The sequence below is a fragment of the Mesorhizobium sp. M0815 genome (genome assembly GCF_040319995.1).
Taxonomy (GTDB): domain Bacteria; phylum Pseudomonadota; class Alphaproteobacteria; order Rhizobiales; family Rhizobiaceae; genus Mesorhizobium.
The window spans coordinates 1-56,334 of sequence record NZ_JAMYOU010000028.1; the positions used below are offsets into that span (position 1 = coordinate 1).

Sequence of the window (56,334 nt, forward strand, 5' to 3'; positions counted from 1 at the left end):
CACCACCGTGCCATGGCCGCTCGCCCTTCAGAGCAAGCGCCGTTCTCTCTCCAAAACTTTTTGCAGAACCTTCAGGACACTATCCCAACCAGCCAATGCTGCCGAGTTCCTCGGCATCGCGCAATTTGCGTGACAGGTGGGTCCGGGAAAGCTTGAGCCAGTTCGCGAAATCTCCGATTGAGACGACACCGGTCGGAATTCGGTCCAGGTCGGCATGATCGGGATCGACGCCAGACATCAGCCAATCCATGACGATGCCGCCATTGTCGAGCCAGGTGAACAAGGAAAAGGTCTGTCTCGGCTCCCGCACGGCATGCGACGAAAGCAGGCCGTCGGCCACCAGCGGCTGCAGTTTGGCGAGCAGGTCCGGTTGTGCGACGAATGCAGCCAGTCGAAATCCATTGTCCAGGCTGTCCAGCGTTTTCAGATGCGCTATGACCCAGCCGGCAACCGTCTCCAGAGTGCCCGCGGTCGGCTCAAAGGGGCGGATGCGCCCGTATTTGATCGGCAGATGCCGAATGAAACCGTAATGCAGCATCTCCTTCAGGAAGGCGTCGGCGGTGTTGCGGCTGGCCACCGAATGCCGGCAGATGTCGTCCATGAACCGTGCAGACGTAAGTCCCTTGCGATGATCGTCCGGCTCTCGATTGAAATACAAGCCAAGGCCGATATGGGCCATCAGCCAACGCTGTTGCGCGGCGAATACGGAGGCCAGCCGCGGGTTCGCTTCATAGGTTTGGAGAAGCGTCCGCGACTGAGCCTGGACGTGGCGACGCAGTGCCGGATGGCGGGCAATGTCTTCAGAAACCAGCGCCATCCCCGCCGAGCCCAACCAAGTTTGCAACTGGAAATACCGATCACAATTTCAGCCTTCGCGGGTCGTGTCCAGCGCCGGCGGATCAGGATAAGAGCTGAATCCTGCCGGCTAGTGGCTGAATTCCGCGACTTGATCGCCGAGGCCCCTGATCTCGCGGCAGAAGGCTAGCCTGCTTGAACCCACCAATGATGGCTTCGCCTGTCCAGCACGTGCTCCCGCCGATGGCGACACGGAACCAACACAAGTTTTGCTCGTTGAAGAACGCTGATTGGACTGAGACAGTGAGGAACTACAAAATGGAGAATGGCCTTTTCGCCACGCCGCCTGCAGCGTTCCGGAAAACAGAGTCGGTTTGGCTACGGGCGCTCAAGTGGCTGTTACGCCGGGTGCGCAGCGCCTCCGACAGCTCGGGAACCATGTTGAAACCAATCCTTTCCGGACCCGAGAATGATAGCGGGCCCACTACGCCTCGACGCGCTTGAGGCCGAAGCGCGCTGCGATCTTGACGCCAAAAATAACCGCTCACATGTCTCTTTATGGCTGCCGCCGCGGCCGAGAGCCATGACCGCTTTGAAGGCCCGCCACCGCGGCGTGTTCGCCTGATGCAGCAGGCGAGAGCGGCGGTGGCACGCAGCGGCGGGAACCATCGGGCATGCTTGGCTATTAGATACAGGCGGCTGCTGGTCTGCCGGGCCAGGAGCCATTTGCTATGATCATCAATCCCCCACCGGAAAGCGCCATCCCGGCATCCGTTCCGTCCGTCGATCCAAAAGCCGCCCCGACGCCTCGCAATGCCGAAGCGGAGGTCTTTTATATCGAAGCGATCCGCGAGCTTGTCGCGACGGGCATCCCCTTTCTCGTCGCCGGCACCTATGCCGTAAGCGCCTATACCGGGATCATCCGCCCGACCAAGGATCTCGACATTTTCTGCAAGGCCGGCGACTGCCCGCGCATCCTCGCCCATTTCAAGCAGATCGGCTATGCGGTCGTGGTCGAGGACGACCGGTGGCTCGGCAAGGTGTTCAGGGGCACGCATTTTTTCGACGTCATCTTCACCTCGATGAACGGCACAATGCCTGTCGACGACCAGTGGCTGGAGCATGCTCGCCAGGCCGAATTGCTGGGCAGCCACGTGCGGATCATCGGCCCAACCGAGCTTATCTGGTCCAAATGCTTCATCCAGGACCGCGGCCGGCATGATGGCGCCGACGTCGCGCACACCATTCTCAAGGCGCACGACCAGATCGACTGGCAAAGGCTGCTTTCCTACATGGAAGTTCATTGGGAAGTCTTGCTGATGCATCTCTTGAACTTCAGATGGATCTATCCGACGGAGCGAGACCGTGTGCCCGCGTGGCTGCTCGACGAGTTGCTCGACCGGCTGGCCAAGCAGCGCGAATTGCCGCCTTCCCGGATGCGGATCTGCCGCGGGCGCATGCTTTCACGAACCGACTATGAGATCGACGTCAAGCAATGGGGCTTTGCCGACGTCGGCGGTGAAGGAGAATATAGCGATGGCTGACGAGCTCGAATCTGCTTCGGCAAAGGCCGAAAACGGCGGCACACTCAAGGTCGCCGCCATCGGCGATCTGCATGTCGGCAAGGAGGACCAGGCGTCGTACCGCGATCTTTTCGGCGAGATGTCGCGCGAAGCCCAGGTTCTCGTGCTGACCGGCGACCTTACCAATCTCGGCAAGCCTCGGGAGGCCGAAATCCTTGCCGAGGAACTGCGTGCCTGCACGATCCCGGTCGTCGCCGTACTTGGCAACCACGACTATGAGTCAGGCGCCGTCGAGCAGGTCACCGACATTTTGCGTCAGGCGGGCGTTCATCTCCTCGACGGCGAGGCGACGGAGATTCACGAGGTCGGGTTCGTTGGGGTCAAGGGTTTCGTTGGCGGTTTTGGATCGCGCATGCTCGGCTCCTTTGGCGAACCGGCGATCAAGTCGATGGTGGCGGAAAGCGTGAACGAAGCGATGCGGCTTGAAAACGCGATGCGGCAGGTCCGCGCCAAACGCACGCTTGTCGTTCTGCACTACGCGCCTGTCGTCGAGACGGTCGAAGGCGAGCCGCTGGAGATTTTCCCGTTTCTCGGTTCGTCACGCCTGGCCGAGACAATAGACCGGTTCCAGGTCAGCGCAGTGGTGCATGGCCATGCGCATCGTGGCGTCTATGAGGGCCGTACGCCGGGCGGAGCGTCGGTCTATAACGTTGCCATGCATGTCGCCAAGCCGACCGGCCGCCCCTACGCCATGCTCGAAATCTGACAGGCGGCGCCGCTGGCGCAAGCAATCGCCAGACAGGCTGCAGAACGATCACGGCAACTGCCGGCTGAAAGACATCCGCTTCGGCGGAATATCGTTTTCATCCGGATTGGGAATGGGGTCCTCGTCGGGGAGCCTGTCGGGGTCCGGCTCACGCACGGGCTTGGGATCGGGGATGGGAGGCGGTGGTACCGGGGTCGGTGTTGGCTCGGGTGTGGGAATAGTGGCCATCGTGATCATCTCCTCTTGGCGCAGAACAACGCAATGGGTCAGCTGGTTCCCGGCTTCCTCGTTTTTGGAACCACACCGTCGCGCCTGCGGGTCAGCCCATCTCCGGATTCTCGTGTCTGCTGCCCGACTTGCCTGACCGCAGCAGCAGGGCAAGCGGAACGAGCAGGGCGGTTGCCACCGCGCAATAGCGGAAGACATCGACGTAGGCGAGCAGCGTGGCCTGGCGGGCGATCAACTGGCCGAGCCAGCCGATCGCCTGCTGCTTCGCCTGGACCAGCGGCGAACCCTGGGCGACGAAATGCTCGGTCGCCTGCCGAAGCACCTGCTGATAGGCGGGCGACGATTGCACGGTGTGGCCAACCAGATTCGATTGATGGATCTGGGAGCTTTGCGCAATGACGGTGTTGGACAGCGAGACGCCGATGCTGCCGCCGATATTGCGTGCAACGTTGATCAGCGCCGATGCCTGGTTGGTCTGTTGCGGGGGCAGGCCGACATAGGCCGCGGTCGAGATGGGAATGAACAGGAACGGCAGCCCGACCATCAGGAAGACACGGGCAAAGGCAAAGAAGCGGAAGCTGGCGTCCGGGGTAAGCGAGGTCATGTGCCAAAGCGCGACTGCGACCACCGACATGCCCACCATGATCAGGTATTTGGGCTGCACGATGCTGCCTACAAATCCGGACACCGGCATCAAGATCAGCATGGCGATGCCGCCCGGCATCATCGAAAGGCCCGACAGCGTCGCGGTGTAGGCAAATGTCGTCTGCTGCAGCTGCGGCACGATCTGGGTGGTGCTGAACAGGATAGCACCGACCGCCATCATAACCAGGAAGGCCGTGCCGAACTGGCGCGTGAACAATAGGCGCATGTCGACGACCGGATCGCTGCGACTGATTTCCCATGGGATAAGCAGCAGGAACGCGATCGCGGAAATCACTGCGAAAGTCGTAATGAAATTCGAGGCGAACCAATCGTAGCGCTGGCCCCGGTCGAGGAAGATCTCCAGGCACCCCAATGCGGTGGCCACCAGGACGAACCCGACCCCGTCGATCTTCAGGCCACCTTTCAGCCGTTCCTTGCGTTCGCGTTCGAGTACGTCCGGTTCGACCAACAGCCATTGCACCAGTGCCAGCGACAGGATGCCGAACGGCACGTTGATGAAGAAGATCCAGTGCCAGGAGAAATGGTCCGTCAGCCAGCCGCCGATCGTCGGCCCGACCGTTGGTGCGACGATGACGGCAATGCCGTAAAGCGCGAAGGCTTGCGAGCGCTTTTCCGGCGGAAAGGTATCGGCAAGGATCGATTGCTCGCTTGGCGCCATGCCGCCGCCGCCGAGGCCCTGAAGGATCCTGAACAGGATGAGCAGTTCCAGGTTGGGCGCCAGTCCGCACAGCAGCGACGCGACGGTGAAGGTCGCCACGCAAAGCATGTAGTAGCGCTTGCGGCCGATGACGCTTGCCAGCCAGCCGCTGACCGGGATGATCACCGAGTTGGCCACAAGATAGGTGGTAATGACCCAGGTGCTTTCGTCCATTCCGGCCGCCAGGCTGCCGGCGATGTTGCGCAGGGCGACATTGGCGATCGAGGTGTCCAGCACCAGCATGAAAGTGGCGATGGAAACGACAATGGCGATGAGCCAGGGATTGTGTGTCCCGGCGGCGGATCGGCTTTCGCCCTGATTTCTGGCTGCTTCGCCGCTCATTGCACCTTGACCGTCGGCACCACCGACAGCCCTGGGCCGAGAAGCACATCGGGCGGCTTGTCGAAGACGATCTTGACCGGCACGCGCTGCACCACCTTGACGTAGTTGCCGGTGGCATTTTCAGCCGGCAGGAGGCTGAAGGCGGTGCCGCTGCCGGCCTGGATGCTGTCGACGCGGCCATGGAAGGACTTGTTCGGGTACGCGTCGATATCGATGTCGACCGGTTGTCCCTGCCGCATCAGGTCGAGCTGCGTCTCCTTGAAATTGGCCTTCACCCAGACCTCGTCGGGAACGAACATCATCAATACCTGGCCAGGTTGCGCGTAGGTTCCGTCAGCGGCCGAAATGCTCGTTGCCCGCCCGGCTGCGGGTGCTGTGATGGTCGTGCGCGACAGCGTCGTGCGGGCTTGCTCCTGGCTGGCCTTGGCGTGTTCGAGCTGCGCCTCGGCGCTCCTGGCCTGTGCCTGCAAGACCGAAACCTGGCTTTTTGCCGAGGCGACATTGGCCTCGGCGCTGTCCAGCGCGGCCTGATCCTGACGCAGCGTCGATGCCGCTTGCTGCGCCTGCTGCTGCGTTGCCGTGCCCCTGGCCAGGAGTTCGCGATTGCGTTGATCCTCAGCCTTGGCGAAATCCAGCGCTGCCTTGGCCTGTGCAACCTGCCTCTGGGCAGCGTTCACCTTTGCGTTTTGAGCCTCGATCTGAGCGGTGACATTGACGATTTCGGCTTCGGCCGCGGCGACGCCGGCATCGGCCTGCTTCAGATTTGCCTGATAGTCGCTGTCGTCGATGCGCAGGAGGACATCACCTGCCTGCACGTGCTGATTGTCGCTAACCGCCAGCTCGGTAATGCGGCCGGCGATTTGGGCGCCGATCGTCACCGTGCGGGCGTCGATGAAGGCGTCGTCGGTCGATTCGTACTGGCGAGCGTTCAGCCACCAGATCACGACGCCTGCCGCGACGAGCAACAGCGCAAGCGCAACCGCCGCCGTCGCATAGGGATGGCGCTTGGGAAAGCCGAGCAGACCGGCCTTTCGTTGCGAGGCATCCCCGTCGGGCTTTTCCTGCCGCGGCTCTGCCGATCGCTCACGAGATTCTCGAACCCGGGCCGGTTGCTCCCGAGTTTCATTTACAGGCTCGACGTCTTGTTCGACGCTTTGAGGCTTCGTGTCCAACGGAATGGCTTTCAAGACTGATATTGCAGCCGCCGGGGCGGACGCAAAGCCAAACCGCGAGCTTCCGCAAAAGTTCCTGCCCGGAATGGGTTCGGTTACCGGGGCGACGTCGAACCCACTGAGCGGCGCCGGCGCGTTGGAACCGAGCGCCGCTTCACCGGGCAGGTGATCCGTACGCCTCATGTTGCGGTGATCCGGCCTTGTCAGCGCTCCACGGCGCGATAATTGCTCATATAGGCGTGGGCGAATTCACCTGTCGACAGGAGCCGACCATGAAACATCAAACACTCGACCAACTGCATGCCGTCGCGGAAGTTGAGTCCTTCGCGGCGTATCCGGCGATGAGCCGAAACCAGCGGATTGAACGTTGGGCAGAACTTCTCGAGCAAAACCCGACGCGATGCCTTGGGGCGCTTCCAGGCACCGAATATATGAACAGGGAAGCGCGCGACAGATCGCGTGGCGCTGGGACGCCGCTCACTGTCGCTTTCGAGGATCCGGTTCTGCGTGCCATGGGCTTGAACGACGATACCTATGGTGAGGCAAAGCGCTTCTTCGAACTGAGCGACCGGCAGTTGCACCAAATCGTTTGCCATTGCCACGTTGGCGCCACGATGCAAGCGCGATGGGCCGCTGCCAGGGTGCGCGGGATAGTTCGCGGCAACAGATTTGTTGCCTGGATGAAGGGCTTGATCGTGCATTGACGCGATACGAGGAACGGCGGAACACGCGTTCTTTCCGCGCTGCGGGGAGCGCTTCCGAACTTGGAAGGACTCGTGCCCCGTCAGGCCGCGCAGATTGTGAAACTCCTTGACGCTTGGCTGCGCCTTGTCGCGGCCATGCGTCCGTCTTTGATGCGAGAATTTGAGTTGGCCCGCCGCAATTGAGAGCCTTCGTCCGACGGGCGTTCGAGCGCCGTCCAGGCATGTGCGATCTGGCTAGGGACAACAATCCCGCGATCGTGGAAGATCCTTCGACCTGGTGAGCGGTCGATCTCTCCAAACACCCTTCGATCCGCTCTAGCGGTCGATCTCTCCAAATACCCTTCGACCCACTTTAGCGGTCGATCTCTCCAAATACGATGTCGAGCGAGCCGATGATCGCGGCAACATCGGCGATCATATGGCCTCGGGACAGGAAATCCATCGCCTGCAGGTGGGCGAAGGAAGGTGCGCGGATCTTGCATCGGTAGGGAATGTTGCCTCCGTCCGATACGAGGTAGACGCCGAACTCGCCCTTCGGCGCCTCGACGGCGGCATAGACTTCACCGCGCGGCACGCGAATGCCTTCTGTATAAAGTTTGAAGTGGTGGATCGTCGCTTCCATCGAGCGCTTCATCGTGGCACGCGGCGGCGGCGTGATCTTGCGGTTCGGGATCGCGACCGGCCCCTGGCCTTCGGGTGAGCGCAACTTTTCCAGACATTGCCGCATGATCCGGACCGACTGGCGCATTTCCTCCATGCGTACGAGATAGCGGTCGTAGCAGTCGCCATGCTTGCCGACCGGGATATCGAAATCCATCTCCGGATAGCATTCGTATGGCTGCGCCTTGCGCAGATCCCAGGAGGCGCCCGATCCGCGCACCATCACGCCGGAGAAGGCCCAGGCCCAGGCATCGTCAAGGCCGATCACGCCGACATCGACATTGCGCTGCTTGAAAATGCGGTTCTCGGTCAACAGCCCTTCGAGATTGTCGCAGACCTTGAGGAACGGATCGCAGAAATTCCAGATGTCGTCGAGGAGCTCCGGCGGCAGATCCTGATGCACGCCGCCGACCCTGAAATAATTTGCGTGCATGCGGGCGCCGGACGCGCGCTCGTAAAAGACCATCAGCTTCTCGCGCTCGGCGAAACCCCAGAGCGGCGGCGTCAGCGCGCCGATGTCCATGGCTTGCGTGGTGACGTTGAGGAGGTGCGACAGGAGCCGGCCTATTTCGCAGAAAAGCACGCGAATGAGTTGCCCACGCTTCGGAACCGATATTTCAAGGAGCTTCTCGGCGGCGAGACAGAATGCGTGCTCCTGGTTCATCGGCGCGACGTAGTCGAGCCGGTCGAAATAGGGCAGGGCCTGCAGGTAGTTCTTGTACTCGATGAGCTTTTCGGTGCCGCGATGCAGCAGGCCGATGTGGGGATCGGCGCGTTCCACGATCTCGCCGTCGAGTTCGAGCACCAGCCGCAGGACGCCGTGAGCGGAGGGATGTTGTGGCCCGAAATTGATGGTGAAGTTGCGAACTGCAGCCTCGGCCATGACAGTCCTCCGCGATCAGGCGGGTTTCGGTTCCGTGCCGGAGCCGGCTTGTCCGCCTTCGGCCGCTCACGTCGTCGTCTGGATGATCAGCGTCAGCGTGCCGTCGCCGTCGATATTGGCGGCCACGACCTGCGTGGAATTAAGCCCGTTCGCCGCCAGTGCCGATGCCGCCTGCGGCGATGCGTCGATCGAACTTTGCAGGATACGCAAATCCTCGGCGCTGGTCTGGGTGACGACGGCCTCCGCCTGTGCCTTGATGTCAGGAGGCAGATCCTCCATCGCCACGATTGTCACTGCGGTGAAATTCTGGGCGGAGAAGGCTTGGTCAGGTGTAGCCTGGTCGGGAGTGGCCCCTTCGGGCGTGGCTTGCTCTGGCAGGGTTTGCGGGGCCGTCGGCGGGACAGGGGCAAGCTCTGGTCCCACGGATTGCGCATAGACCGGCGAGGCAAGAGCCAGTGCCGAGAGTGTGGCAATTGTCGTCGATAGCCGCATGGCCTTTCCTTCCGTTTTGCTCAGGGACGATCAATTCGGTGACGACACAACCCTCGTGTCGAAATATGGTTCCGTCACGGAGGTTGCAGTCTTGCCGAAGCCGTGATTGTCGCGGAAGCGAGCGCGAAATCCGGCGTTGCCTGTCTCAGGCAGCGGTGTGGCTGCGATGGGGCTGCGGCCAGCGCTGCAATGCTTCACGGCCCTGAGTGGTCAGTTCGTAGATCCCGCGATCGGTGCGCGCGAACCAGCGATACACGTTGTGCAGCAGGATTTTGGGCGCGTTCGGCAGGTTGGGCTTCAAGTCACGCGGCCGCTTTGGGCCGTCTGCGAGTGCTGCGGCGCATGCCAGGGCCTGCTGGCGATAGGCGGTCATGATCTGCGCACGCGAGCCGCCGCCGGCGACAGGATCGCCCTGCCGACGCCGATGTTCGTCGATTAGTTTCGAGCGGCGCCGGGAATCCCTACGCGGAGCCAATGCCGTCGGGCTGAGCAGGACCTGAACCTCGCCGTTCGTCCGCACGCCAAGCAGGCCAAAGCCGAGGCGACGGCAGAGATTGCGGTATCTCACGTCGCTCTCACGGCCTTTGCCACGGCCCGACATGCATGCTGCGAGCCAGACCTCGTCGCTCACCGCCATACGGTCGACGCCCTGGAGGACCAGCTCGAGATTGAACTTCAGCTTCAGCTCGCAGATGACGACGATCGGTGGAGAGTCGGCACTCAGCGCCAGCAGATCGCAGCCGCCGATCTCGCCCTTGACCATGAAACCCAGGCCTTCGAGGAAGGTCTTGACCGGGCTGTAGAGTGAAGTCTCGAGCATGGGCTTTGTTCGCTGCGAATCATCCCGCCCCATTGGCGGTTCAGCCGCGATGATCGCTCTTTGTCGTTGAACAGGAGGTAAACGACGGCCAAGCAAGTGCTCAGAGCCGTGCCACTGCCGCTTGCCAAATTGGTATGCTGGTATAATGTGTACCTGAGGTAGCATGCTCCGCATAGCTGTGCTGTGCTGGACATCCGAGCGCCCGAGACATCGTCCAGGGCATCGTCATTTGAGCGGCGGCTCCCCGCCTTTTGTAATCCGCCAGCCGGCGGCAATGTGCATACAAGTCAATAGGATGACGATCGGCAGGGCCGTCGTTGGAAATCAGGAGTAACGGACAATGACAACGATTGCGCTGTTTGGTGCTGGCGGCAAAATGGGTTACCGCCTGTCGACCAATTTTCGCGGATCTCCCTATACGGTACGCCATGTCGAGGTTAGCGACGCCGGCCGCGAGCGGCTTAAATCGGGCCTCGGCATCGATGCCGTCAGCGCCGATGAGGCGCTTGATGGCGCCGATGTGGTGATCCTGGCGGTGCCGGATACGCATATCGGCAAGGTCGCGGCGAGCATCGAGAGCAAGCTTGCATCAGGCACGATGGTCGTCGTGCTCGACGCCGCAGCACCTTTCGCCGGGCATCTGCCGCAGCGACCGGACCTGACCTATTTCGTCACCCACCCGTGCCATCCGCCGATCTTCAACGACGAGACCGACATGGCGGCCAAGAAGGACTATTTCGGCGGCGTCAAGGCCAAGCAGCACATGGTCAGCGCCTTGATGCAGGGGCCGGAGGAAGATTTCGCCAAGGGTGAGGCGATCGCCAAGATCATCTGGGCCCCGGTTATGCGCTCGCATCGAGTCACCGTCGATCAGATGGCGCTGCTCGAGCCCGGCCTTTCGGAAACGGTATGCGCTTCGCTGCTCGTCGTCATGAAGGAGGCCGTTGACGAGGTGGTGGCGCGCGGGGTCGACAAACAGGCGGCGCTCGACTTCCTGCTTGGCCATATGAACGTGCTTGGCGCCGTCATCTTCGGCGAGACCAAAGGCGTGTTCTCCGACGCCTGCAACAAGGCGATAGAGTTCGGCAAGCCGGTGCTGATGCGCGATGACTGGAAGCGGGTGTTCGAGCCGGAGGAGATTGCCGCGAGCATTCAGCGCATTACCTGAGGGCGCAACGCGTCGTCCGGGAACATATCACCTGAAATTGTCATTGACTCATCATACCAGTTAGCTTAGCTGTTCGATGGCTCGGACCGTCAAGCTTCGCAGCAAGCTCAGGGCCTGGACGAGTGGAGGATGGCGGGGAGACGATCGATCGAGGTGAAGCCGGCAAAGGGCTTGTGAACCTGACGCGAGCCGCGATCCGCGCTGGCTAACGAATTGAATGCATATAGCCTTGGGATCAAGGCACGGGTTTTCAACGGGAGGAATACATGAAACTGACACGCAGAATGACGCTTGCGGCTTTCGCCGGCATGCTGGCGCTTGGCACGGCCGCACCCGCCTATGCGGCGGATCTGATCGCCATCATCACGCCCTCGCATGACAATCCGTTCTTCAAGGCGGAAGCTGTCGGCGCAGAGGCCAAGGCCAAGGAACTCGGCTACGAGGCGCTGGTGCTCGTCCATGACGACGATGCCAACAAGCAGTCCGAACTTATCGACACGGCGATCGGCCGCGGCGCCAAGGCAATCATCCTCGATAATGCCGGCGCCGACGCCACCGTTGCCGCCGTGCAGAAGGCCAAGGACGCAGGTGTTCCTTCATTCCTGATCGATCGCGAGATCAATGCCACCGGCGTTGCCGTCGCGCAGATCGTCTCCAACAACTATCAGGGCGCCCAGCTCGGCGCGCAGGAATTCGTCAAGCTGATGGGCGAGAAGGGTAATTTCGTCGAGCTCGTCGGCAAGGAATCCGACACCAATGCCGGCATCCGCTCCAAGGGTTACCACGACGTCATCGACGACTATCCGGACCTGAAGATGGTGGCGCAGCAGTCGGCCAATTGGAGCCAGACCGAGGCCTATTCAAAGATGGAATCGATCCTCCAGGCCAATCCCGATATCAAGGGCGTGATCTCCGGCAACGACACGATGGCGATGGGCGCCTATGCGGCACTCGCGGCTGCCGGCCGCAAGGACGTCATCGTCGTCGGCTTCGACGGGTCGAACGACGTGCGCGACTCGATCACCTCCGGCGGCATCAAGGCGACGGTCCTGCAGCCGGCCTTCGCGCAGGCGCAGATGGCGGTCGAGCAGGCCAACGACTTCATCAAGAACAAGAAGTCTCCCGCCGAAGAAAAGCAGCTGATGGACTGCGTCCTGGTCAATGGCGACAATGCCGCCAAGCTCGAGACGTTCGCGCTCACCAACTGAGCCGGCGTAACATCAGGCAGCAAGGGACGAGCCTCCGGTTCGTCCCTTGCTTCCATTTCGCCCTTGCTTCCATTTCTCTGGGTGCTCCTCACCGCCATGCCGAACGAGCCGACATGTTCAACACGCTGACCCGGCCGATCTTTGTCGCGTTGTTCCTCGCAGCAATAGTCAGCCTGACCGCCTGCAAGATCTTGCCGACGCCGTCGGCGGAAAACGGCGGCACTGGCTCCGCGTTCAATCCCGACAAGATGGTCGAGGACATCTGGGCGGCGAAAGTGATACCCTATCTGCAGCAGAAGGCCGGGCCGTTTCCCGAGGTGCATGCCTTGGCCAAGGCCGATCCCGCCGCTGCCGGCGCCAAATACGGCAACCCGAAAAAGCAGGCGAATTCGCCGTGGACCTTCGCCGTTCGGCTCGAGGGCAAGGTCGTTGCAGCCAACACACAGTCACGTGCGGCGACGATGGATGTCGATGCCGACGGCGACGGCAAGGCCGATGCGCGGGTGCAGATCGGCCCCGCCATGCGTGGGACCGCCCTGCGCGACAGCCTCGACTTCATCCAGTTCAACGATTTCACCAATCAGATCGACTTCGCCCAGTTCGGCAAGTCGTTCAACGCCTATGCCGACAAGACCGTACTTTCCAAGCTGCCGCGCGAGGCACTCGAGGGCCGCAGCGTCAAGATCCTCGGCGCCTATACGCCGGGCAGTGGCCAGGACCTGCCGCTGGTGACGCCGGCGGAGGCAGAGATCGGGCCGAAGCCATGAGCGGCGATCAAGATGTCATCCTGAAGCTGGAGGATGTCTCGAAGGTCTATTCCGGCACCGTCGCGGTCAAGCGCGCGAATTTCGAGGTGCGCAAGGGCGCGGTCAACGTGCTGGTCGGCGAAAACGGAGCCGGCAAATCGACGCTGATGAAGATCATCGCGGGCGTCGAGCAGCCGACACTCGGGCGCATTCTGCTGGACGGCGAGGAGGTTTCCTTCTCGTCATCCGGGGATGCGGTGAATCGCGGCATCGGCATGGTGTTCCAGGAGCTGAACCTGTTCGGCAATCTGACTGTCGCCGAAAATATTTTCGCCACCCGCGAGATCACCAACCGCTTCCGCAAGATCGACCGCAAAGAGCAGGAGCGCCGCGCGGCGGAGTTCCTTGAACGCCTGGAAGCCGGCATCCGGCCCGACATGCTGGTCGAGGATCTGCGCATCGGCCAGCAACAACTGGTCGAGATCGCCAAGGCGGTTTCGCTCGATGCGCGCATCCTGATCATGGATGAACCGACCTCGGCGCTCAGCGCGGCGGAAGTCGAGATCCTGTTCAAGGTGATTGCCGACCTCAAGGCGCGCGGCGTGGCAATCGTCTACATCTCGCATCGGCTCGAGGAACTGATCCGCATCGGCGACACCATCACCGTGCTGCGCGATGGGCGCATCACCGGCCAGGCGGAGATGAAAGACGTCGATACCCAGTGGATCGTGCGGCAGATGATCGGCTCCGACGCCAAGGACTTCGCCAAGGCCGACGGCCATGTTCCGGGCGAAGAGATATTCCGTGCCGAGGACATTTGCCTGCCGCGTGTCACCGGCGGGCTCGCGGTCGACCACGTCTCGCTGTCGCTGCGCGCCGGTGAAATCCTCGGCATCTACGGGCTGATGGGAGCCGGACGCAGCGAGCTGTTCGACTGCATCATGGGCCGTCACGGCCATTCGACCGGAACGATATTCATTGCCGGCAAAAAAGTGCACGAGCGGGACACGACGCGACGCATCCGCCGCGGCCTGGCGCTGATCCCCGAAGACCGCCAGCGCGAAGGGCTGGTGTCGACCCTCTCCGTCGCCAGCAATCTGACGCTGGCCAGCCTGTCGCGTTTCGTGCGCCTGTTCCACATTCGTGGTGCCGCCGAACGACAGGCGGTGGCCCAGACCGTGCGCGAATTGGCGATCAAGGTCGCCGATCCGGCGCAGGAAGTCTCGTCGCTATCGGGCGGCAACCAGCAGAAGGTGGTGATCGGCAAGGCGCTGCTCACCGGACCGAAGGTGCTGCTGATGGACGAGCCGAGCCGCGGCATCGACGTCGGCGCCAAGGCCGACGTGTTCCGCACCATGCGCAAGCTGTCGCGCGACGGCCTGGGGATCCTGTTTGCCACCTCGGACCTCGATGAGGTGATGGCGTTGTCAGACCGCATCGCGGTGATGAGCAATGGAAAATTGACTGGTACGTTCGACCGCGCCGAGGCGACAGAGGCCGCAATCGTCGCTGCCTCGGCGCTCGGCCACGGACCGGTCCCGCACGGAGAGCAAGGCGCATGACTGACATTCCAGCCAAGGCGGCGGTCACCTCCCTTTCGAGCGGCTCGGTCCTGCTGACGCTGATGAAGGCGAGGACGTTCATCGCGCTGATCGCCGTGCTGTTGTTCTTCTCGATAGCTGCCCCCAATTTCCTCTCGGCCGCCAATCTTATCCTGATGTCGAAGCACGTGGCGCTGAACGCATTCCTCGCAATGGGCATGACCTTTGTCATCATCACCGGCGGCATCGACCTGTCGGTCGGCTCGATCGTCGGCCTGTGCGGCATGGTGGCCGGCTATCTCGTGCTCAACGGCATCGACCTGCAGGTCGGCTATACCATCTATTTCAACGTCTTCGAGATCGCGCTGATCACGCTTGCCGTCGGCATATTGATCGGCGCCGTCAACGGCTTGCTGATCACCAGGCTTAACGTTGCGCCGTTCATCGCCACGCTCGGCGTGCTCTATGTCGCGCGCGGCCTGGCGCTGCTGTCGTCCGACGGGCGCACCTTCCCCAATCTCGTCGGCAAGCCGGAGCTTGGCACCACCGGATTCGGCTTTCTCGGCGCCGGCCGGTTGCTCGGCCTGCCCGTCGCGCTGTGGATTTTGCTCGTTGTTGCATTAGGGGCCGCCTATCTCGCCAAGTACACCCCGCTCGGCCGCCACATTTTCGCCGTTGGCGGCAACGAGCGGGCGGCGCGGATTTCGGGCGTCCGCGTCAACATGGTGAAGATGTTCGTCTACATGTTCTCCGGTTTCTGCGCGGCGATCGTCGGACTGATCATCTCGTCCGAACTGATGGCCTCGCATCCGGCGACCGGAGAGAGCTTCGAACTCAACGCCATTGCCGCGGCAGTGCTCGGCGGCACCTCGATGTCGGGCGGACGCGGCACCATTGGCGGCACCATTGTCGGCGCCTTCGTCATCGGCATTCTTTCGGACGGGCTGGTGATGATGGGGGTGAGCTCGTTCTGGCAGATGGTGATCAAGGGCCTCGTCATCATCGTCGCCGTCGTCGTCGACCAGGCACAGCGCCGGCTGCAGAGCCGGGTGACGCTGATGCAGATGGCAAAGGCCGGCTGACATGACGGAACTGCGGGGAGCGCTGATCGGCTGCGGCTTCTTCGCCGTCAACCAGATGCATGCCTGGCGCGACATAGAGGGTGCCTCGATCGCTGCCATCTGCGACCGCGATCCGGACCGGTTGAGGATCGTCGGCGACCAGTTCGGGGTCGCGCGGCGCTATACCGACGCGGCAGCACTGTTTGCCGGCGAAAGGTTGGATTTCGTCGACATCGCCACCACCGCGCCGAGCCACCGTCCCCTCGTCGAGATGGCGGCGCAGCACGGCGTCCCGGGAATCTGCCAAAAACCGTTCGCGCCGACGCTTGCCGACGCCAAGGCGATAGTGAAGGCATGCGCCGTCGCCGGTGTGCCGCTGATGGTGCACGAAAATTTTCGTTGGCAGTCGCCGATCCAGGCGGTGCGTACCGTGCTCGACAGCGGCGAAATCGGCACCCCCTTTTTCGGACGGATCTCGTTCCGCTCTGCCTATGACGTGTTTTCCGGCCAGCCCTATCTGGCGACGGGAAAGCGCTTCATTATCGAAGACCTCGGCATCCACATCCTCGACATCGCCCGCTTTCTGCTGGGCGACGTCTCGACGGTCACCGCGCGAACGGCGCGCATCAACCCTGGCATTGCCGGCGAGGACGTTGCGACGATGCTGATGGACCACACGAGCGGCGCCACTTCGGTGGTCGACTGCAGCTATGCGACCAAGCTCGCGACAGAACCGTTCCCCGAGACGCTGATCGAGATCGACGGCAGCGAGGGCACGATCCGGCTGGCGCAGGGCTACCGCCTCACCGTCACCGGCATGAGCGGGACGGCTGTCAGCGACGTCTCGCCACCGCTGCTGCCCTGGGCATCGCGGCCGTGGCACAACATCCAGGAAAGCGTCGTCGCCATTCAAAAGCATTGGGTCGATTGCTTGACCAACGTAACCGAGCCCGCGACCTCGGGCGCGGACAACCTCAAGACATTGGCGCTGGTCGAGGCGGCCTATGCCGGCGCCGCAAGCCGCGAACCGGTGCAACTCGACGCCTTGCTGAAATGACAGCCGACGCCTTCCTCCTCTACGGCACACGTGCAGTTGAAGTCGAACCGGTCAGGCTGCGCGCCGGCGCGCTGACGGCGGACTTCGTCAACGGCAATCTGCGCACCATTCGGCATGGCAGCACCGAAGTTCTGCGCGCCATCGCCTACATCGTCAGGGATCGCGACTGGGGCACTTACGAGCCGGCGCTCACCAACCTTGCCATCGAGCAAGATGCCGAGGCATTTTCGGTCAGCTATTCGGCAAGTTGCCAGGCACCGGACGGCAGCCGACTCGGCTTCGGTGCGACCATCAAGGGCTCCGCCGATGGCCACTTGGTCTTCGACGTGAGCGCACTTCCCGACAGCGATTTCGAAACAAATCGCTGTGGTTTCTGCATCCTGCATCCGATCGCCGGCCTGGCCGGCCGCCCGGTCACGGTCGAGCATACCGATGGCAGCGTGGTCGCGACGCGGCTTCCAGAGCTGATCGATCCCTGGCAGCCGTTCAAGAATCTGCGGGCGATCACCCATGAGGTCCGGCCGGGCGTCAGCGCCGAATGCCGGATGCAAGGCGATACTTTCGAGATGGAGGACCAGCGCAACTGGTCAGATGCCTCCTACAAGACCTATGTCCGGCCGCTGGCGCTGCCATGGCCCTATGTGCTGCCTGCCGGCAAAACCTTCCGCCAAACCATCAGCTTGCGGATGGAGGGCCGCGGGAAAGTGCCGGCTGCCGCGGCAAGCGCCGAACCGATCCGTGTCACGCTCGGCCAAGCCGGACCGGTGTTGCCGGACGTTGGCGTGATCATCTACCCGGATGAGGTCGAGGCGGTGCTGGGCAAGCTGTCGGTGCTGTCCGAGCTTGGTCCGCAACAATTGATGTTCCACTATGACCCGACGCGCGGCCACGAGCTCGATGCCTTGCGATCCTACGCCCGGCTCGCCGCCGCCTATCCGGTCCGGACAACGCTCGAATGTGTCATTGCCGGCGACGGCGATCTCGACGCCGAGCTTTCAGGCGTCGCCGACAGGGTGCGCCAGGCCGGGCTCAAGCTTTCGGCCATTGCCGTCTCGCCCTCGGTCGACCGGCAGTCGACGCCACCGGGCAGCGCGTGGCCGCAATGCCTGCCGCTCGAAGACGTCTATGCCGCGGCGCGGCGTGCCTTTCCCGACATCCGCCTCGGCGGCGGCATGTTCAGCTATTTCACCGAACTCAACCGCAAGCGTGTGCCGGCCGACCCGCTCGATTTCGTCACGCATTGCACTTGCCCCATCGTGCATGCCGCCGACGATCTCAGCGTCATGCAATCGCTGGAGGCGCTGCCTTTCATCGCGGCGTCTGTACGGGCGATCTTCGGAACAAAACCTTATCGGATCGGGCCGTCGACCATTGCCATGCGCCAGAACCCTTATGGCGGCGCGACCAAGGCCAATCCCGACAGTCAGCGCATTGCCATGGCCGACCGCGACCCTCGCCATGCCGGACTGTTCGGGGCTGCGTGGACGATCGGCTATGCCGCACGCCTCGCCCCTGCCGGGCTCGAAATGCTCACGCTCTGCAGCTTCACCGGGCCATTCGGCGTGCTGGCCTCGTCGGACGAACCGGTCGAAGAAGGTACACGCCGGCCGATTTTCCACGCGGTGAAAGGACTTTGCGAACTGGCCGGCCATGCGCACATGGCGGCAGCAACGACCGATGAGACGCGGGTGCTCGGACTGGCCAGCCGCACCCAGACAGGCAAGATCATCGTCTGGCTGACGAACCTTACCCCTGACGACGTTTTAGTCGATGTTTCCGGGCTCGGCTCCGATCAGGGTTTTCTGAAGATCTGGGATGGACGAACGTCACGCCAGATTCAGCGCGACGCGTCGGGCCGAGACCGTCTTGTGATGACGCCTTACGCAATCGTCCGGATCGGCTGAAGTCATATGCCGGGGTTCATGAATCGCCGCAATTCCGCAACGGTTGCCCCTAGCCGCAGCATTTCCGCTGCCGGCTTGTCACCGGATTTGCTTTCGAAACTCGCCTGGCGCCATTCCAGTTGTCTTGGAAAAAAGACGGCTGAACGAGGCGACGTCCTGATATCCCACCCGATAGCAAATTTCTGAAACGCTCAGTTTCGTTTCCTCAAGCATGGATTTTGCCAACTCCAGCCGCCTTTCCTGAATCCATTTTCCCGGCGTTGTCTGGAACTCGTCGAAAAACCTGCGAGACAGGGTTCGCGAAGACATCGCCAATTCGGTTGCGAGAAATTTCAAATCGATTTCCGACATCTTGTCTTTCGAGAGCTCACGCAACTTGTCCTCGAATGGGCTGGCCCCGTTCGAAATTCCATCGAGGGAAAATTCGTAGGGACTCTGGAATGTGCGCGGCGGCGGGAGAACCAGAAGTTTTCGAATGATCCGCTCTTCCTTCGAGAAGCCCAGATCGATCAGCAAAGCCCTGGCGAGTTCGAGTCCGGAAAACCCGCCTCCGCATGTGTAGAGGCGGTCCTGGCGAATGAGGAGGCGGGAAGCGTCCCATCGCACTTGCGGAAACCGGCGGCTTGCCTCGGCTCTCAGCCACCAGGATATCGTCGCGCGTTTACCGTCCAATAATCCCGAATTGGCGAGCAGATAACACGCGCCGCAATGCGCTGCGATGATTGCGTCCTGCTGCTGCGCGAGCGCGATCAGCGGTTTTGAATGTTCACTCTCCTCGTCGAGCGAGCGCAGAAGCTCCGGAATCTCGACACCCGGCATGGCAATGAGAATCAGGACATCCATTTTCCGGGATGGTTGAGCCTTTGTCGGGAAGGAAATTCCGGTGCTTGATGCCGACGGCGCGCTCCTTGCAACGAACTCACAGGAGAGAACCTGCGAACGGCAGACGTCATTCACAAGCTGAAACATTTCCACGAGCGTCGAGACGACGGCTGAATAGAAATTCGACGGCAGCCAGATCACAACGTGGAGGCTCCTGACAGCCATTGCGGTACTCCAGTGTCGTTCTCGTGGATGGCAAGCTTAGCATAGTCTTTGCAAAAATTGCCAATTCCAGAACAAGCGCGAGGGGCTCCAGGAGGGCCTATGCGGGCTTGCTGACGAAAGCGGGCCGCGGAAATCCATGGCTGGGAAGATGCAAATGCTGAAATCGTTGAATGAAAACACGCGGCAAATACATCGGATTCAAAGGGCAACAGAAAACTGCGTCGGTCCGGGCTCAGGCTGATCTGTGGTCAGTCAGTAAGCCGAGAGCAAGCCGGCCGCTAGGCCGGTCGGGACCTTGCTCTTGGTTTTCAGCTGCCGGAGTTCATCACGTAAAGCGCACGCGAGCGTTCGAGGTGCTTGATCATCGCCTTCTCGGCGCCATCCGCATCCTTGGCTTCGATGCGTCCGATGATCTCTTCGTGCTCGGTCAGCGTGAACTTTTCCTTGCCGGTCCAGATCAGCATTTCGGTGTGGTATTCCTTTAGCCAGCCAAGCATTGCCTCGCTGACGGCGACATAGATCGGATTGCCGGATATTGTCGAGATCTGGGTGTGGAATTTCATGTCGGCGGATATGAAGGCTTCCGAGTCGCCACGATGGCTGCGCTGCTCTGCAACCGTTGCGCGCAACCGCTGCACGTCCTCGGCGGTTGCCTTCTCCGCGGCTTCCCTGACCATGCCGCGCTCGAAGAAGATACGCGCGTTCTTGAGGTGCTCCAGCGTGTCCTTCGACGACGACAGGATGATCTTGGCGGCGCCGTCGACCTGTTTGATGATCGACTTGGCGGTCAGCTGCAGCACTTTCGCCCGCTCGCCATGCGAGATCGCGACGAGGCCCATATTGCTCAACGCCTGCATTGCCTCGCGGATCGCCGGCCTGCCGACCTCGAAGCGCTCCATCAATTCGCGCTCCGATGGCATGTCGTCACCCGGCAGCAATTCGCCGCTGGTGATCAGGCGCTTCAGTCTCAAGAATACTTCGTCGGAAAGCTTGCGCCGGACGATCGGCTCCGAACGGTTCATCGTCGCGAATCACTCCTTTGACCGGCCCCTATCTAGCATTTCCGGCGTGAATTCCGGAACGCCTGCTGCCGGCTCGCCCGGCCCTGCCCAGCCGGATAGGGCTTGCAAAGCTTATGTACTCATTATACCAGATTTCAAGGGCCAAGGAACCTTTTTCGAACCACCCCGGCAGGCCGCGCGAATATGATTGTTCTCACCTATTGCATCGAAACGCCCGGCAATATCGAGGCGCTGGCGGCCAAGATCGCAAGCGACCAGTCGACCGGAACCTTCGTCGCGCTGGCCGGCGAGACCGAAGAGCTCAAGGCCAGGGTCGCGGCGCGAGTCCTGGCGATACGGCATCTGCCGGATGCGGATCGGCCGTCTGTTCCCGAAACCGGTCCCGAAGCGCGCAATGGCCCGGTCAAGCGCGCCGACGTCGACATCGCGTTTCCGCTAGACGCCATCGGCACCGACTTGTCGGCGTTGATGACCATCGCCATCGGCGGCACTTTTTCGATCAAGGGCCTGTCCGGTATCCGGGTCGTCGACATGAGGCTACCCGAGGAGTACCGGGGCGCGCATCCGGGCCCGCAATTCGGCGTCACGGGCAGCCGCAGGCTGACCGGTGTCGCGGATCGTCCGATCATCGGGACCATCGTCAAGCCGGCGCTGGGGCTCCGCCCGCCCGAGACGGCCGCAATGGTGCAAGAGCTGATTGCCGCCGGCGTCGATTTCATCAAGGACGACGAGAAGCTGATGAGCCCGGCCTATTCACCACTGTCGGAGCGGGTGAGGGCAATTATGCCGCTGATCCTCGACCACGAGCAGAAGACCGGCAAGAAGGTCATGTATGCCTTTGGCATCTCACATGCCGATCCCGACGAGATGATGCGAAACCACGACCTGGTGGCAAAGGCCGGCGGCAATTGTGCTGTGGTCAACATCAATTCGATCGGTTTTGGCGGCATGGCTTACCTCCGAAAGCGCTCCAGCCTGGTGCTCCATGCCCACCGCAATGGCTGGGACATTCTCACCCGTCATCCTGGCCTCGGCATGGACTTCAAGGTCTGGCAGCAGTTCTGGCGGCTGCTCGGCGTCGACCAATTCCAGATCAATGGCATCGCCTCGAAATACTGGGAACCCGACTGGTCCTTCGTCGAATCCTTCAAGGCGGTGACCACGCCGATCTTTTCGCCGGCCGATTGCGCATTGCCGGTCGCCGGCTCCGGCCAGTGGGGCGGGCAGGCGCCTGAAACCTTCCAGCGAACCGGCCGGACGGTCGATCTTCTCTATCTCTGCGGCGGCGGCATCGTCAGCCACCCGGACGGGCCGGGCGCCGGCGTGCGCGCCGTGCAGCAGGCCTGGAAGGCGGCGGTCCAAGACATCCCGTTGGCGGATTATGCCTTGAGCCATGTCGAGCTGGCGCGGTCGATCGAGAAGTTCGGCGACGGCAAGGCGGCCTGACGCCATGCAAAACCTGCTTCTGAGTTATTATGGCGACGACCTGACCGGCTCGACCGATGTGATGGAGGCGCTCGAGCTCGGCGGCGTGCCGACCGTGCTGTTCATGCGGCAGCCGGACGAGGCGCTGCTTTCGCAATTTGCGCATTGCCGCGCCATCGGGCTGGCCGGCACCAGCAGAAGCGAGACGCCGCAGTGGATGGACACGCATCTGCGAGATGCCTTCGCCTGGCTGAAGACCCTCAACGCCGAGATCTGCCACTACAAGGTCTGCTCGACCTTCGATTCCAGCCCGGCAATCGGCAGCATCGGCCGGGCGATCGAGATCGGCCGCTCGGTTTTCCGGCAAGGCGGCGTGCCGCTGGTGGTCGGCGCGCCGCAGCTGAAGCGCTACACCGCCTTCGGTCATCTCTTCGCGGCCTACCGCGACAAATATTTCCGTATCGATCGCCATCCCGTGATGAGCCGCCATCCGACCACGCCGATGGACGAATCCGACCTGCTGATCCATCTGTCGCGCCAGACAGACCTCAGCTCGGGGCTGGTCGACCTGGCGACGCTGCAATCGGCGTCGCGGTCGGAAGCATTCGACCGGCTTGTGGAGAATGGCACAGACATCGTGCTCTTCGATGCCGACAGCCTGGAAACCCAGGCGCTTGCCGGCAAGGAGATATGGCGCGCTCGCAGGCCGGGCGGTTATTTCGTCGTCGGCTCTTCAGGCATCGAATATGCCTTGCTGGCCGAATGGGCATCGAACCGGATCGTGGATGCCAAACTCGCGTTTTCGCCGCCGGGAGCTGCCGACAGGATCGCCGTGGTCTCGGGGAGCTGCTCGCCGACGACGGAACGGCAGATCCGGCATGCTCTAGCCGATGGCTTCGACGGGATCGAGATCGACCCGGTCGAACTGGTTTCTGAGGCTTCGAACGACGCTATTGCGCGCGCGGTTGCAACCGGCCGCTCCAGCCTGAAGGCCGGGCGCAGCGTCATCCTCTACACCGCGCTCGGACCGGCGGCCGACCGCGGTGCTGAAATCGATCTCCAGGAAGGCGCCCGCCATAAGCTTGGCCGCGGCCTTGGCGAGCTTCTCCGCGAATTGACGCTTCAAGAGAAGCTACTGCGCGTGGTCATCGCCGGCGGCGATACGTCGAGCCACGCACTTGGCCAGATAGGCGTCGATGCGCTGACGGTGCGAATGCCGCTGCCGGCATCGCCGGGCTCGCCGCTTTGTCTCGCGCATTCGCGCATCGAGGCGATTGACGGGCTGGAAATTGCCCTCAAGGGCGGACAGGTCGGAACCGACCGCTATTTCTGCGCCATTCGTGATGGGATCGGCGGTTGAGAGCAGAAATTTAGGTAAGTCGTTGGTGCTCAAATCGAGATCCGGCAGCATCCATTAGCCGGCAAATCAATCAGAGGCGTGTCTGATCCCGGTTACCGCGTGCGACCCATCGCCTTGACTGGATGGCGCTGACGGGCATAGGCGACACAGGCGTCCACCGTGCTGACACAGAGTCCGTCGCGGTTGTTCGGCAGGTTGTTGTCGCCGGCGTAGGCGACCTCGGCAACATGGCCGTCAACCATTCGAATTTGCGTATTGCAATAGCCGCCGGGGGCGACGTTGACGGAACCTCCGAGCGCCGGGACGGGGCCAATGGCCACGGTCGGAACCACAATGTTGAGATTGCCGCGTTGAACGACGCGCTGATAGGTCCAGATCTGGCCGGATCTGCCAACATCGGCGGTGGCTGTCGGAAAGCCGGCACACATTCGAACATCCGCTTCGCTAAGGCCGACCATCTCCTTGCGGGCTGCTGCCGCCGTGGCGTCCTCCTTCGCAGTGCTCGACGTGTCGTCGGGCATGACGCAGGAGGACAGGATGGCGGCGCTTACGGATAGAACGAGAAGGGCAAGCTTTCGTGTGTGGAAAGATGTCATACCAACTTCGGATTGCATGGGAGCCCCGAATGCCAACCTAGGAAGTGAGCCAGTCGAGTCAACCGGCAGAAATTCACGAAGTCGTTTGGTGCGCCACCGCCGCGCATCTGCTGCAAGGGGTTGACGCTGCTGCCATGACCCTCGCACCCTGTCTTCCGCCTGGACGCCGAGTACTGGCGCACGGTGCTGTGACTTTGGTTCGGCCGACGGTGTGCTAGTTTCCAGCCAATTGCTCCGGAGACGTCATGCTTATCAAGCTGCAAGAAATCGCCCTCGCTCTTCTGCTGTTGGCCGCCGGCGCTGGGGCCAGTCATGCGGAGGCGGCCCAGCGGCCGCCGCCCACAGGCGGGGTTCTCTCGCTCCTGCCGCCGCCGCAGACTTCCGATCATTCGATCGTCATCGCCGGACGCACGCTCGATTACGAGGCCAAGGCCGGCACGCTGTCATTGCCGTCCGGCAAAGGCGATATCACCGCCGAGATTTTCTATGTCGCCTATGCACTGCATCCCGGAAAAGAAACGGGACCGGATCGGCGGCGTCCGATCACCTTCGTGTTTAATGGCGGTCCGGGAGCAGCTTCCGCCTATCTGCACCTCGGCGCGCTCGGTCCGCGGGTCCTGGCGACGGCGGCCGATGGAAGTTTCCTGCCGCCGCCACAGAGGCTGTTCGATAACCCCGACACTTGGCTCGACATGACCGACTTGGTCTTTGTGGACCCTGTCGGAACCGGTTACAGCCGTGAAGCGCCCGGCACGGAGGCACACAGCTTCTGGGGCGTCAGTCAGGACGCCGCGTCGATAGGCGCGTTCATCCGGCTCTATCTGGCGCAGACCAACCGCACGGCATCGCCGGTGTTTCTTGCCGGCGAAAGCTATGGCGGGTTTCGGGCGGCATTGCTCGCCAGGAAGCTTCAGGAAGACATCGGCATCAGCCCGAGCGGCGTCGTGCTGATTTCGCCGGCGCTCGAATTCACGCTGGTGCGCCCGGACGAGTTCCAGCCGCTCCACTGGGCGCTGGAACTGCCGTCGCTGGCGGCAGTGCGCCTGCACAGCGAAGGCGTTTCCGGCCCGGCTCTGCAGGAGCGGCTGGCAGAAGTCGAACGCTATGCGCTCGGCGATTATCTGGCCGCGCTAGCCGGTGGACTGGAGCAAGGTGGACGGCTGGCGAGCCAGCGTGTCGCCGAAATCACCGGTCTGCCGCTCAACCTTGTCCAGCGGCACTTTGCACGCATTCCCATAGGGCTCTTTGCCAAGGAGTTTGCACGGGCAAAGGGCAATGTTCTCAGCGCCTATGACGGCAACATCGCGACGGCGGACGTGGCGCCAGAGAGCCTTGGAGTCGAGGGTCCCGATCCGGTGCTCGACCGAAGCGTGCCGGCGCTCACCTCTGCTTTCGTCGGCTACGTGCGTGATGAATTGAACTTCCGTACGGATATCAGCTATCGGCTTCTCAACCGCGAAGTTAGCGGCAATTGGGACTATGGAACGAGCCCGACGCGTCAGGGCTATGCGGGTGTCATGGACGACCTTCAGCAGGCGCGCACGCTGAACCCCAATCTCGGCGTGCTGATCGTCAACGGCTACAGCGACCTGGTGACGCCGTACATGGGCTCGCGCTACCTGCTTGGTCAAATTCCTTCACTTGCCGGCGCAAAGCCCATTCGCGCCGAGGTGCTGGAAGGCGGGCACATGATGTATCTGAGGCCGGATGGACGGGCGGCACTGAAGCAGGCCGCGTCCGAGCTTTACCGAACGACGCAATGAGACAGTTGCGCAAAAAAGCGCCGGATGCGCTGTTCGCCCTCTCATCAGGCCCTAGTTCCATCGCAATTGATCGGTTACACACCAAGGATGGCGTCTTTTAGCGACGTTCGACAGCAAATTAGCCGGTTCTCCAGAATCGCGCCACTGATGCGGCGTGTTGCCGAGCGGGCCACTCGGAACACTAGACCACACTGGGTGACAAGCCTTGTCGGCCGCTGGAACGCGTTGTCGCTGGCCACGCAGTTCCTGCTCGCGGGTGGTCTATTCTCCCTGTCGGCCATGGTGGTGGTGGGGATTTCAGTCACGAGCCACATAGAAGCCGTGGTCACGCAGAATTCGGCATCCGCTACGGCTCTTTACGTGGACAGCGTTATCGCGCCGCTGCTTCCGGATATGCGCAAGAGCGAAGTCCTCGACGAGAGCGTCGCCCACGCGCTCGATGAAACGCTGGGACAAGGGGCACTCGGCACAAGGCTCGAATCCTTCAAGCTCTGGCGTCGCGACGGAACCATCCTGTATTCGACCGACAAGACATTGATCGGCAAGCGCTTTGAACCCAGCGGCAATCTCCGCGCGGCGTTTGCAGGCCAAATGGTTTCGGAGTTCGACAAGCTCGACGATCCGGACAGCGAGGCCGAAAGAGCCAGCGGCTTGCATCTCCTCGAGATCTACAACCCGGTGCTGCAGCCATGGTCGGGGGAAGTGGTGGCCGTTTCGGAATTCTACGAGGTCGCCACTGATTTCGAAAGAAACCTGCATCAGGCACTTATTCGAACCTGGCTGGACGTTGCCGCCGTCACAACGGCCTTCTTTCTCGGGCTGTCGGCAATCGTGTTCCGTGGCAGCCGCACGATCAGTTCGCAGAGCCGCTCGTTGAAGCAGCGCATTGCTGAACTCTCCGACCTGCTTGCTCAAAACAGACTGTTGAGGCTGAAGGTGCAGCGTGCCTCGCAGCGCGCCACCGCACTCAACGAACGCTATCTCAGGCGCATCGGTGCGGACTTGCACGATGGGCCCGCGCAACTGGTTGCTCTCGCAGCGCTGGGGATCGACAGCCCCGTCATTGCCGATCCCGCTACGCCGTCAGCCGAACGTGCACAGGAATTGCTAGCCGTCAAAGCACATCTGGACGAAGCCATGCGCGAGATCAGGAGTATCAGCAAGGGCCTTGTCCTGCCGCATATCGAGCATGCCGAGTTGGCCGAAATTCTCGAGCTTGCCGTGCAAGCGCACGAAGAACGAACCGGAGCCAAAGTGGCGCTATCGATGACCGGCGGCCATGCGACGTTGTCGCCGGCGGCCAAGATCTGCATCTTCCGCTTCGTCCAGGAGGCGCTGAACAATGGATTTCGCCATGCCGGAGGTGAAGGTCAGTCGGTCGAGAAACATTTCGACGGCGAGCGCGTTTGTATCGAAGTGTCCGACGCCGGCCCTGGCTTTGACCCACAAATCGTGCGTCCCGAGAGGCTGGGGCTCGTTGGGCTGCGCGAGCGGGTGGAAAGCCTCGGGGGCCAGTTTACCGTGACTTCCTCACAAAGTGGCACGATCGTGAAAATGGCTCTCAACATCGTTGAAATGGGGCAGACATGACCGCAGCCATCAAGCTTGCCATCGTCGACGACCACCCTCTGTTCAGGGAAGGGGTTGTGCGCACGCTCGATCAGATCGGCGGATTCGAGATAGTCGGTGAAGGAAGCAGCAGAGATGACGCCCTGCGGATAATCGAAGACCAGCGGCCCGACATTCTGCTGATGGACATCTCGGTTCCCGGAGGTGGCCTTGGTGTGATCGGACCGGCCCTGGAGCGGCAGCCGGCATTGAAAATCGTGATGCTGACCGTTTCGGAAGAAAACCAGCACGTGATGACCGCGTTGCAGAGCGGGGCAAGGGGCTATGTTTTGAAGGGGGTCGGATCGAGGACGTTGGCTGCGATCCTGCGCACGGTAGCGTCGGGCGAACGATATGTCTGTCCACAATTATCGGCGCGCCTGTTGGCCGATCTGTCGGCTCAATCAAAAGAGCCGGCGAAAGCTGACGGACTTGCCGAACTCACCAGCCGCGAAAGGGAGATCCTGACGCTGGTTGCCGCGGGACTGAGCAACAAGCGGATCGGGCTTCGGCTGAACCTGCATGAGAAAACGATAAAGCACCACATGACGCGAATCCTGGCCAAGCTCAACGTCAGCAACAGGACCGAAGCCGCAATGACGTTGCGCGACGCGACTGAGCGCCGGCATCCGACTGTTCGCGATCATGCTTGAGCCAAAATTGCCGCACAGCGCAGCTATGTGAACTGGCCCTCAGTTGATCATTTCAAGCAATCTGTCCCGATCGGAACGCGTCGCCAGGCGCCGAATGATGGTGCGGCCCTTGGCATCCCGCATTTCATATTGGCCGCTGTCGATGCGTTCGCTGAGGCCGTTCGAATGCACCACGCCAATGCTCGGCCCACGCACCTCGACCCGGTCTCCTGTGGTCGCGTTGACAAAGAGTTTTGGCTTGCTGTCGGGGTTTACCGCAGGGGCGGGATCAGGGGGATTGTCGTCCTGCGACTTTGCTTTGCCCTTGCCGGCTCCAGCGTTCGAGTTTGAATTGCCGGAGTTTCCACCCGAATTGCCTGAATTCCCGTTCCCGTTTCCGCCATTGCCGTTGCCGTTCCCGCCGTCTTTGGCACAGGCGGCCTGCGGGCCGAGCGTCGGCGACGGTCCGTCGAACATGACGCGATACGGGCCTACGACGAGAATGAAGGTCAACACGATTACGGAAATACCGACACGACGTCCTCGTGAAGATCTGGTCCTTCGTCTCCGGGTCGTCATCAATGAACTTGCCAGTCGCATGTCGTAAATCCCCTTAATCATACGGACCTGTCGTGCTGCCTCCTGTTCGACTTCGTGTCATGCTTAAAACAATGGTTTGTATCCGGGACGTCAAGACCCACCAGTCCCACGATGGTAACTGGTGGGTCTCGCTGGCGCAGGAAGGGACTATTTACTGCGCAAGTCTTTTGCCTTCCGTTGGTTGCGTCTCTCGGTGATAGCGCCGACTTCCCACCGTCAGCCAACAATAAATCCAATGGCCGCGATCCCGAAACACAGGCCAAACAACGGAAAAAGCAGCCAACGTGCCTGATGAATGCTCGGGTCCATAGCGGCCTCCTGTACCAGTCGGCATCGCAACGGGGTTCTTTGGAACTCAGTTCCTGAAACTCTCGCATTTCGGGCTTTTGCGATAGCAGCCTCGGACCAAAGTTTGGCCGTGCAGGTCCTTGGTCGACAGTCTTACAGACTGAAGTCCCTATGCCAGGAGCAATGGACCCCGCCTTGCATTCGGCAACCTTTGTATCCGACTGGCAGCTGCGATCCACCGCTCCCTTCGAATGCTTTGCGTTCCTGGCACTATGGCAACAGCGACGTTGGTCCACTGCCATGTCGTTGAAACGTCACCAATACAGACCCATATGAAAGTTGCGTCGGACGTCTCCTCCCATTGCGTCCGGCGCGTTCCCCTCTGGAGGTTACAGACCTTCACGCTTGGCCGGGCTTAACAGTCCGGCTTTTTCTTTGGTCATTTGTGCAGCAATCCGCCGGACGACTCCAATCTGCGAGGCGTCAGTAAAATCGATTTGCAAATGCATTCATGTGCTCATAACCTGTCACTATGAGCACGATTTCCAAAGTTGCCACGCGAGCGGGCGTGTCGCGCACGACAGTGTCGCATGTCATCAACCATGCGGACCGGGTATCGAAACCGCTGCGTGAGCGCGTACAAGCGGCGATCGACGAACTCGGTTATACGCCTAACCCGCAGGCGCAGAGCCTGCGCACCGGCCGCACCAACATCATCGCGATGCTGATCCCCGACATCCGCAACCCGTTCTACCCGGAGCTGGTGAAGACGGCGCAGTCGACGCTCGAAGTGGTCGGCCTCGACATGCTGATCTTCAACACCGACGTACCGGGCGGACATTCACAGGATCACGGCCGCGAGTATTTGCGCCAGATCGGGCGCAAGCGGGTCGACGGCGTCATCGTTGCCGACTTCGCGCTGCACGGCATGCACAGCGAGCTGCTCAACCTCGATCTGCCCGCCGTCTTCATCGGCAATCTCCCCAATCAAGCCGTCGACAGCGTCCAGCTGGACGATTTCGGCGGCGGCTATCTGATGGGCGAGTATCTGGCGAAGAGGGGCCATCGCCGCGTCGCCCATGTCACCGGGCCATCCTTTTTCAAGGAGGCGATGGCGCGTGCCGCGGGCTTCGAGAAAGGGCTTGCCGACAATGGCGTGCCAATCGCCGCCGATCTTCGGTTCGAGGGAAGCTATCTTGCCCCGTCAGGACGGGAGGCGGTCGCTTGGCTCCTGGACAAGCACGGCGGAAACCTGCCGTCGGCGATGTTCTTCGCCAATTATCTGATGGCCTCCGGTGCGCTGACTGAATTCTACGACCATGCGATTAATATCCCTCAGGATATCGCCATCGCGGTCTTCGATGACCTGCCTCAGCTGGAATATGTCAGGCCGAAGCTGACCCGTGTCGGCAACAGCCCGACAATGCTCGCCAAGCGCGCCACGGAAATGCTGCTCGAGCGCCTGGGCGGCAAAGTCGAGGGCGCGCCGCGCACCGAAGTGATCCCATGCGCGTTGAGCCCATCCGACAGCGCATGACGTCAAATGCCGGCAGAGGGAACGGAGGTCCTTCGCCAACGTTCGACCGAACAACACCCAGGGAGGAAATGATGACTGACAAAACGACCCTCAACCGCCGTCGGCTGATCCAGGGCGGCGCCACTTTCGCCGCCGCCGGCCTTACAGGCTTCCCGTTCATCAATAGGATGGCCTTGCGCGCTCAGGAAGCGCCGCTGAAATTCTGGCAGTTCTATGCGCCGGGCGGAGACGTGAAGCCACAGGTCCAGTGGTTCGAAAAGCTGGTGGCCGACTGGAACGACGGCCACGACCAGAAGGTCGAGCTCGAATATGTCGTCAACAGCGAATACATCTCCGGCTCCAAGCTGGCGACGGCCTTCGCGTCGGGCGAGGGCCCCGACATCTTCCTCATCAGCCCCGGCGATTTCCTGCGTTATTACAATGGCGGCGTACTGGCCGACCTGACGCCGCATATCGAGGATGCCGCGAAAGCCGATTTCCCGGAAAGCGTCATCGCCAACCGCATGGTCGACGGCAAGATCTACGGCGTGCCGATGGAGGTCGAGCCGATGGCCTTCTATTATTCGGTCAAAGCGTTCGAGGAAGCAAAGCTCAACGAAAACGACGTGCCGAAGACCTGGGACGAGTTGTTGGCGGTTGCCAAGAAGCTGACGACGCCCAACCGTTATGGCGTGCTGTTCGAAACGACGCCTGGCTATTACCAGAACTTCACCTGGTATCCGTTTCTGTGGCAGGGCGGCGGCGAATTCCAGGGTAAGGACGGCAAGAGCGCCTTCGATTCGGCGGCCACGGTCCAGGCGCTTAAACTCTGGCAGGATGCTATCAATACCGGTGTGGCGCCGCGTCAGGTGGTCGGCGGCGGCTTCGACATCGTCGCCAATCTCGGGGCAGGGCTGTGCGCCATGCAGAGCTGCGGCATCTGGGGCATTTCGGCGATGGACAACAACGCCAAGGACGTGCCCTACGGCATCTTCAAATTGCCGACACCTGCCAATGGCAAATATGTCACCGTCGGCGGTGGCTGGGCCTTCGTCGCCAATGCCGGGGGCAAGAACCCGGATGCTTCCGCCCAGTTCTGCGCCTGGGCGCTGGCCTCGATGGATCAGGGATCGATCGACCGGGTCGTCAACTGGTGCACGGTCGCCAAAAGCGACATGCCGCCGCGCAACAGCGCACTGAAGGCCGGCGCCGATGTCTTCAGCACGGGTAAGTTCGGCACCTTCGCCAAGGAAATCCACCCGGGAACGCGTGCCGAACCGCGGGTTCCGCCTGAAGCCTACAAGATCATCTCGGATGCCATCCAGTCGGCACAGCTTGGCGGGGTCGATGCCCAGCAGGCCGCGACGGCAGCCAGTCAGCAACTCGACGCGTTCCTCGCTTCCTATTCCGGCGCGCCGATCCTTTAGGTCCCCTTCCAGCATGCACGCAGACGAGATGAAATCGCCGGCCGCGGGCGCCAAATCCGCTCGCGGCCTTACCGCCAAGCAAAGGGAACGCTACGCCGCATGGCTGTTCGTCCTGCCCGATGCGCTCGGACTGCTGGTGTTCGTCGGCGTGCCGATGCTGCTGTCGCTCGCCGTCGGGTTTTTCGAGGTCAACGGCTTCGGCGGCTATAGATTCGTCGGGCTCGGCAATTATCGGCGCATGTGGAGCGATCCGCTGTTCTGGTCGTCGGTGAAGGTGACCGTGGCCTATGCCGTCATGCTGGTGCCGGCGCTCTACGCCGCCGGGCTGGGGCTGGCGCTTCTGGTGCAGAAGACCAACCGCTTCAACGCGGTCATGCGCTCGATGTTCTTTGCGCCGCAGATGGTCAGCCTGGTCGTCGTGGCGCTCGTCTGGCAACTCATGCTGGTCGAGAAGGTCGGCATCGTCAGCCGGCTGGCGCCGCTCGTCGGCCTCAGCGGAATTTCGCTGCTCGGCGATCCAAATCTGGCGCTGTTCACGCTGGTGCTGGTCAGCGTCTGGTTCCTGATGGGCTTTTACATGCTGATCTTCCTCGGCGGGCTCCAGGACATCCCGGCAGAGTATTACGAGGCCGCAAAGATCGACGGCGCCGGGCCGGTGACAAGCTTTTGGTACATTACCTTGCCCTTGCTCAAACCGACCAGCTTCTTCGTCCTCCTGGTCTCGCTGGTCGCGGCTGTCGCCGGCGGCCAGGTCTTCGACCTGATCTATGTGATGACCAAGGGCGGGCCCGTCAATTCGACCTCGGTGCTGATCATCTACATCTACAAGCAGGCGTTCCAGTTCGGCGCCTTCGGCTATGCATCGGCAATGGCATCGCTGCTGGTGCTGGCGCTGATGCTGGTCACGGTGTTCTTCTTCCTGCTGACGCGCGGCGGACGTTTCGAGCATGACTGACAGCCGAACTCCTTCCACGCGTTCGCAGATACGAGCGGCGAGGCTTGCCTGGATGCTGGCGACCGCGGCGCTTGGCCTGATGACGGTGTTCCCGCTTGTCTGGATGCTGGTCATCTCGCTCAAGCCGGCGAGCGACGTCTTCACGCCGAGCCTCATTCCGGAACAGCCGACGCTCGGCAATTTCCTCTATGTGCTGACCGAGGTGCCGTTCCTGCGCTACCTTTTCAACTCGTTCTTCGTGTCGGCGACGGTGACCGTCGCTGCGCTGTTCTTCCATTCGATGGCCGGCTATTCGCTCGCACGGCTGCGTTTTCCGGGCCGCGACATCCTGTTCCTCGCCATGTTCTCGACGTTCCTGGTGTCGCTACCGGTGATCATCGTGCCGCTGTTCATTTTGACGCGGACGCTGCACATGCTGGACAGCTATGCCGGGCTGATCATTCCGGCGATCTTCAACGCATTCGGCATCTTCCTGCTCAGGCAATACTACCTGTCGCTGCCGAGGGAGCTGGAAGAAGCGGCGATCATGGATGGCGCCAGCTATTGGCGCATCTATTGGAGCATCATCCTGCCGCTCAGCCGGCCGATCCTGTCGGCGTTGGCGATCCTGTTCTTTCTCGCCAACTGGAACGCTTTCCTGTGGCCGTTGACGATCACATCGGACCTCAACCTCTGGGTGGTGCAGGTTGCCATCGCAAACTTCAAGAGCCAGTACGCCGCCGCCTGGAATTATGTCATGGCCGCCTCGACCATCGTCGCCGTGCCGATGCTGGTCCTCTTCGTGATCTTCCAGCGCCAGATCATGGAATCCATCAAGACAAGCGGCCTGAAATAACCGCTGAAGCAAGAGGAGAAACACATGGATAATGCCGGCCTGTCGCCGCTTCGCGGGCTCGCCAAATTGCGCGATGCCAAAACCCGCCGGTTCTCAAGCTACGACCGCACCGGCGGCAATGACGACCGGCTGCATATTGAACCTGGCCAGACGCTGGTGATTGCCGAGCATTATGGTGCCGGCATCATCACGCATATCTGGGCGACGCTCGCCTGCAAGAGCGAGGACTTCCTGCGCAAGATCGTATTGCGCGCCTATTGGGATGGTGAAGAACATCCGAGCATCGAAACACCGATCGGCGATTTCTTCGGCATGGGCCATGCCCGCACCCGCAATTTTGCCAGCCTGCCGGTGCAGGCAAGTCCAGAGGATGGCAAGGCCTTCAACTGCTATTTTCCGATGCCGTTTGCCAGCCATATGCGCTTCACCGTCACCAATGAAGCTGAGGACGACCTGCTTTTCTATTACTATGTCGATCTCGAACTGCATGAGGAACTCGAGGAAGGCCTGGGCCGCTTCCACGCCCAATACAGGCAGCAGCGACCCGATGGCATCGACGAGACGGGGCTGGCCAACGAGCAGGTCCTGTTTGGCGGGGAAAATACCGACGGGAACGGCAACTACACCATCCTGGAGGCGGAGGGTCACGGCCACTATGTCGGCCTGCTCTATTCGGTCTATTCGCGGCGCCGTTCCCCTCTATGGGACTGGTATGGCGAGGGCGACGACATGATCTTCGTCGATGGCGAGCCGGGCATTTCCGTGCCGGATGCGGTGCGCAAGCCCGATCCGCGTATCGGCCCGAAGGCCGAACTGGTCGGCGATCGTGGCGAGACCAGCCCCGGCGCCAACGACGCATGGCCGCCGACGCTGCACGGCACCGGCACGGAAGATTATTTCAATACGGCATGGTGCCCGACACAGGACTACAGTGCGTCCTATCACGGCATCATCGCCGCCGGCGGGCCGAACTGGACCGAGCCGGTTACGCTCTATCGCTGGCACATAGAAGACCCGGTCATCTTTCACAAACGCATCCGGGTGACCATCGAGCACGGTCACGCCAATCGCCGCTCTGACGACATCTCGTCGGTCGCTTTCTGGTATCAGGCGGAACCGCACAAGCCGTTCGAAGAGCTTGCCGATGTCGAGAACCGCATCCCCACCTTTCGCGCGCCTTATCACAATTGGAACGCCGCCTTCGACGAGAAGAGGCGTTAGGCCGGGATGCGTTCGAGTTGAAGCGTGCATCCCGCGCTATCTGCGTCGGGGCGCGACCCTGCCGTAGCGCGCCGCCTCAGCTGCGAGGTGGAAGTTGCTGGACAGACCAGGTGTTGCCGTCGGGATCCTCAAAGAAGACAAATCTGCCCCAGGGAAAATCCTTGATATCGCTGACCACGATACCTTGAGCTGCCAGGTGCCGGTGTGCCTCATCAATATCGGGCACGACCAGTTGCAGGCCTCTTATGGATCCCGGGGGGCTGTCGACGAGGCCCTTGCCCATGGCAATCGAACAGGCCGAACCGGGCGGCGTCAATTGCACGAAACGTATCTCGTCGCTTACGGTGTGGTCGTGATCGAGATGAAAGCCGACCTTGCCGACATAAAAGGCGATTGCTCTATCGACATCCGATACGGGGACCGGGACCAGTTCCAGCTTCCAATCCATGACAGGCCTTTCGCAGCTTGATCGGCAAGTGGTGCCGAACACCGTGGACGACATCCGCCATCTTCCCAATGCCATTGTCGGCGCGGGCCGCTCATTCAGTCAAGAGATGTCCGGCAAGAGATATCCGGTTCGGGCAACGTGAGGACTGGTCTCATTGCCGGCCTAGACGGCGAGGCGTTCGGAACCGATGAGCGCAAGCCCAGTTAGGGGGACAAAGACGCATTTCGGATCAGCAGAGACGGCTTTCATGATCGGAACGCAGATGGCCGGATACGACCATGGGAAGGTTGCGCGCGCCGTTGACGTTCGAAGAGCTGCGCGCCTCGAGACGGCGCTCACCGAAGCTGGCGAAGCTCGTCGGCAGCGAAGCCGAAGCGCCAAGAGCAGACCTGACGCAAAGAGGCTCTCCGACCTAAACCGGCTTCCATCGCTTTGCCAGGCTATTTTCACAGGACCACGAAACAATTGTCTCCGGTCGCCGTTTCGCCCGCAGAACCTTTCGAGGAGGCGACGATGAGCACAACCGGCTTGGACGTTTTTGACAAAACGCTGCAACTAACAAACATCTGGCTCGACGAGATCATGGCGGATCTTGGTCCAGATCGCCACGTCGCCTGGCACACATTGGGCGCCGTTCTGCGAACCCTGCGGGACAGGCTACAGATCGGACTGGCGGCCAAATTGGGAGCCGAACTGCCGCTGCTCGTGCGCGGCGCCTACTATGATCGCTATCGGCCCGCCGACATGCCCGACAAGACACGCTCGCTCGAGGAGTTCCTGCAACACATCGCCGATGAATTGAAATCGACCCGTCCTGTCGATCCCGAGGATGCAGTACGCTCGGTATTTCGCGTGCTTGCACGGCATATCGACCTTGGCCAGTCGGCAAAGGTGCGAGATGCGCTGCCAAAGGAAATCCAGGCGCTCTGGCCTGAAAGCGTAGGCGTCAAATAGCGGCGATCCTGCTCATGCGGACGTGCGACGGACCAACTGCCACGAAACGCTGAAAAGGGTAGGTATTGCGCCCGGTGTTGCCGAAATCAATGAGATCAGATGATCGGCAAAATGGTCGTAGTGGGCCGTTTCAGGACCGATCGTCGTCAATGCCGTATGACGCCCTCGTCGATATTGCCACACCCGATGACCGCTATGTCGCCCGGCACGGAGAGCCCGGCCTCCTCGAATGCGTGCAGGGCGGTCACGGCGGCAAGATCGGATTCGACGAAAAGCGCGGTCGGCCGGTCCATGCGGGCGGCCAGCGCCGTGACATTGGCAAACGCAGCCTTGCGCGCCTCTGCACCGCCGATCACAAGGTCATCTCGCAGCGGAAGGCCGCGTGCTTGCAGGAAGCTGTGATAGGCGGCGTGACGGCTTCCGTTCACCGCTTGGGGGTTTAGAAACCTGCCGACGGTGTCCAGGTCGTCACGAACGCCGCACGATGTGTTCCGCAAGGCGATGGGCCTCCTCGGCAATCGCCAATATTATGCCTGATTTGCGCGTGGAGGCGAAATCCAACCCGGCGAAGTAGATGCCTGGCAGGGCGGCCACGCCATCCTCGTGAACAGGCTGTCCTTCCGGGTCGAGCAGACCGGAAAGCCTCACCCAACTGAAATCGCCCTTGAATCCGGTGCACCACACCACGGTCGTGATGCCGGACTCGGCAGCATCAAGAGAACGGACAGCCGGATTCGGCAGCTGCGCTGCGACAGTCTCCGCTGGGTCGGGTTCCGAAACGGGGGCATCGATTCCGGAGCGGCTGATGTATTCGTCGATATAGCGTTTGACGTTGGCGGAGGCCTCATCCGCAAAACGAACATGCTCTTCGAGATCGTCGGCGAATGACAGACGGCCGTCATCTTCGACGCCTGCGAACCGCCCCAGCAGCACGACACCTTGGGCGCCGAGCCCTTGCAGGCTTATCGTGTGTTCTACCCCAAGCAGACCACGAGGTGGAATGCGCCCCGCAAGTCGAATGATCTCGTCTCGACGCACGTCGAGAAATCCGCTTTCGACGAGCCAGAGCATGATGTCGCGACCTCTGTAGTGCCGCGAGAGCCGCCCGACCCGGCTGGTGGCAAGGAAGACTGTTCGGCCTGCTTCCGCCAGTTCTTCCGCGATCTGGGCACCGGACTGGCCGCTTCCGACCACCAGCACCGCTCCAGCCGGGAGATCAGCGGCGCTGCGATAATCAGAAGCATCGATCTGGCGCAGGCCCGGCGGCAACGCAGCGGCCCAAACTGGGCGCACCGGACAATTCAAGTTGCCGCTGGCGATCACCACGTTGCGTGCCAAAAGTGTTCCGCGCGAGGTGATCAGCCGATAGCCGCCATTCTCGTGCCCGCCGGCGAGCTCGGTCACCACAGTGTCCGGTTCGACCGGCAATTCGTTTCGCCTGGCGAAATCCTCAAGCAGGGCGACGAACTGGTTGCGCGTCAGGGCACCGAACGGATCCGAACCGTCATAGCAGTCGCCGGGCATGACGGTCTGCACGTTGGGCGTATTCATCCGGAAGGAATCCCACCGCTGGGTGCGCCAGGTCTCTCCGATGCGGCCGCGCTCCAATACGGCATGGCGCAAGCCTTGCCGAGCCAGCGAATAGCTGACGCCCAGACCGGCCCAGCCGGCCCCGACTACTACTGCATCAAGGACGTTGGCATTATCCGTCATTTGCCGCGGATCCGGAGGCTAGCGCCGTTGCAGCGCTGTGAGGCGGCACTGGCGCCATCAGCGTAACGCCTCTGCCAACGGACAACCGCCAAACAGCGGCCGATGCTGCCCGAACCCATCCCCTCGATCTGCATGGTTTCGCCCCCGACGCGAGGGCACGATAACAGTTTTATCGGGTCACGGCACGATCAAATACTCATCCGAAACCGGCAATGGTTGCGGCTTAACCTGGAAAGATTGTGAAACCGCCATCGACACGGATTACCTGCCCGTTGATGAAGCGCGCGCGCGGACCGGCGAGGAAGGCCACCGCTTCGGCGATCTCTTCAGGCTCCGCATACCGGTTCAGCGATTTCTTGCTCGAATCCATGCGCTGCGGATCGACCACGCGACTCGCCTGGAACCGTGCCGTCTTGGTGGCGCCAGGGCTTACCGCATTGACGCGTACGCCATCGTCGATCAATTCCTTGGCGAGGCAGCGCGTATAATGGACGACGGCCGCCTTAAGCGTTGAGTAGACCACCTCGGGTGAGCAGCCGATATGCGCTGCCGCCGAGGCGATGTTGATCACCGAGCCCGAGCCCCGCTTGACCATCGGCGGAACGAACGCCTGGCAAACCAACATCGTGCCGATGAGATTGTTCTCGGTTAGAACCTTGATGTCGTCGTAGTCGATGTCGAGTGCGTTGTTGGGACTGGGCTTTACGCCCTTGGCGCCGATGTCGCCGCCGGCGCAGTTGACCAGAATGTGCACGTCGCCGAGGTCCGCCTCGATCTTCCTCTTCATTTCGGCGACAGCTTGCTTGTCGCCTATATTGCCGGTGACCGCGGTCACCCGTGTCCCATGCTTCTCCAAGCCCCGGGCAGAGTCGCCGAGGTCCGCGAATTCACCATATTGAGATGGCCGGGCCCAATCGAGGTCGTGGACCGCGACGTTTGCGCCAAGTTCGGCCAAGCGGTCGGCCATCACGCGGCCGAGGCCGCGTCCCGAGCCGGTGACGAAGGCGGTCAGGCCGCTGAGGTCTCGGGTGGTCATGCTGATCTCTCCATTGCAATGAAACCGAACTTCTTCATATTGGCGGCGCTGCGGCGGATCATGTCGAGCTCATACGAAACGAGCGCGCCGTCATCGTCGCGCTCCCATGGCGTGCGGTAGTCGGCGTCGTCCGCAAGACGGTTCGCGCGCGCAGCACTCAGGCAGGCCGCGAACTCGCGTGCGGTCTTCGGCGCATATCCGTTCCACCAGTCGTCCGTGAGACAGCGAACGTGACGGGCCTCCAGCGCGCCCGGTTCGAGCACCGCCGTCAGCGTGTCGTGGTGCTCGCCAAGGATGGCTGCCAGTTCGCCAAAAGGCACGGCGCCGTCGCCGATCGCGCAGCGGACCAGACGGTAGCCCTCATCCGTGAACTGCACGCGATAGTCCTTGAGGTGAACGTGGCGGACATAGGGTGCGATCCGCTGCGTGAAGGCAAGCGGCGCCTCGCCGACAGGAAAAGTGTTGCCGGTGTCGTAGGTGATGCCGACGCCCGGTCCGCCGAGCTCGCAGAACGCGACCAGTTCGTCGCTGCCGAAGTCCTGATGGTTCTCGATGCCGAGTACCCGGCCCTCGGCCGCCGCACGCGGTCCCCAATCTGTCAACGCAGCGCGGATCGTCGTATTGAACTCACTCCATTTCCGGCCCCAGGCGTTGCGGTCGCCGCACAGGACAGGCGTCAGTGCGATACGGATCGTCGTCGCCTCGAGCAGGCGCGCAGCCCGAAATGCGTTGTCCAGCGGACCTGCCACCAGCAGCCCGCCGCTCACCACGGGGACAATATCGAGCGCACTCATACGCTTGCGCAGCGCGACGATTTCGGCATCCGGCAAGTCGGTCAACCAGGGTTCGTAGATCTCGAGCGTGCGTGCGCCCAGTTCCTGCGCCAGCGCGATGAAGCCTTCGAGTCCCACGCCGTCCGGATTGTGCCGCGGCGTGCCACGGCCCTGCAGTCCGAGATAGTAGGTCAGTCCGTAGGGGTTGAGGCCGAGACGAAGCATCAGCTTGGCGGTTCCAATGGAGGGCGGAGAGGGGTCACTAGCGCAGGCCGGCATCGACGGTGATGGACTGCTTCGTGATCATGCGGCTGTCATCCGCTGCCAGGAAGAGCACGGTCCGTGCAATCTCCTCGCCCAGGAGGACGCGACGGATCAATTGCCGCTGCACCGTCTGGTCGACTGCCTCCTGCGTCTTGAACCACAGCTCGCGCTGCCGCTCGGTCATGACGGCGCCGGGTTCGACTGCATTGACGCGGATGTTGTCGGGTCCGAACGACCGCGCCAACGCACGCGTCAGCGCCACCACAGCCCCTTTGGCGGTGGCGTAGGCCACCATCTGGTCCGCTCCGAAACGCCAGGCAATGGAGGAGAAGTTTATGATCGAGCCGAAGCCGAGTTCCTGCATATGCGGATGCACAGCTTGAGCGGCGAAGAAGTGATGCCGGAGATTGATGTCGAAGCTGCGGTCCCAATATTCGGCCGTCACTGCGTCGATGGGATGGCGCTGATCATTGGCAGCGTTATTCACCAGGACGGCGACCGGACCAAGCCGCGCGCGCACGCCTTCTACCGACGCCTTTAACGCATCGACGTCGGTCACGTCGCAATGGAGATATAAGGGAGCCCGCCCGGCGGCACCGCCGAGCTCGCGCAGCAACGCCTCCGCTGGTTCGTCCTGCACATCGAGAAAGGCTACCCGGGCGCCATTCGAGGCGAAGGCGCGGACCATATCGGCGCCGATGCCGGAGGCGCCGCCGGAGATCAGCACGACCCGATCGGCCAAGCTCGGATAGGTTGCGAATTGTACGGACATCAAATTACAGAAGCGCCTTGGTTGTTGGATCGAACAGGCAGGCGCGCGACATATCGATGCCCAGCGTTATCGTCTCGCCCATGACGGGAGCGTCGTCCGGCTCGAAGCGGCCGGTGATCTCCAGGTCACCCAGCCTGAGCACGGCAAGCGTCTCGGCCCCGGTCGGCTCGACCAGCTCGACCGGCGCCTGCATGGACGCCACAGCAGGTTTGCGGGACTTCAGGTCGGTCGTGAAACGGTAGATGTGTTCCGGCCGGATACCGAGCACGACGTCCTTTGGCGCACCGGCGGGCATCGGCGCAGCAAGGGCAAGGCTGGCGTCGCTGCCGTCAGCGGCGCGTACCGAGATGCTGGTCGAGCCGGTAAGCCGCGCCGGGATGAAATTCATCGCCGGCGATCCCATGAAACCGGCAACGAACATGTTTGTCGGCCGGTCGTAGATCCGCTTCGGCGTGTCGAACTGCTGTACCGAGCCCTGGTTCATCACCGCAATGCGGGATGCAAGCGTCATCGCCTCGACCTGATCGTGGGTGACATACACCGTGGTCTTGCCGACGCGATGGTGGAGCTTCTTGATTTCGGTACGCATGTCGACGCGCAGCTTGGCGTCGAGATTGGACAGGGGCTCGTCGAACAAAAACAGCTTCGGGTCGCGGACGAGGGCACGCCCCATCGCAACGCGCTGCCGCTGGCCGCCCGAGAGCTGGCCAGGCTTGCGTTTAAGCAGCTGTTCGATCTGCAGGAGTGCGGCAACGCGCTGGACAGCTTCCGCTTGCACCGCTTTGGGCACGCCGCGGCTTTCCATGCCGAAGGTGATGTTCTGGCGCACCGTCATCGTGGGATAGAGGGCGTATGACTGGAACACCATCGCAATGTCGCGGTCCTTGGGTTGCACCGAGTTCACCAGCCGGTCGCCGATCCAAATCTCTCCCGACGTGACGGTTTCCAGGCCGGCAATCATGGCGAGCAAGGTTGACTTGCCGCAACCCGACGGACCGACAAGCGCGACGAATTCTCCGGTCTTAGCCTCGAGATTGATGCCGGAAAGAATCTCGAGCGAGCCGTAGCTCTTGTGAAGGTTGCGGATCATCAACGCGGACATGGGCGACGCCTCATTTGATGGCGCCCTGCGTGAGGCCGCGCACGAAGTATTTGCCACCGAACAGATAGATCAGCAGCGGTGGCAACGCGCCGATCAGCACGGCTGCGCTCATCACATCGTAAGCACGTGCGGTCGTGCCGCCGGCCGTGAGCGCGACCAACGCCGCCGTAATCGGCTGCTGCTGGCCCGACGTGAAGACGACGCCGAACAGATACTCGTTCCAGATGCCGGTGAACTGCCAGATGACGGTGACAATCAGAATGGGCGGCGACAGGGGCAGGATGATCTTGCGGAAGATTCGCCAGAAGCCGGCGCCGTCAATGCGCGCCGCCTTGATAAGGTCGTCCGGTATGCTGACGTAGAAATTGCGGCAGAACAGGGTGGTGAACGAGATGCCCTGGACGACGTGGATCAACACCAGCCCATATGTGGAATTGGTCAGGCCGAGCTTGCCGAGCAGGAACGCCCACGGCATCAGCGAAATCTGGCCGGGCATGAATACGCCGAGCAGCATCAGATTGAAGGTCAGTTCGGAACCCCTGAAGCGCCATTTGGAGAGGATGTAGCCGTTCATGGCGCCGAGAATGGTCGAGATGATTGTGGCGGGGATCGTCATCGCCAGCGAGTTGAAGAAATTGCGCTTCATGCCCTCGCAGGTACCGCTGACACAGTAGGATCCCCAGGCCTGCGCCCACGCATCGAACCGGAAGCTGCGAGGTACGGAGATGAGGCCGTTGCGGGCAATCTCCGACTGCTCGCGCAATGAGTTGAAGATCACCACCAGCAACGGCACGAGATAGACCATCGCGAAAAGCGCCAGCACGGCATAGACAAGGAAGCGGCTCCAGAAATGCCGGCGCGTGGCTGCGGCAGCTTCCGGATCAAAGCCGGTCGGATTGGGGCGGGCCGGGTCAAAGCTGGCATTGGGGGCAATTTCAGCCATTGCGGCCCTCCGCCCGCCGGCGCCAGACGATCCACAACGAGTACGGCACCAGCACCACCGCGACTGCCGCGAGCATCATCATCGCCGCGGCGGCACCCTCGCCGATTTGCCCGCGCTGGAACATCAGGTCGTAGACATAGATGGCGGGGAAGGTGGTGGACACGCCTGGCCCACCCCGCGTCAACGCCGCCACCAGGTCGAAGGTCTTGATGGCGAATTGTATCTGAATGACCGTCACCGCCAGGAATATCGGGGCGATGGTGGGCAGGATGACCCTGCGATAGGTCCGGAAAACCGACGCGCCGTCGATTTGCGCGGCTTTGACGAGATCCGGATCGACCGACCGCAGACCGGCCAGGAAAAGTGCCATCGCGAAGCCGGACGACTGCCAGATACCGGTTATGATCACCGCATAGATCGCCGTGTTGCGGTTGGCCGTCAGGGCGAAGCTGAAGTCGGTCCAGCCAAGCCCGCGAACGAAGGCCTGGATACCGTCGACAGGGTTATAGAGCCAGCTCCACACCGTACCGGTGACGATGAAGGACACCGCCAACGGATAGAGGAAGATAGTGCGCCAAACCGCCTCGCCGCGGACGCGCTGGTCGATTGCGATCGCGAGCAGCAGGCCAACCGCCATCGAGCCAACGATATAGAAGCCGCTGAACAGGAAGAGATTCGTATAGGCGATGTTCCAGCGCCGGTTTGCCCAGAGCGAAGCGTAATTGTCGAGGCCGACGAACCCATAGGTCGGCAACAGCGACGAATTGGACAGCGAGATGTAGAGCGTCCAGAGCGTGAAGACGAAAACATAGACGAAGCTCGCCGCTATCGACGGCGCCAGCACCAGAATGGGCACCATCGTGCCGAGGCGCTCGCGCCACGGCCGGGTCGTGGCGGCTGCTCCTGGCACAATCAGGTCATGGGTGGACATCGGGCTGCTCCGGCGAGGTCTGGCCGGGCGCTTCGCCCCCGGCCATCATCGGCAGCTTCACTTCTGCGCTTCTGCCGCATCCGCCATGGCATTGGCCGCGTCCTGCGCACTCATATCCGGCGTCGCCACAAACTCGGTGATGGTATCCATCATTGCGCCGCGGACTTTTTGCGGAACCGTCATGTTGTGCGCCATCGAACGGACGAGTGTGCCGGCGGCGATCGAGGCTTGCAGATCCTTTTGCGAGAGTTGCTGGCAGGGATTGAAGCCGTTCGAAAGATCGACGTCGAGGCGGGCCGGGATGGAGCCTTTGGTCTGATTGAAAATGGTCTGGAACTCGGGCGACAGGATGATGCTGGCAAGCAGCTTCTGTCCCTCGATGTAGTCCGGGTCCTTCTGCTTGAAGAACACGACCGAGTCTGAATTCAGGATGAAGCCGGGCTTGCCCCAATCGGTCGGCGCCTGGGCACAGACATAGTCGGCGCCCTCCTTGAAGCCGCCAGCCGTCAGCAGGCCGATCGTCCAGTCGCCCATGATGTGGAAGGCGGCCTCGCCGCGGCCGACCAGATGCGACATGGTATCCCAGTCGCGTCCGTTCATGCCGGGATCCATGTACTTCGAGGTCATGGTGCGGAACTGCTCGAAGGCCTTGACCATGCCGTCGCTGCGCATCGCCTCGACGTCGCCCTCGACGAAAGCCTTCTTGTACAGATCGAGGTCCTGACCGTACACGACAACTTCGAAAACGGTCGAGTCGGTCCAGTCGGCGGTCGAGTGCGAAATGCAGATCTTGCCGCTGGCCACGATCTTGTCGCAGGCGGCGTTGAATTCCGCCCATGTCTTCGGCATCTCGGTGACGCCCGCATCCTTCATGACCTTTGGCGATGCCCACAGCCAGTTGATGCGGTGGATGTTCATCGGCGCCGCCACCCAATTCCCCGTCGGCTTCATCACCGGCAGCAATTCGGGAGCGACGACCTTCTCCCAATTTTCCGCCTTCGCCAGGTCGTCGAGATTAGCTGTCATGCCCGTCTCGTTCCATTCGGCGATCTCGGGGCCTTTGAGCTGTACAGCGGGAGGTGCGTTGCCGGCGATCACATCGGCACGCAGTTTGGCCAATGTGTTGGCTGTATGGCCGGCGATGGAGGTTTGCTGCCAGGTGCCACCCTTGGCGGTAAACATCTCGCCGAGCTTGGCGATAGCCTGGGCGTCCGATCCGGTCGCCCATTGGTGCAAGAGGTTGGTCTTGGGCTCCGCGAGTGCTGCTCCGGTAAGCAAGGTGAAGGCGGTAGCGGCCGCAAAGGCCGTCCTCAGATATTTCATCGTTTCACTCCCATATGTGATGCACGGTTCGTATCGACCGCTTGTGGCCCGCGATTTGAGGTCGTGGCCGGTGAGATGCAGTAATCTCCGTTCTTTCCAAGATGACATATTTGGGCTATCAGTCAACGTCCTTTGTGCTCATCATGAACAAACCTTCGCTTAGAAATTGGCTGATCGACAGGCCGTCCGCGTCGCCGGAGAGCCTGATCGTCCGATGCCTGCGTGAGCGCGGCGTCCTTTCTGCGTCGCAAATTACCCGCATTACCGGTTTGGCGCGGTCGACGGTTTCAACCGCGCTCAATGGCTTGAGAAAATCGGGGATGGTGATCGAATCCTCGGCCCATCATGACGCGGCCAGGGGTATCGGCAGGCCTGCCACGGCATTGACGCTCAATCCCGCTGCGGGCACCTGCGTCGGCATCCATCTGGGCCTCGACGAAATGCGATGCGTCGTCGCCGACGTCTCGCATTCTTTCATTGTCGAACAAACTATCTCCATGGGCCTGGACTACCAGCCGCAGCAGGCGGCGCAGCTCGCCAAGTCAGTAATTGCCCGATGCTATGAAGAGAACGGTCTGCCGATGGCGGGGCTCCTGGGGGTTGGGGTCTCCGTCTCGGGCCCAGTCAGCCGCGAAGGAGTGGTGCTGCGCGCGAGTATCGTTCCGACCTGGGCCGGGGTCAACATCCGCGATGTGTTTGGGCCGACCCTCGAACAGCCGATCTTCGCCGACAATGAGAGCAACTGCTCGGCCATTGCGGAGTTGATGTGGGGTGCGGCCGTCGGCCAAGACGACTTCGTGCTCTTCAAGGTCGATCTGGGCGTCGGCGGGGCCATTGTCCAGCATGGCCGGCTGGTGAGCGGCATCGCCGGCGGCGCCGGCGAATTCGGGCATATCAGCATCGATCCCAGCGGTGACCTTTGCCGGTGCGGCAATCGCGGATGCCTGGAGCTCTATGCCAGCTTTGCCCGGCCGCTCGAGCAGATTTCGCGCATCGTGCGGCGGCCGGTCACGATGGACGACGTGATCATGATGGCCGAGCAGGGCGACGTAAGGGCGCTGCGGATGATCGAGGACACCGCCGAGTTCGCCGGACGTGGGCTCGGCTTGATCGGTTCGGTGCTCAATCCGCCGCTCATTATCATCGGCGGCCGCATGGCCTTGGCGGGCGACATTCTCCTGGCGCCACTGATCGCGTCATATGAACGCCACACGCTCATCAAGTCCCGCGATGTGGCGCCCGCGCTGCGCACGCGGATAATCGTTGGCAAGCACACGGAGAACGATGCATTGCTCGGCGCGGTCGGCCTCGTGCTGCGCCACAACAGCCGACTGCGATGATATGGCTACGTTCCAGGTAAACCTTGCCGTACGAAGGCAGAGGTCATGGGTTCGAATCCCTTCGGGTGCACCAAACACCGCCATTTGCCGCCGCCTACGGCGCACGCGCCGGCCAGAGCACGCCAGCCTAGCAGGGGCGGCGACTGATTGAGTTCGAATCCTTTGAGGCGATGACGGCTCGGCCCTCATTTTGCGACATTTGGGGTCTGGTCGCACGTAAGCGGACATCACACTTCGGCGCCCACGACGCCCCAGCGATCGGCCCAGGATTCCAACGTACCCGCCCTAGGACTATCAGTCTGCATTGATTGGGTCTGCACCTTGTGGCCGTTGCGAGAGTTCAGCGATCAGATGGTCGGCAACGACCCTAACGGAGGGGAGCTGCCCGCGACGATGCGGCATCAGCAGAGTCGTCGCCACGCCACGCGCTGTCCAGTCCGGTAAGATGCGGACAAGCGCGCCGGACTCGATCAGCGGCGCACAGAAGCTGCCCGCCAGGCAAGCCACGCCGAGCCCGGCCCTCGCGGCTTCCCGCAAGGAGACGGTTTCGTTGGCGATATAGCGCGGAGATGGCGTGACCTCCGCAACGACGCCTTGCCCATCGTGAAGCGTCCAGACCCTCTCCGACGACGATGCCATAATCCCATCGAGCCCGTTCGCTTCCTCGGGTCGAGAAGGCATGCCGTTCTTCCGAATATAGTCGAGCGAGGCGACGAGCCAGGCGGGGTCGTAATCGATGCGACGTTGCACGAGTTCGGTATCCGGCAACGGGGCGAAGTGGTTGCGGATGGCGATGTCGAAACCTTCCTGCACGATGTCCACGAACCTGTCGGAGACGTCGAGCATGATGCGGACCTTCGGATAGCTCGCTGCGAGACGCGGGAGGATCGCCGCTAGACGGAACTGGGCGATCGGCAGCGATGCCGTGATCCGCACCGTTCCGCTCGGTTCCGCAAGGCGACCCTTGATCACATGCTCGGCCGCCTCCGCTTCGATCAGCATGGCGGCGGCATGACGATGAAAATCTCGGCCGATCTCGGTCACGGTGAAGCTGCGCGAGGTCCTCTGGACCAGACGCACGCCAATCGCCTTTTCCAGCTCGGAGAGCCGCTTGCTGAGAGTGGACTTGGGGATGCCCAGGGCACGCCCCGCCGCAGCGAAGCCGCCATGATCAACTACTTGAACGAAAACGAGGAGGTCGTTGAGATTCAGCATCCGGAGCTCTCATCGTTCCTAAATGTGGACGATAGGTCTACAGATAACCCACTACTGCTTCTGCGTCCAATATTGCATCTCTTTGTAGCCGCCGCCGTGGGGCGGGGCTGCAATTCGGAACGTAGAAGGACGCACGTACATGGCCAATATCTCGATCCTCGGCCTCGGGGCCATGGGGCAGGCGCTGACCGCCCGATTTCTTTCGCAGGGCCACACGGTCACGGTCTGGAACCGCACGCCCGGCAAGGCCGCATCACTGCTTGCCAAAGGCGCGCGCGAGGTGAAGTCCGCCGCCGACGCGACCGCCGCAAGCGACGTCACCGTGATGTGCGTGCTGGACTATGCCGCGTCGGATTCGGTGATCGATGATGCGGCATCGGCGCTCTCCGGGCGTTCGCTGGTCAATCTGACCAACGGCACGCCGGCACAGGCGCGCGCCACGGCCGAGCGGATTGCCAAGCTGGGCGCCGCCTATCTCGACGGCGGCATCATGGCGACGCCTCCGATGATCGGCGGCGAACATGCGCTTATCCTCTACAGCGGCTCCAAAGCGGCCTTCGATGCGCACGCCCGAACGCTCGAGGCGCTTGGCGCCGCGAACTATCTCGGCGGGGATGCCGGGCTGGCATCGCTGCACGACTTGGCCCTTCTTAGCGGCATGTATGGCCTTTTCGCCGGCTTCTTCCACGCTACCGCGCTCGTAGATTCCGAAGGCATTGGCGCGGGCGCTTTCCTCAAGCTCCTTGGCCCATGGATGACCGCGATGATGGGCGAGCTGCCGGGATATGCGGAGAAGATCGACAGCGGCAGGCATTGCGTGAATGTGGTGTCGAACCTCGGGATGCAGGCCGCCTCACTGGACAACATCCTCACAGCTACCCGGGAGCAGGGCGTCGCGACCGATCTGCTCGACCCCATGCTGGACCTGTTCCGCAAACGGGTGGGAGGCGGATTCGGAGATGAGGATATTTCAGGTGTTTTCGAGCTGATCCGGCGAAAGAGCGGGAAAGGCGGGTGAAGCCGTCGTGGATGGCGCCATATCCCTCGCCGCTGCCGACATTCTCGGCCTCCCGGGGAGGCGGTGCACCAGCGTCCAAAATGAACCCAGCTTCGGGGTTCGCTGCCCGCCGGCAAGCGGTTCGTCATCCTCTCCTCGCGCGGCGATGCGGGATACACTCCCGGCGGTCGGCTGGAATTCGAGTTTTGCACGGGATGATGGCTGGAACACTCGGTCAGGCTCCGCTTGATCCGGACGACTTCCCTGCGTCCTCAATGACGTCGTAGTGGCATACACGCGGATCGAAGGAGAGCAGCTCGGCGACAGCGCCCGGTTCGACGACCGCCTTTTCGACATCTGACCCGGCAAATCTGCCGATGGCCTCCATCGATTGCCACCGGGTCTGCACCTGAAATTCGATTTCGGCATCAACTTTGCGCACGCTCAACTGCGCTCCGAGAAATCCGGCCGTCTGGAGCAATGCCGGAAGGACACTGGTTCTGAAGTGGTTGGGATAACCGTGCGGATTGGACGCCGCGGCGCGAGCGCGCCATTGACGAATAACCATCTTGCTCTCCTCGATGCGTTGCCGCCAAGCAGCGGCATGTGGACCTCAAATATCTAATGCACAACTCTGGCCGCGCTGAGCCAGGCTGGGCAACCACGTCGGCGACGTCAGCCAGCGTATCGTCGTCGACGCGGGGCAACTACAACTCGATTCGCTGTCGGCCCAAGGCGTCGCGGAACTCGATCGGGCCGGGGCGCGCGCTGCTGAGCAGTTCTGGTTTCGTAGACGCGTCTAAGCATCGGCACAGCCTACATATTGACTTGTATGATGCAACCCATATGGCCCGTCGCAGGCTGTGCCGCCTCGCGTTTGCGCATCTGGTAGGGGAGCCGCGACGGCGGCTCCCCAATTCCTCATACCCCGACGTGCACCGGCGCAGGGGCCGGCGTTCTGTCCCGCGAAAGAAGGAGCAGCGCAAGCGTTGCACCGGTGGCGGCAATGATCACACAGGCCCAAAAGCCCGCCGCATACCCTGCGGTCAGTGCTGCGGGGGTATCCGACGTCCCCGTCATCGAGACAGCGACGGTGGCGGTGATAGCTACCCCCAGAGCAGCGCCAATCTGGAACATCGCGCTGTTTATCCCGGACGCGAGGCCTGCGTCGGCTTCCTTGACCTTCGAGAGAGCTGCAACGGAACCGGCAACGGCAGCCATTCCGATACCAGGCCCGAAGGCGATCAAGCCCGGAAGCAGATGCGCGAGGTAGGTGCCTTCGGGAACAATGAAGGTGAAGAGTGCGCACCCAGCGCCCATCAAGAGCATGGCGATCACGGCAATCGCACGCGCCCCGGCCCGACCGATCCATTTACCCGTCAGTGTTGAGGAGACGATCGACAGGATTGCATAGATCATCGTGCCAAGGCCAACGACAAGCGGCGAGTAACCCAGGACCTTCTGGGCATAAAGCGACACCAAAAGTGCCATGCCGAATACGAGCGCCCCGGCGAAGAGCATGGTCAGGTTCCCGCCGACAAATGAGCGAGACCGAAAGATGGCAAGGGGAACAAGCGGGTTATTCACCCGCCTTTCGATCAGCACGAATGCGCCGAGCAGTCCGAGCGTTGCACCCAACAGGCCCAGGGTTTTCGGATGGGCCCAGCCAACGCTGGGAACCTCGGTGATCGCCAGTACGAATGCCACGAGCGCCGCGGTAATCGTCACGGCGCCGCCGAGATCGAAGCCACCGCGGCTGCCGATAGCACGGCTCTCGCGCAGCGTGAACGGGCTGAGCCCCAGGATCATGGCGCAGATGGGGACATTAATGAAGAACACCCAGCGCCAACCGGGCCAATCGGCAAGCGGTCCACCCACCAGCAGCGCGGCGGTGGCCCCGCCGGCTCCCATCGCGGACCATAGCCCCAGGGCTCGATTCCGTTCATTTCCCTCGAAGGTGGTCATGAGGATCGATAGGGCGCTGGGGGTCAATACGGCAGCGGCAATTCCTTGAACAACCCGGGCACCGATGAGAAATCCTGGATTGCCGGAAAGCCCGCACGCCAGCGAGGCGACAAGGAAAGCAGCTGTGCTCGCCATGAACAGGCGCCGCCGACCCAACAGATCCGATACTCGACCCCCGAGAAGAAGAAGCCCGCCCAGAGCCAGCATGTAGGCGCTCATCACCCACTGCACCGCGGATGGGGTGAAACCGAGTTGTGCCTCGATCGAGGGTAAGGCGAGGAGGACGATCTGTCCGTCAAGGCAAACCATAAAGAAGGCTACGCAAAGTACCGCCAATGCAATCCAGCGTCGTGGATCGGGTGCGGCGGAAAAATTCTTGGATGGGATATCCATGGGAAAGTCCTTTTGCTTGCCTGCGGCGCGATAACGCCACGAGGGAGGCGCAAGGTGATTGACTTACCGCCGGTTTGGCAAGTACCTACTATTTTGTAGGTACCCTATCGGAGCGATGTGATGGCAACGAACTTACCTGAAGCCTGCGGCCTGGGGCCGGCATTCCTTGTGATCAGCGGCAAGTGGAAAGGCACGATCCTCTGGCTTTGCCGGAAGCAGCCGCGGCGGTTTGGCGAGTTGCGTCGCCTTATTCCCGACATGAGCGAGAAGATGCTCATCCAGCATTTGCGAGAGATGGTGGCGGACGGACTCCTTGACCGACACGATTTTGGGGAGGTTCCGCCTCGCGTCGCATACTCGTTGACTGACCTAGGTCTGGAGCTGGACGACGCTCTTGCTCCGCTTGCGCACTGGGGTCTCAAGCATTCGGATCGACTGACACGGGATCGACCAATGTCGCTGGTCAAGGCGTAGCGCCTTAGGTGCGGCGGTGTGCTGTGCGCGAGTATCGTTCCGACCTTGTTTGGGCCGACCCTCGAACAGCCGATCTTCGCCGAAAATGAGAGCAACTGCTCGGCCATTGCGGAGTTGATGTGGGGTGCGGCCGTCGGCCAAGACGACTTCGTGCTCCTCAAGGTCGATCTGGGCGTCGGCGGGCCATTGTCCAGCACGGCCGGCTTCGATGATCCGGCTTCGCTTCAGCGGTGCTCTGAGGCTCGTTGTTCCGCACCATTGCGGGTCCGTCACCCGATATCCTTACGCAGCGGCGCGCAGCTCTCGCCAACGATCAGTGCCGGCTGAAAAACGATGTTGCGCACGGGCTCCGACACTCTTTCCTCGATGCGGTCGACGAGCAGGCGCAGCGCTTCGTTGGTCATGTCGGCAATGGGATGTTCCGTTCTCGTCAGTCGCGGCTTCAGGCCTCCGGCGCCTGCGACGGTGTCGGTAGAGGCGACCGAGACGTCTTGCGGACAGCGCAAGCCGAGATCGGCAATGGCGCGCATCACGCCGATCGCCATGACGCCGTTCGCGACATAGATCGCCGTGGGACGGTCGGGCGAACCCATCATGTCGCGGGCCACCGAATAGGCGGCCTCCTCGCGAAATTCGCCGGACCTGACATGGCCAGGCTGCGGAGTTAATCCCCGCGCGGCCATCGCGTCGATCATGCCGTCAAGCCTGCCCTTGCTGGTCGACAGTTGCATCGGCCCGGTGACCGAACCTATGCGGCGATGCCCAAGATCGAGCAGGTAGTCGACCGCCTGCCTGCCGGCTGCCCGATTGTCTATGCTCACCGTATCGGCGCTGTTGCCTTCGATCGGTCGACCTAGAAGAACGGTCGCGATGCCTTCGAACTCATGCGGCTGATATTGATTTGCGGCGCCCACCGGAACCAGAACCATTCCGTCGCAACCGAGGGTGCGAATCCGCGACAGGATGCGCCGTTCGGTGTCGGGCTTTTCATCGCTGTTGAAGAGAACGAGTGAATAACCCCATGCCGCGACCGCTGCCTCGGCCGACCAGACGATGCGTGCGTAAAACGGGTTCGAGAGATCGGCCACCGCAAGGGCGATCAGCTGGCTGCGGTTGCGACGCAGATTGCGGGCGGCCAGCGACGGTTCATAGCGCAGCTCGCGAATGGCGGTGACGACGCGAGCCCTCAGCTCGGGACTGACAAAGGCCGTATCGTTCATGACGGCCGAAACCGTCGCAGTCGATACGCCTGCCGTTCTGGCGACGTCTTTGATGGTGGCCATTTTGCCCCGATAGCTAATCGTTTCGCTGAACTTTGGTTCAGATTTATCCCTGTGTCCAGCGGATTCATGCTTGCATTGGACTGCGTTTTGCAGGACGTTAGCGAAACGGTTTGCTGTCAAGGGGCTCTGACGGCAGACTAGGCGAAGGGAGGAACTCCATGAAAAATCTAGCTTGCATTATTGCCGCAGGAGCGCTCTCGCTCGCGACGGCCAGCGCTGCCGCGCAGGACAAGCCGCTTCTTGGCGTTGTGTCGATAAGCGCCACCGAGGCCAACAATGTCCGCTACATCCAGGGCGCGACGAAGGCCGCCGACGAGCTTGGCTGGAAGACCAACGTCGTGGATGCCGCCGGCAGCGCCGACCAGGCGAACGCGGCGATCCAGAATTTCGCGCAGCTCAAGGCGGATGCGATCATCGACATGGTGTTTCCCTATTCGTCGATCGGCGCCGGTCTGGCCGCCGCAGGCGACGCTGGAATACCTGTGGTGACCTGGGGCGGCGGGCTCGGCTCGACCGTTGCCGCAACCAACGGCTCGGGCGGCCCGATGGCGATTCCGGTCGTGGATCTGATGGTCAAGAAGATGGACGGCAAGGGCTCGATACTGGCGCTCACCTACCGGACCGGCGAAGTCTGCCGGAACCGCGAAGTCGTCATGGACGAGATCGTCGCCAAACACCCCGAGATCACCGTCACCAAGAACGAGGTGCGTATTCCCGGCTATTTCGAGGACGGCGCCCAGTACGCCAATGCGTGGCTGGCGTCGCATCCGGCCGGCAAGGAAAACCTGGCGATCTGGGGATGCTGGGACGACCCGGCGATTGGCGCTATCGGCTCGTTGCGCGCCCAGGGGCGCGACGACGTTCTCGTCTACGGCATCAACGGCAATGCCCAGGCGCTGGAGAACATCAAGAATGGCTTCATGACCGCCACGGCCTGGCAGGACAGCTTCACCGAGGGCTACAACATGGTCAAGATGTTGAAGGACATCAAGGACGCAGGCGGCGCATGGCAAGCCAAGGCAGCCGAGGTTCCGGCGGTGCTGGTGACCAAGGAAACCGTCGACGCCTTCCTCAAGGACCATCCGGAAGCCATAAAGTAGGACTTGGTTTGGCGGCGGCGTTCACAAGAGGTGCGCCGCAGCCGGGCGGCGCTGAAATGACGGTCCCATTGCTGGTCGCACGCGATATCGCAAAGGCCTTCGGCGGCACCCAAGCGCTGAAAGGCGTATCGCTCGATATTGCGCCGGGTGAAATCCATGGCCTTGTCGGCGCCAACGGTGCAGGCAAGTCGACCTTCATCCGCATCCTCGCCGGACTGAACCATCCCGACGCCGGTCGTATCGAGCTCGACGGCCGCCGCCAGGAGATTGGCACGCCGCAACGGGCGACCGAACTCGGCATGAGCTTCATCCATCAGGAGCTTGCGTTCGTGCCGGGCATGACCGTGCTGCAGAACATCATGCTGGGCGTCCCGAAGAAAACGCGCTTCGGGCTGACCGATTGGCGTGCAATCGCGCGTGACGTTGCGCCGATCGCCGGTCGCGTCGGCATATCGGCGCCGCTCAACGCCAGCGTGAAGGGACTTTCGACGGCCGAGATATGGCTGATCAACATTTGCCGCGCCCTGGTGCGCAAGGCGCGCCTGATCGTCATGGACGAACCGACCGCATCGCTTGCCGCAGGTGAAGCGGAACGGCTGTTTGCGATTGTCCGCGATCTTTCCGCGTCAGGGGTGTCGGTGCTCTACATCTCGCACCGGCTGGACGAGATCCTGAACCTGTGCACGCGCGTGTCGGTCTTCCGCGATGGCCGCTCCGTCGCCGAACTCGCCGGAGACGCGCTCCACCGCCCCGCGCTGGTCGAGGCGATCGTCGGCGGTGCAATTCGCGACACTCAAAGGACGGCCACCGCAAGGGCACGCGGCGTGTCGTGCTGGAAGCGAAGAACCTGACGCGGGTGCCGAAAGTCCGCGGCGTCAGCCTTGAGCTTCACGCCGGCGAAGTGTTGGGCATCGGCGGCCTTGTCGGCGCCGGACGAACGGAGCTCGCGCGGCTGCTTTTCGGGGCGGACCGGCCGGACAGCGGCGAGATGGCGCTGATGGGCCGGCCCTATACGCCCTCTTCCCCCGCGGCGGCCGTCCAGGTGGGGCTTGGGCTGGTCCCGGAGGAGCGCCGGGCGGAAGCGCTCTTCCTGTCCAAGAGTATCGCCTTCAATCTGAGCATCGCCAATCTCGACAGGGTCGCTTTCGGTCGCTACCTGCCGCTGATGAACCGCCGCGCCCGCACGTCTATGGCCGGCGAGATGATCCGCGCCCTGTCGATAAAGGCGCGGAACGCGAGCACGCCGGTCGGCCGTCTCAGCGGCGGCAATCAGCAGAAGGTGGCGATCGGCCGCTGGCTCCAACGCATACCGAAGGTGCTGATCCTCGACGAGCCGACGCGAGGCGTCGATATCGGAGCGCGCACCGAGATCCACCGACTGATCCGCCAGCAAGCCGAGGCAGGAATGGCGGTTCTGGTGATTTCGTCGGAACCGGACGAGTTGCCTGAGCTGTGCGATCGCGTTCTGGTGATGGCGGAAGGCCGCATCGTTCGCGAGCTGACCGGCCTAGCCATGTCGCGGAAGGCAATCGTCGAGGCAAGCTATGTCGAACCCTAAGCACTGATGGAGGACCATCCCTGATGAGCGATGTTGCGATAAGCGCCCGGCGTCTGTCGCCCGGAACCAAGGCGGCGCTCGGTATCTTTGCCCGCTATGGGACGATCATTGGGCTTCTGGCGATGATCGTCACGTTTTCGATCCTGTCGCCCGCCGCCTTTCCAACCGTGGGCAATTTCACCAATGTGCTGAACCAGGCTTCGCTGGCCATGATCATTGCCGGCGGGCTGACACTGGCCGTTGTCGTTGGCGAACTCGATCTCTCCATAGGCTTTGCCGCCAGCCTGCACGGCATTCTGATCACCGGCTTCGTCGTCCACGACAAGCTGCCAATCCCGCTTGCGGTGGTCATCGTCATCGCGCTGGGCGCGGTGATCGGTCTGGTCAACGGCTTCATCGTCACCAAGATCAAGGTCAATTCCGTCATTGCGACGCTGGGCGTCGGAACGATCCTTACAGGCCTGGCCTTCGCCTATTCCGCCGGCGTTCCCATTGTGGCGGGCGTGCCGGAGGCATTTCTCCAGCTTTCCCTTGGCCGCTGGCTGTTCGGCATTCCCAACAACATCATCGTCATGATCCTCGTTCTCGGCGGGCTTTGGGTGCTGGTCGAGCGAACGCCGCTCGGCCAGGAGATCCAGGCCGTGGGCGGCAATGCGGTGGCTGCCCGCCTTGCCGGCGTGAATGTCGATCGTATCAAGATCCTCGGTTTCGTCATTTCGGGAATGTGCGCGGCGCTGACCGGAATACTGCTTGCCTCGCGTCTCGGCAGCGGCACGGCCAGCGCCGCGGACTCCTACTTGCTCACCGCATTCGCGGCTGTGTTCCTTGGTTCGGCGACGCTGCGTGACGGGGAATTCCATGTGCTCGGCACATTGGTCGGCGCTCTCATCATCGCCTTCGGCTTCAACGGCCTCAACATTTTCGGCGCCCCGACCTTCTCGCAATATGTGTTGCAGGGCGCCATCCTGATCATTGCCGTGGGCATGGCGAGCCTGGGCCGCTCGCTGGCGGAACGCTGAAGG

General features: G+C 62.0%; 52 protein-coding genes and 2 pseudogenes. 30 read left to right on the forward strand and 24 right to left on the reverse strand.

The annotated features are described in order from the left end of the window. Positions 1–82: 82 nt before the first annotated feature. Positions 83–817: pseudogene (locus NKI01_RS24590) on the reverse strand (hypothetical protein); the annotation flags it as partial. Positions 818–1,526: 709 nt separating this feature from the next. Here NKI01_RS24590 and NKI01_RS24595 point away from each other — a divergent pair. Both NKI01_RS24595 and NKI01_RS24600 read left to right on the forward strand, forming a co-directional pair. Further along, complete coding sequence (locus NKI01_RS24595) at positions 1,527–2,339, forward strand: nucleotidyltransferase family protein (RefSeq protein WP_023720252.1); 813 nt, start codon at positions 1,527–1,529, stop codon at positions 2,337–2,339. Next, positions 2,332–3,084 carry a metallophosphoesterase family protein gene (locus tag NKI01_RS24600; protein WP_023720253.1) on the forward strand — a complete coding sequence of 251 codons (753 nt, stop codon included), beginning with the start codon at positions 2,332–2,334 and terminating at the stop codon, positions 3,082–3,084. Before NKI01_RS24595 ends, NKI01_RS24600 begins: the two co-directional genes overlap by 8 nt. A 319-nt stretch (positions 3,085–3,403) precedes the next feature. Here NKI01_RS24600 and NKI01_RS24605 read toward each other — a convergent pair whose 3' ends face one another. Both NKI01_RS24605 and NKI01_RS24610 read right to left on the reverse strand, forming a co-directional pair. Beyond that, a complete protein-coding gene (locus NKI01_RS24605) occupies positions 3,404–5,017 on the reverse strand; it encodes a DHA2 family efflux MFS transporter permease subunit (RefSeq protein ID WP_023720254.1) in 1,614 nt (537 codons plus the stop codon). Then, positions 5,014–6,189, reverse strand: coding sequence for an HlyD family secretion protein (locus NKI01_RS24610; RefSeq protein WP_352965010.1), 1,176 nt, complete (start codon positions 6,187–6,189; stop codon positions 5,014–5,016). Before NKI01_RS24610 ends, NKI01_RS24605 begins: the two co-directional genes overlap by 4 nt. 272 nt (positions 6,190–6,461) lie before the next feature. Between NKI01_RS24610 and NKI01_RS24615 the strand changes: the two genes are divergently transcribed. Further along, the gene (locus NKI01_RS24615; protein ID WP_023720256.1) at positions 6,462–6,893 is read left to right on the forward strand and encodes a hypothetical protein; all 432 of its coding nucleotides are present in this window, start codon (positions 6,462–6,464) and stop codon (positions 6,891–6,893) included. Between the two features lie 352 nt (positions 6,894–7,245). Here NKI01_RS24615 and NKI01_RS24620 read toward each other — a convergent pair whose 3' ends face one another. The 3 genes from NKI01_RS24620 to NKI01_RS24630 all read right to left on the reverse strand — a co-directional run bounded on the left by NKI01_RS24620 (position 7,246) and on the right by NKI01_RS24630 (position 9,748). Beyond that, positions 7,246–8,436 (reverse strand): NADH-quinone oxidoreductase subunit D, encoded by a 1,191-nt coding sequence (locus NKI01_RS24620; RefSeq protein ID WP_023720257.1) that lies wholly within the window; start codon positions 8,434–8,436, stop codon positions 7,246–7,248. A 66-nt stretch (positions 8,437–8,502) separates the two neighbouring features. Then, a complete protein-coding gene (locus NKI01_RS24625) occupies positions 8,503–8,928 on the reverse strand; it encodes a hypothetical protein (protein ID WP_023720258.1) in 426 nt (141 codons plus the stop codon). Between the two features lie 145 nt (positions 8,929–9,073). Continuing rightward, the gene (locus NKI01_RS24630; protein ID WP_352965012.1) at positions 9,074–9,748 is read right to left on the reverse strand and encodes a DUF2161 domain-containing phosphodiesterase; all 675 of its coding nucleotides are present in this window, start codon (positions 9,746–9,748) and stop codon (positions 9,074–9,076) included. A gap of 340 nt (positions 9,749–10,088) precedes the next feature. Here NKI01_RS24630 and NKI01_RS24635 point away from each other — a divergent pair, with 340 nt between their 5' ends. The 7 genes from NKI01_RS24635 to apnL all read left to right on the forward strand — a co-directional run bounded on the left by NKI01_RS24635 (position 10,089) and on the right by apnL (position 18,433). Beyond that, positions 10,089–10,916: a phosphogluconate dehydrogenase C-terminal domain-containing protein gene (locus NKI01_RS24635; RefSeq protein ID WP_352590675.1), complete on the forward strand. Its 828-nt coding sequence runs from the start codon at positions 10,089–10,091 to the stop codon at positions 10,914–10,916. Positions 10,917–11,182: 266 nt separating this feature from the next. After that, a complete protein-coding gene (locus tag NKI01_RS24640) occupies positions 11,183–12,124 on the forward strand; it encodes a D-ribose ABC transporter substrate-binding protein (protein ID WP_023675475.1) in 942 nt (313 codons plus the stop codon). A gap of 113 nt (positions 12,125–12,237) precedes the next feature. After that, positions 12,238–12,891, forward strand: coding sequence for a DUF2291 family protein (locus NKI01_RS24645; RefSeq protein ID WP_023720262.1), 654 nt, complete (start codon positions 12,238–12,240; stop codon positions 12,889–12,891). Further along, positions 12,888–14,432, forward strand: coding sequence for a sugar ABC transporter ATP-binding protein (locus tag NKI01_RS24650; RefSeq protein WP_352494746.1), 1,545 nt, complete (start codon positions 12,888–12,890; stop codon positions 14,430–14,432). Before NKI01_RS24645 ends, NKI01_RS24650 begins: the two co-directional genes overlap by 4 nt. Beyond that, positions 14,429–15,493, forward strand: a complete 1,065-nt coding sequence (locus NKI01_RS24655) for an ABC transporter permease (RefSeq protein ID WP_023720264.1) — start codon at positions 14,429–14,431, stop codon at positions 15,491–15,493. Before NKI01_RS24650 ends, NKI01_RS24655 begins: the two co-directional genes overlap by 4 nt. A gap of 1 nt (position 15,494) precedes the next feature. Next, on the forward strand, positions 15,495–16,529 hold the full coding sequence (locus NKI01_RS24660; protein ID WP_352494747.1) for a Gfo/Idh/MocA family protein: 1,035 nt from the start codon (positions 15,495–15,497) through the stop codon (positions 16,527–16,529). Beyond that, positions 16,526–18,433 carry a D-apionate lactonase gene (gene apnL / locus NKI01_RS24665; protein ID WP_352965016.1) on the forward strand — a complete coding sequence of 636 codons (1,908 nt, stop codon included), beginning with the start codon at positions 16,526–16,528 and terminating at the stop codon, positions 18,431–18,433. The genes NKI01_RS24660 and apnL overlap by 4 nt, the downstream gene beginning before the upstream one ends. 78 nt (positions 18,434–18,511) lie before the next feature. Here apnL and NKI01_RS24670 read toward each other — a convergent pair whose 3' ends face one another. Next, positions 18,512–19,480, reverse strand: a complete 969-nt coding sequence (locus NKI01_RS24670) for a GlxA family transcriptional regulator (protein ID WP_352965019.1) — start codon at positions 19,478–19,480, stop codon at positions 18,512–18,514. Positions 19,481–19,788: 308 nt separating this feature from the next. Beyond that, entirely contained in the window at positions 19,789–20,502 is a 714-nt protein-coding gene (locus NKI01_RS24675) for a transcriptional regulator NanR (RefSeq protein WP_352965022.1), read from the reverse strand. Between the two features lie 183 nt (positions 20,503–20,685). Between NKI01_RS24675 and oiaX the strand changes: the two genes are divergently transcribed. After that, on the forward strand, positions 20,686–21,948 hold the full coding sequence (gene oiaX / locus NKI01_RS24680; protein ID WP_352787838.1) for a 3-oxo-isoapionate-4-phosphate decarboxylase OiaX: 1,263 nt from the start codon (positions 20,686–20,688) through the stop codon (positions 21,946–21,948). 4 nt (positions 21,949–21,952) lie between these two features. Further along, entirely contained in the window at positions 21,953–23,287 is a 1,335-nt protein-coding gene (locus NKI01_RS24685) for a four-carbon acid sugar kinase family protein (protein WP_352482002.1), read from the forward strand. 92 nt (positions 23,288–23,379) lie between these two features. On the opposite strand, the gene NKI01_RS24690 is transcribed toward NKI01_RS24685, so the two are convergent. Beyond that, a complete protein-coding gene (locus NKI01_RS24690; protein WP_352482004.1) occupies positions 23,380–23,808 on the reverse strand; it encodes a hypothetical protein in 429 nt (142 codons plus the stop codon). 320 nt (positions 23,809–24,128) lie between these two features. On the opposite strand from NKI01_RS24690, the gene NKI01_RS24695 reads away from it, so the two are divergent. The 3 genes from NKI01_RS24695 to NKI01_RS24705 all read left to right on the forward strand — a co-directional run bounded on the left by NKI01_RS24695 (position 24,129) and on the right by NKI01_RS24705 (position 27,907). After that, positions 24,129–25,646 (forward strand): S10 family peptidase, encoded by a 1,518-nt coding sequence (locus tag NKI01_RS24695; RefSeq protein ID WP_352965025.1) that lies wholly within the window; start codon positions 24,129–24,131, stop codon positions 25,644–25,646. Positions 25,647–25,793: 147 nt separating this feature from the next. After that, positions 25,794–27,236, forward strand: coding sequence for a sensor histidine kinase (locus tag NKI01_RS24700; protein WP_352482096.1), 1,443 nt, complete (start codon positions 25,794–25,796; stop codon positions 27,234–27,236). After that, on the forward strand, positions 27,233–27,907 hold the full coding sequence (locus NKI01_RS24705; RefSeq protein WP_023720273.1) for a LuxR C-terminal-related transcriptional regulator: 675 nt from the start codon (positions 27,233–27,235) through the stop codon (positions 27,905–27,907). The genes NKI01_RS24700 and NKI01_RS24705 overlap by 4 nt, the downstream gene beginning before the upstream one ends. A gap of 39 nt (positions 27,908–27,946) precedes the next feature. Here NKI01_RS24705 and NKI01_RS24710 read toward each other — a convergent pair whose 3' ends face one another. After that, positions 27,947–28,399: a hypothetical protein gene (locus NKI01_RS24710; RefSeq protein WP_051409701.1), complete on the reverse strand. Its 453-nt coding sequence runs from the start codon at positions 28,397–28,399 to the stop codon at positions 27,947–27,949. 907 nt (positions 28,400–29,306) lie between these two features. On the opposite strand from NKI01_RS24710, the gene NKI01_RS24715 reads away from it, so the two are divergent. From NKI01_RS24715 to NKI01_RS24735, 5 genes are all read left to right on the forward strand, one after another. Beyond that, a complete protein-coding gene (locus tag NKI01_RS24715) occupies positions 29,307–30,311 on the forward strand; it encodes a LacI family DNA-binding transcriptional regulator (protein WP_023720275.1) in 1,005 nt (334 codons plus the stop codon). A 71-nt stretch (positions 30,312–30,382) separates the two neighbouring features. After that, positions 30,383–31,717, forward strand: coding sequence for an ABC transporter substrate-binding protein (locus NKI01_RS24720; RefSeq protein ID WP_023720276.1), 1,335 nt, complete (start codon positions 30,383–30,385; stop codon positions 31,715–31,717). 28 nt (positions 31,718–31,745) lie between these two features. Continuing rightward, a complete protein-coding gene (locus NKI01_RS24725; RefSeq protein WP_031194369.1) occupies positions 31,746–32,672 on the forward strand; it encodes a carbohydrate ABC transporter permease in 927 nt (308 codons plus the stop codon). Continuing rightward, positions 32,665–33,507, forward strand: coding sequence for a carbohydrate ABC transporter permease (locus NKI01_RS24730; RefSeq protein ID WP_023720278.1), 843 nt, complete (start codon positions 32,665–32,667; stop codon positions 33,505–33,507). Before NKI01_RS24725 ends, NKI01_RS24730 begins: the two co-directional genes overlap by 8 nt. Positions 33,508–33,531: 24 nt before the next feature. Next, positions 33,532–34,728: a glycoside hydrolase family 172 protein gene (locus NKI01_RS24735; protein ID WP_023720279.1), complete on the forward strand. Its 1,197-nt coding sequence runs from the start codon at positions 33,532–33,534 to the stop codon at positions 34,726–34,728. A 76-nt stretch (positions 34,729–34,804) separates the two neighbouring features. On the opposite strand, the gene NKI01_RS24740 is transcribed toward NKI01_RS24735, so the two are convergent. Beyond that, positions 34,805–35,176, reverse strand: a complete 372-nt coding sequence (locus NKI01_RS24740) for a VOC family protein (protein WP_352494756.1) — start codon at positions 35,174–35,176, stop codon at positions 34,805–34,807. 513 nt (positions 35,177–35,689) lie between these two features. Here NKI01_RS24740 and NKI01_RS24745 point away from each other — a divergent pair. Then, positions 35,690–36,130: a DUF2267 domain-containing protein gene (locus NKI01_RS24745; RefSeq protein WP_023720283.1), complete on the forward strand. Its 441-nt coding sequence runs from the start codon at positions 35,690–35,692 to the stop codon at positions 36,128–36,130. 146 nt (positions 36,131–36,276) lie between these two features. On the opposite strand, the gene NKI01_RS24750 is transcribed toward NKI01_RS24745, so the two are convergent. The 9 genes from NKI01_RS24750 to NKI01_RS24790 all read right to left on the reverse strand — a co-directional run bounded on the left by NKI01_RS24750 (position 36,277) and on the right by NKI01_RS24790 (position 44,987). Continuing rightward, on the reverse strand, positions 36,277–36,627 hold the full coding sequence (locus NKI01_RS24750) for a substrate-binding domain-containing protein (RefSeq protein ID WP_352965028.1): 351 nt from the start codon (positions 36,625–36,627) through the stop codon (positions 36,277–36,279). Then, entirely contained in the window at positions 36,599–37,843 is a 1,245-nt protein-coding gene (locus NKI01_RS24755; RefSeq protein WP_352482017.1) for a flavin-containing monooxygenase, read from the reverse strand. The genes NKI01_RS24750 and NKI01_RS24755 overlap by 29 nt, the downstream gene beginning before the upstream one ends. Before the next feature lie 223 nt (positions 37,844–38,066). Then, complete coding sequence (locus NKI01_RS24760) at positions 38,067–38,879, reverse strand: SDR family NAD(P)-dependent oxidoreductase (protein ID WP_023720285.1); 813 nt, start codon at positions 38,877–38,879, stop codon at positions 38,067–38,069. Further along, positions 38,876–39,877: a sugar phosphate isomerase/epimerase family protein gene (locus NKI01_RS24765; RefSeq protein ID WP_352640242.1), complete on the reverse strand. Its 1,002-nt coding sequence runs from the start codon at positions 39,875–39,877 to the stop codon at positions 38,876–38,878. The genes NKI01_RS24760 and NKI01_RS24765 overlap by 4 nt, the downstream gene beginning before the upstream one ends. Before the next feature lie 37 nt (positions 39,878–39,914). Then, on the reverse strand, positions 39,915–40,688 hold the full coding sequence (locus NKI01_RS24770) for an SDR family NAD(P)-dependent oxidoreductase (protein WP_023720287.1): 774 nt from the start codon (positions 40,686–40,688) through the stop codon (positions 39,915–39,917). Between the two features lie 4 nt (positions 40,689–40,692). Beyond that, complete coding sequence (locus tag NKI01_RS24775; protein ID WP_023720288.1) at positions 40,693–41,790, reverse strand: ABC transporter ATP-binding protein; 1,098 nt, start codon at positions 41,788–41,790, stop codon at positions 40,693–40,695. 10 nt (positions 41,791–41,800) lie between these two features. Then, positions 41,801–42,733 carry a carbohydrate ABC transporter permease gene (locus NKI01_RS24780; RefSeq protein ID WP_352515696.1) on the reverse strand — a complete coding sequence of 311 codons (933 nt, stop codon included), beginning with the start codon at positions 42,731–42,733 and terminating at the stop codon, positions 41,801–41,803. After that, complete coding sequence (locus NKI01_RS24785; RefSeq protein WP_352965031.1) at positions 42,726–43,664, reverse strand: carbohydrate ABC transporter permease; 939 nt, start codon at positions 43,662–43,664, stop codon at positions 42,726–42,728. The genes NKI01_RS24780 and NKI01_RS24785 overlap by 8 nt, the downstream gene beginning before the upstream one ends. 57 nt (positions 43,665–43,721) lie before the next feature. Continuing rightward, on the reverse strand, positions 43,722–44,987 hold the full coding sequence (locus NKI01_RS24790; RefSeq protein ID WP_352965034.1) for an ABC transporter substrate-binding protein: 1,266 nt from the start codon (positions 44,985–44,987) through the stop codon (positions 43,722–43,724). Between the two features lie 143 nt (positions 44,988–45,130). Here NKI01_RS24790 and NKI01_RS24795 point away from each other — a divergent pair. Then, positions 45,131–45,304 (forward strand): annotated as a pseudogene (locus NKI01_RS24795) (ArsR family transcriptional regulator); the annotation flags it as partial. A 66-nt stretch (positions 45,305–45,370) separates the two neighbouring features. Beyond that, complete coding sequence (locus NKI01_RS24800; RefSeq protein WP_352965042.1) at positions 45,371–46,327, forward strand: ROK family protein; 957 nt, start codon at positions 45,371–45,373, stop codon at positions 46,325–46,327. 294 nt (positions 46,328–46,621) lie between these two features. Here NKI01_RS24800 and NKI01_RS24805 read toward each other — a convergent pair whose 3' ends face one another. Continuing rightward, a complete protein-coding gene (locus tag NKI01_RS24805; RefSeq protein ID WP_023720293.1) occupies positions 46,622–47,542 on the reverse strand; it encodes a LysR substrate-binding domain-containing protein in 921 nt (306 codons plus the stop codon). Positions 47,543–47,681: 139 nt separating this feature from the next. On the opposite strand from NKI01_RS24805, the gene NKI01_RS24810 reads away from it, so the two are divergent. Further along, positions 47,682–48,560, forward strand: a complete 879-nt coding sequence (locus NKI01_RS24810) for an NAD(P)-dependent oxidoreductase (RefSeq protein WP_023720294.1) — start codon at positions 47,682–47,684, stop codon at positions 48,558–48,560. A 214-nt stretch (positions 48,561–48,774) separates the two neighbouring features. Here NKI01_RS24810 and NKI01_RS24815 read toward each other — a convergent pair whose 3' ends face one another. Together NKI01_RS24815 and NKI01_RS24820 are read right to left on the reverse strand one after the other, a co-directional pair. Then, positions 48,775–49,107 (reverse strand): antibiotic biosynthesis monooxygenase family protein, encoded by a 333-nt coding sequence (locus tag NKI01_RS24815; RefSeq protein ID WP_352482021.1) that lies wholly within the window; start codon positions 49,105–49,107, stop codon positions 48,775–48,777. A gap of 353 nt (positions 49,108–49,460) precedes the next feature. Beyond that, the gene (locus tag NKI01_RS24820) at positions 49,461–50,897 is read right to left on the reverse strand and encodes an MFS transporter (RefSeq protein ID WP_352482023.1); all 1,437 of its coding nucleotides are present in this window, start codon (positions 50,895–50,897) and stop codon (positions 49,461–49,463) included. Between the two features lie 120 nt (positions 50,898–51,017). Between NKI01_RS24820 and NKI01_RS24825 the strand changes: the two genes are divergently transcribed. Together NKI01_RS24825 and NKI01_RS24830 are read left to right on the forward strand one after the other, a co-directional pair. After that, positions 51,018–51,371 carry a winged helix-turn-helix transcriptional regulator gene (locus NKI01_RS24825; protein WP_023720297.1) on the forward strand — a complete coding sequence of 118 codons (354 nt, stop codon included), beginning with the start codon at positions 51,018–51,020 and terminating at the stop codon, positions 51,369–51,371. A gap of 18 nt (positions 51,372–51,389) precedes the next feature. Further along, a complete protein-coding gene (locus tag NKI01_RS24830; RefSeq protein WP_156948117.1) occupies positions 51,390–51,698 on the forward strand; it encodes an ROK family protein in 309 nt (102 codons plus the stop codon). Here NKI01_RS24830 and NKI01_RS24835 read toward each other — a convergent pair. Continuing rightward, entirely contained in the window at positions 51,641–52,654 is a 1,014-nt protein-coding gene (locus NKI01_RS24835; protein WP_023720298.1) for a LacI family DNA-binding transcriptional regulator, read from the reverse strand. The genes NKI01_RS24830 and NKI01_RS24835 overlap by 58 nt on opposite strands. Positions 52,655–52,812: 158 nt before the next feature. Here NKI01_RS24835 and NKI01_RS24840 point away from each other — a divergent pair, with 158 nt between their 5' ends. Genes NKI01_RS24840 through NKI01_RS24855 form a run of 4 tightly spaced genes read left to right on the forward strand, consistent with a single transcriptional unit; the run spans position 52,813 to position 56,331 of the window. Continuing rightward, entirely contained in the window at positions 52,813–53,754 is a 942-nt protein-coding gene (locus NKI01_RS24840; protein ID WP_023720299.1) for a sugar ABC transporter substrate-binding protein, read from the forward strand. 56 nt (positions 53,755–53,810) lie between these two features. Then, on the forward strand, positions 53,811–54,605 hold the full coding sequence (locus tag NKI01_RS24845; protein ID WP_352965037.1) for an ATP-binding cassette domain-containing protein: 795 nt from the start codon (positions 53,811–53,813) through the stop codon (positions 54,603–54,605). Further along, positions 54,584–55,312, forward strand: a complete 729-nt coding sequence (locus NKI01_RS24850) for an ATP-binding cassette domain-containing protein (RefSeq protein WP_352965039.1) — start codon at positions 54,584–54,586, stop codon at positions 55,310–55,312. Before NKI01_RS24845 ends, NKI01_RS24850 begins: the two co-directional genes overlap by 22 nt. A gap of 23 nt (positions 55,313–55,335) precedes the next feature. Then, the gene (locus NKI01_RS24855; RefSeq protein WP_352482025.1) at positions 55,336–56,331 is read left to right on the forward strand and encodes an ABC transporter permease; all 996 of its coding nucleotides are present in this window, start codon (positions 55,336–55,338) and stop codon (positions 56,329–56,331) included. The last annotated feature ends 3 nt before the right edge of the window (positions 56,332–56,334 follow it).

Excerpts from the sequence above, each read along its gene's own strand:
- NKI01_RS24715 (WP_023720275.1), top strand. The coding sequence starts at position 29,307 with ATGAGCACGATTTCCAAAGTTGCCACGCGAGCGGGCGTGTCGCGCACG.
- NKI01_RS24635 (WP_352590675.1), top strand. The coding sequence starts at position 10,089 with ATGACAACGATTGCGCTGTTTGGTGCTGGCGGCAAAATGGGTTACCGC.
- NKI01_RS24840 (WP_023720299.1), top strand. The coding sequence starts at position 52,813 with ATGAAAAATCTAGCTTGCATTATTGCCGCAGGAGCGCTCTCGCTCGCG.
- NKI01_RS24620 (WP_023720257.1), bottom strand. The coding sequence starts at position 8,436 with ATGGCCGAGGCTGCAGTTCGCAACTTCACCATCAATTTCGGGCCACAA.
- NKI01_RS24855 (WP_352482025.1), top strand. The coding sequence starts at position 55,336 with ATGAGCGATGTTGCGATAAGCGCCCGGCGTCTGTCGCCCGGAACCAAG.
- NKI01_RS24755 (WP_352482017.1), bottom strand. The coding sequence starts at position 37,843 with ATGACGGATAATGCCAACGTCCTTGATGCAGTAGTAGTCGGGGCCGGC.
- NKI01_RS24740 (WP_352494756.1), bottom strand. The coding sequence starts at position 35,176 with ATGGATTGGAAGCTGGAACTGGTCCCGGTCCCCGTATCGGATGTCGAT.
- NKI01_RS24805 (WP_023720293.1), bottom strand. The coding sequence starts at position 47,542 with ATGCTGAATCTCAACGACCTCCTCGTTTTCGTTCAAGTAGTTGATCAT.
- NKI01_RS24660 (WP_352494747.1), top strand. The coding sequence starts at position 15,495 with ATGACGGAACTGCGGGGAGCGCTGATCGGCTGCGGCTTCTTCGCCGTC.
- NKI01_RS24730 (WP_023720278.1), top strand. The coding sequence starts at position 32,665 with ATGACTGACAGCCGAACTCCTTCCACGCGTTCGCAGATACGAGCGGCG.
- NKI01_RS24700 (WP_352482096.1), top strand. The coding sequence starts at position 25,794 with ATGCGGCGTGTTGCCGAGCGGGCCACTCGGAACACTAGACCACACTGG.
- NKI01_RS24595 (WP_023720252.1), top strand. The coding sequence starts at position 1,527 with ATGATCATCAATCCCCCACCGGAAAGCGCCATCCCGGCATCCGTTCCG.
- NKI01_RS24815 (WP_352482021.1), bottom strand. The coding sequence starts at position 49,107 with ATGGTTATTCGTCAATGGCGCGCTCGCGCCGCGGCGTCCAATCCGCAC.
- NKI01_RS24760 (WP_023720285.1), bottom strand. The coding sequence starts at position 38,879 with ATGACCACCCGAGACCTCAGCGGCCTGACCGCCTTCGTCACCGGCTCG.
- NKI01_RS24725 (WP_031194369.1), top strand. The coding sequence starts at position 31,746 with ATGAAATCGCCGGCCGCGGGCGCCAAATCCGCTCGCGGCCTTACCGCC.
- NKI01_RS24845 (WP_352965037.1), top strand. The coding sequence starts at position 53,811 with ATGACGGTCCCATTGCTGGTCGCACGCGATATCGCAAAGGCCTTCGGC.
- NKI01_RS24655 (WP_023720264.1), top strand. The coding sequence starts at position 14,429 with ATGACTGACATTCCAGCCAAGGCGGCGGTCACCTCCCTTTCGAGCGGC.
- NKI01_RS24650 (WP_352494746.1), top strand. The coding sequence starts at position 12,888 with ATGAGCGGCGATCAAGATGTCATCCTGAAGCTGGAGGATGTCTCGAAG.
- NKI01_RS24615 (WP_023720256.1), top strand. The coding sequence starts at position 6,462 with ATGAAACATCAAACACTCGACCAACTGCATGCCGTCGCGGAAGTTGAG.
- NKI01_RS24625 (WP_023720258.1), bottom strand. The coding sequence starts at position 8,928 with ATGCGGCTATCGACGACAATTGCCACACTCTCGGCACTGGCTCTTGCC.
- NKI01_RS24640 (WP_023675475.1), top strand. The coding sequence starts at position 11,183 with ATGAAACTGACACGCAGAATGACGCTTGCGGCTTTCGCCGGCATGCTG.
- NKI01_RS24810 (WP_023720294.1), top strand. The coding sequence starts at position 47,682 with ATGGCCAATATCTCGATCCTCGGCCTCGGGGCCATGGGGCAGGCGCTG.
- NKI01_RS24820 (WP_352482023.1), bottom strand. The coding sequence starts at position 50,897 with ATGGATATCCCATCCAAGAATTTTTCCGCCGCACCCGATCCACGACGC.
- NKI01_RS24825 (WP_023720297.1), top strand. The coding sequence starts at position 51,018 with ATGGCAACGAACTTACCTGAAGCCTGCGGCCTGGGGCCGGCATTCCTT.
- apnL (WP_352965016.1), top strand. The coding sequence starts at position 16,526 with ATGACAGCCGACGCCTTCCTCCTCTACGGCACACGTGCAGTTGAAGTC.
- NKI01_RS24775 (WP_023720288.1), bottom strand. The coding sequence starts at position 41,790 with ATGTCCGCGTTGATGATCCGCAACCTTCACAAGAGCTACGGCTCGCTC.
- NKI01_RS24630 (WP_352965012.1), bottom strand. The coding sequence starts at position 9,748 with ATGCTCGAGACTTCACTCTACAGCCCGGTCAAGACCTTCCTCGAAGGC.
- NKI01_RS24785 (WP_352965031.1), bottom strand. The coding sequence starts at position 43,664 with ATGTCCACCCATGACCTGATTGTGCCAGGAGCAGCCGCCACGACCCGG.
- NKI01_RS24670 (WP_352965019.1), bottom strand. The coding sequence starts at position 19,480 with ATGGCTGTCAGGAGCCTCCACGTTGTGATCTGGCTGCCGTCGAATTTC.
- NKI01_RS24735 (WP_023720279.1), top strand. The coding sequence starts at position 33,532 with ATGGATAATGCCGGCCTGTCGCCGCTTCGCGGGCTCGCCAAATTGCGC.
- NKI01_RS24600 (WP_023720253.1), top strand. The coding sequence starts at position 2,332 with ATGGCTGACGAGCTCGAATCTGCTTCGGCAAAGGCCGAAAACGGCGGC.
- NKI01_RS24690 (WP_352482004.1), bottom strand. The coding sequence starts at position 23,808 with ATGCCCGACGACACGTCGAGCACTGCGAAGGAGGACGCCACGGCGGCA.
- NKI01_RS24605 (WP_023720254.1), bottom strand. The coding sequence starts at position 5,017 with ATGAGCGGCGAAGCAGCCAGAAATCAGGGCGAAAGCCGATCCGCCGCC.
- oiaX (WP_352787838.1), top strand. The coding sequence starts at position 20,686 with ATGATTGTTCTCACCTATTGCATCGAAACGCCCGGCAATATCGAGGCG.
- NKI01_RS24790 (WP_352965034.1), bottom strand. The coding sequence starts at position 44,987 with ATGAAATATCTGAGGACGGCCTTTGCGGCCGCTACCGCCTTCACCTTG.
- NKI01_RS24720 (WP_023720276.1), top strand. The coding sequence starts at position 30,383 with ATGACTGACAAAACGACCCTCAACCGCCGTCGGCTGATCCAGGGCGGC.
- NKI01_RS24765 (WP_352640242.1), bottom strand. The coding sequence starts at position 39,877 with ATGCTTCGTCTCGGCCTCAACCCCTACGGACTGACCTACTATCTCGGA.
- NKI01_RS24745 (WP_023720283.1), top strand. The coding sequence starts at position 35,690 with ATGAGCACAACCGGCTTGGACGTTTTTGACAAAACGCTGCAACTAACA.
- NKI01_RS24695 (WP_352965025.1), top strand. The coding sequence starts at position 24,129 with ATGCTTATCAAGCTGCAAGAAATCGCCCTCGCTCTTCTGCTGTTGGCC.
- NKI01_RS24835 (WP_023720298.1), bottom strand. The coding sequence starts at position 52,654 with ATGGCCACCATCAAAGACGTCGCCAGAACGGCAGGCGTATCGACTGCG.
- NKI01_RS24675 (WP_352965022.1), bottom strand. The coding sequence starts at position 20,502 with ATGAACCGTTCGGAGCCGATCGTCCGGCGCAAGCTTTCCGACGAAGTA.
- NKI01_RS24685 (WP_352482002.1), top strand. The coding sequence starts at position 21,953 with ATGCAAAACCTGCTTCTGAGTTATTATGGCGACGACCTGACCGGCTCG.
- NKI01_RS24705 (WP_023720273.1), top strand. The coding sequence starts at position 27,233 with ATGACCGCAGCCATCAAGCTTGCCATCGTCGACGACCACCCTCTGTTC.
- NKI01_RS24770 (WP_023720287.1), bottom strand. The coding sequence starts at position 40,688 with ATGTCCGTACAATTCGCAACCTATCCGAGCTTGGCCGATCGGGTCGTG.
- NKI01_RS24645 (WP_023720262.1), top strand. The coding sequence starts at position 12,238 with ATGTTCAACACGCTGACCCGGCCGATCTTTGTCGCGTTGTTCCTCGCA.
- NKI01_RS24780 (WP_352515696.1), bottom strand. The coding sequence starts at position 42,733 with ATGGCTGAAATTGCCCCCAATGCCAGCTTTGACCCGGCCCGCCCCAAT.